At 61.7% G+C, this 56,827-nt stretch carries 56 protein-coding genes (2 of these 56 cut by a window edge); 31 read left to right on the plus strand and 25 right to left on the minus strand.

Going from position 1 to position 56,827, the window contains the following annotated elements; genetic code table 11:
• The 8 genes from ACJRPG_RS02845 to ACJRPG_RS02880 all read right to left on the minus strand — a co-directional run.
• Positions 1–106 carry the start of a hypothetical protein gene (locus tag ACJRPG_RS02845; RefSeq protein WP_407998526.1) on the minus strand. The gene continues 218 nt to the left of window position 1, outside the view, so 106 of the gene's 324 nt are visible here — the first part of the coding sequence; the start codon lies at positions 104–106; its stop codon lies off the left edge, out of view.
• Positions 106–834: a glycosyltransferase family 2 protein gene (locus ACJRPG_RS02850; protein WP_407998527.1), complete on the minus strand. Its 729-nt coding sequence runs from the start codon at positions 832–834 to the stop codon at positions 106–108. Before ACJRPG_RS02850 ends, ACJRPG_RS02845 begins: the two co-directional genes overlap by 1 nt.
• Positions 831–1,463 (minus strand): HAD family hydrolase, encoded by a 633-nt coding sequence (locus ACJRPG_RS02855; RefSeq protein WP_407998528.1) that lies wholly within the window; start codon positions 1,461–1,463, stop codon positions 831–833. Before ACJRPG_RS02855 ends, ACJRPG_RS02850 begins: the two co-directional genes overlap by 4 nt.
• Positions 1,460–2,083, minus strand: coding sequence for a PI-PLC domain-containing protein (locus tag ACJRPG_RS02860; RefSeq protein WP_407998529.1), 624 nt, complete (start codon positions 2,081–2,083; stop codon positions 1,460–1,462). The genes ACJRPG_RS02855 and ACJRPG_RS02860 overlap by 4 nt, the downstream gene beginning before the upstream one ends.
• On the minus strand, positions 2,080–2,838 hold the full coding sequence (locus ACJRPG_RS02865) for a glycosyltransferase family 2 protein (RefSeq protein ID WP_407998530.1): 759 nt from the start codon (positions 2,836–2,838) through the stop codon (positions 2,080–2,082). The genes ACJRPG_RS02860 and ACJRPG_RS02865 overlap by 4 nt, the downstream gene beginning before the upstream one ends.
• 259 nt (positions 2,839–3,097) lie before the next feature.
• Positions 3,098–3,391, minus strand: a complete 294-nt coding sequence (locus tag ACJRPG_RS02870; RefSeq protein ID WP_407998531.1) for a hypothetical protein — start codon at positions 3,389–3,391, stop codon at positions 3,098–3,100.
• A 160-nt stretch (positions 3,392–3,551) separates the two neighbouring features.
• Entirely contained in the window at positions 3,552–3,986 is a 435-nt protein-coding gene (locus tag ACJRPG_RS02875) for a DUF2442 domain-containing protein (RefSeq protein ID WP_407998532.1), read from the minus strand.
• Positions 3,973–4,290 carry a DUF4160 domain-containing protein gene (locus tag ACJRPG_RS02880; protein ID WP_407998533.1) on the minus strand — a complete coding sequence of 106 codons (318 nt, stop codon included), beginning with the start codon at positions 4,288–4,290 and terminating at the stop codon, positions 3,973–3,975. The genes ACJRPG_RS02875 and ACJRPG_RS02880 overlap by 14 nt, the downstream gene beginning before the upstream one ends.
• A 173-nt stretch (positions 4,291–4,463) precedes the next feature.
• Between ACJRPG_RS02880 and ACJRPG_RS02885 the strand changes: the two genes are divergently transcribed.
• Positions 4,464–5,180, plus strand: a complete 717-nt coding sequence (locus ACJRPG_RS02885) for a pseudouridine synthase (protein ID WP_407998534.1) — start codon at positions 4,464–4,466, stop codon at positions 5,178–5,180.
• A gap of 28 nt (positions 5,181–5,208) precedes the next feature.
• Here the strand turns inward: ACJRPG_RS02885 and ACJRPG_RS02890 are convergent, their stop codons facing one another.
• The gene (locus ACJRPG_RS02890) at positions 5,209–6,585 is read right to left on the minus strand and encodes an FAD/NAD(P)-binding protein (protein ID WP_407998535.1); all 1,377 of its coding nucleotides are present in this window, start codon (positions 6,583–6,585) and stop codon (positions 5,209–5,211) included.
• Between the two features lie 161 nt (positions 6,586–6,746).
• On the opposite strand from ACJRPG_RS02890, the gene cysC reads away from it, so the two are divergent.
• Positions 6,747–7,358 carry an adenylyl-sulfate kinase gene (gene cysC / locus ACJRPG_RS02895; RefSeq protein ID WP_407998536.1) on the plus strand — a complete coding sequence of 204 codons (612 nt, stop codon included), beginning with the start codon at positions 6,747–6,749 and terminating at the stop codon, positions 7,356–7,358.
• Between the two features lies 1 nt (position 7,359).
• Here cysC and ACJRPG_RS02900 read toward each other — a convergent pair whose 3' ends face one another.
• Positions 7,360–8,250, minus strand: a complete 891-nt coding sequence (locus ACJRPG_RS02900) for a class I SAM-dependent methyltransferase (protein ID WP_407998537.1) — start codon at positions 8,248–8,250, stop codon at positions 7,360–7,362.
• Positions 8,251–8,664: 414 nt separating this feature from the next.
• Between ACJRPG_RS02900 and ACJRPG_RS02905 the strand changes: the two genes are divergently transcribed.
• From ACJRPG_RS02905 to ACJRPG_RS02955, 11 genes are read left to right on the plus strand one after another with little or no spacing between them, the layout of a single operon-like run.
• Positions 8,665–10,704: a hypothetical protein gene (locus ACJRPG_RS02905; protein ID WP_407998538.1), complete on the plus strand. Its 2,040-nt coding sequence runs from the start codon at positions 8,665–8,667 to the stop codon at positions 10,702–10,704.
• A gap of 26 nt (positions 10,705–10,730) precedes the next feature.
• Entirely contained in the window at positions 10,731–11,756 is a 1,026-nt protein-coding gene (locus tag ACJRPG_RS02910; RefSeq protein ID WP_407998539.1) for a hypothetical protein, read from the plus strand.
• 55 nt (positions 11,757–11,811) lie between these two features.
• Positions 11,812–15,321 carry a glycosyltransferase gene (locus ACJRPG_RS02915; RefSeq protein WP_407998540.1) on the plus strand — a complete coding sequence of 1,170 codons (3,510 nt, stop codon included), beginning with the start codon at positions 11,812–11,814 and terminating at the stop codon, positions 15,319–15,321.
• Between the two features lie 15 nt (positions 15,322–15,336).
• Entirely contained in the window at positions 15,337–16,878 is a 1,542-nt protein-coding gene (locus ACJRPG_RS02920) for a glycosyltransferase family 2 protein (protein WP_407998541.1), read from the plus strand.
• Entirely contained in the window at positions 16,875–18,092 is a 1,218-nt protein-coding gene (locus ACJRPG_RS02925; RefSeq protein ID WP_407998542.1) for a glycosyltransferase family 4 protein, read from the plus strand. The genes ACJRPG_RS02920 and ACJRPG_RS02925 overlap by 4 nt, the downstream gene beginning before the upstream one ends.
• The gene (locus ACJRPG_RS02930) at positions 18,089–19,006 is read left to right on the plus strand and encodes a hypothetical protein (protein WP_407998543.1); all 918 of its coding nucleotides are present in this window, start codon (positions 18,089–18,091) and stop codon (positions 19,004–19,006) included. The genes ACJRPG_RS02925 and ACJRPG_RS02930 overlap by 4 nt, the downstream gene beginning before the upstream one ends.
• A gap of 38 nt (positions 19,007–19,044) precedes the next feature.
• A complete protein-coding gene (locus ACJRPG_RS02935; RefSeq protein ID WP_407998544.1) occupies positions 19,045–20,055 on the plus strand; it encodes a GDP-mannose 4,6-dehydratase in 1,011 nt (336 codons plus the stop codon).
• Between the two features lie 58 nt (positions 20,056–20,113).
• The gene (locus ACJRPG_RS02940; RefSeq protein ID WP_407998545.1) at positions 20,114–21,142 is read left to right on the plus strand and encodes a GHMP family kinase ATP-binding protein; all 1,029 of its coding nucleotides are present in this window, start codon (positions 20,114–20,116) and stop codon (positions 21,140–21,142) included.
• Positions 21,143–21,173: 31 nt separating this feature from the next.
• The gene (locus ACJRPG_RS02945; RefSeq protein ID WP_407998546.1) at positions 21,174–22,745 is read left to right on the plus strand and encodes a hypothetical protein; all 1,572 of its coding nucleotides are present in this window, start codon (positions 21,174–21,176) and stop codon (positions 22,743–22,745) included.
• A 31-nt stretch (positions 22,746–22,776) separates the two neighbouring features.
• Complete coding sequence (locus ACJRPG_RS02950) at positions 22,777–23,358, plus strand: D-sedoheptulose 7-phosphate isomerase (protein WP_407998670.1); 582 nt, start codon at positions 22,777–22,779, stop codon at positions 23,356–23,358.
• Between the two features lie 15 nt (positions 23,359–23,373).
• The gene (locus ACJRPG_RS02955; protein WP_407998547.1) at positions 23,374–24,576 is read left to right on the plus strand and encodes an HAD-IIIA family hydrolase; all 1,203 of its coding nucleotides are present in this window, start codon (positions 23,374–23,376) and stop codon (positions 24,574–24,576) included.
• Here ACJRPG_RS02955 and ACJRPG_RS02960 read toward each other — a convergent pair.
• From ACJRPG_RS02960 to ACJRPG_RS02985, 6 genes are all read right to left on the minus strand, one after another.
• Positions 24,531–25,763 carry a glycosyltransferase gene (locus ACJRPG_RS02960; protein WP_407998548.1) on the minus strand — a complete coding sequence of 411 codons (1,233 nt, stop codon included), beginning with the start codon at positions 25,761–25,763 and terminating at the stop codon, positions 24,531–24,533. The two genes, ACJRPG_RS02955 and ACJRPG_RS02960, sit on opposite strands and share 46 nt — an antisense overlap.
• Positions 25,760–26,359, minus strand: a complete 600-nt coding sequence (locus ACJRPG_RS02965; protein ID WP_407998549.1) for a class I SAM-dependent methyltransferase — start codon at positions 26,357–26,359, stop codon at positions 25,760–25,762. Before ACJRPG_RS02965 ends, ACJRPG_RS02960 begins: the two co-directional genes overlap by 4 nt.
• Positions 26,360–26,364: 5 nt before the next feature.
• Positions 26,365–28,524, minus strand: coding sequence for a glycosyltransferase family 2 protein (locus ACJRPG_RS02970; RefSeq protein WP_407998550.1), 2,160 nt, complete (start codon positions 28,522–28,524; stop codon positions 26,365–26,367).
• Positions 28,525–28,712: 188 nt separating this feature from the next.
• Positions 28,713–30,647, minus strand: coding sequence for a glycosyltransferase family 2 protein (locus ACJRPG_RS02975; RefSeq protein ID WP_407998551.1), 1,935 nt, complete (start codon positions 30,645–30,647; stop codon positions 28,713–28,715).
• Between the two features lie 51 nt (positions 30,648–30,698).
• The gene (locus ACJRPG_RS02980) at positions 30,699–31,769 is read right to left on the minus strand and encodes a DUF4214 domain-containing protein (protein WP_407998552.1); all 1,071 of its coding nucleotides are present in this window, start codon (positions 31,767–31,769) and stop codon (positions 30,699–30,701) included.
• Positions 31,770–31,853: 84 nt separating this feature from the next.
• Positions 31,854–32,735 carry a hypothetical protein gene (locus ACJRPG_RS02985; RefSeq protein ID WP_407998553.1) on the minus strand — a complete coding sequence of 294 codons (882 nt, stop codon included), beginning with the start codon at positions 32,733–32,735 and terminating at the stop codon, positions 31,854–31,856.
• Between the two features lie 388 nt (positions 32,736–33,123).
• Between ACJRPG_RS02985 and flhB the strand changes: the two genes are divergently transcribed.
• The 7 genes from flhB to motD all read left to right on the plus strand — a co-directional run bounded on the left by flhB (position 33,124) and on the right by motD (position 41,118).
• Complete coding sequence (gene flhB, locus ACJRPG_RS02990) at positions 33,124–34,278, plus strand: flagellar biosynthesis protein FlhB (protein ID WP_407998554.1); 1,155 nt, start codon at positions 33,124–33,126, stop codon at positions 34,276–34,278.
• A 28-nt stretch (positions 34,279–34,306) separates the two neighbouring features.
• Positions 34,307–36,424 (plus strand): flagellar biosynthesis protein FlhA, encoded by a 2,118-nt coding sequence (gene flhA, locus ACJRPG_RS02995; protein WP_407998555.1) that lies wholly within the window; start codon positions 34,307–34,309, stop codon positions 36,422–36,424.
• Between the two features lie 198 nt (positions 36,425–36,622).
• The gene (flhF, locus tag ACJRPG_RS03000; protein WP_407998556.1) at positions 36,623–38,059 is read left to right on the plus strand and encodes a flagellar biosynthesis GTPase FlhF; all 1,437 of its coding nucleotides are present in this window, start codon (positions 36,623–36,625) and stop codon (positions 38,057–38,059) included.
• Positions 38,052–38,876 carry a MinD/ParA family ATP-binding protein gene (locus tag ACJRPG_RS03005; RefSeq protein WP_407998557.1) on the plus strand — a complete coding sequence of 275 codons (825 nt, stop codon included), beginning with the start codon at positions 38,052–38,054 and terminating at the stop codon, positions 38,874–38,876. Before flhF ends, ACJRPG_RS03005 begins: the two co-directional genes overlap by 8 nt.
• Before the next feature lie 16 nt (positions 38,877–38,892).
• Positions 38,893–39,624 carry an RNA polymerase sigma factor FliA gene (locus tag ACJRPG_RS03010; protein ID WP_407998558.1) on the plus strand — a complete coding sequence of 244 codons (732 nt, stop codon included), beginning with the start codon at positions 38,893–38,895 and terminating at the stop codon, positions 39,622–39,624.
• Positions 39,606–40,355, plus strand: a complete 750-nt coding sequence (locus ACJRPG_RS03015) for a flagellar motor protein (protein ID WP_407998559.1) — start codon at positions 39,606–39,608, stop codon at positions 40,353–40,355. The genes ACJRPG_RS03010 and ACJRPG_RS03015 overlap by 19 nt, the downstream gene beginning before the upstream one ends.
• A 1-nt stretch (position 40,356) precedes the next feature.
• Positions 40,357–41,118, plus strand: coding sequence for a flagellar motor protein MotD (motD, locus tag ACJRPG_RS03020; protein ID WP_407998560.1), 762 nt, complete (start codon positions 40,357–40,359; stop codon positions 41,116–41,118).
• 69 nt (positions 41,119–41,187) lie between these two features.
• On the opposite strand, the gene ACJRPG_RS03025 is transcribed toward motD, so the two are convergent.
• The 3 genes from ACJRPG_RS03025 to flgA form a co-directional block, all read right to left on the minus strand.
• Complete coding sequence (locus ACJRPG_RS03025) at positions 41,188–41,649, minus strand: flagellar protein FlgN (RefSeq protein ID WP_407998561.1); 462 nt, start codon at positions 41,647–41,649, stop codon at positions 41,188–41,190.
• Positions 41,650–41,656: 7 nt separating this feature from the next.
• A complete protein-coding gene (gene flgM / locus ACJRPG_RS03030; protein ID WP_407998562.1) occupies positions 41,657–41,980 on the minus strand; it encodes a flagellar biosynthesis anti-sigma factor FlgM in 324 nt (107 codons plus the stop codon).
• Positions 41,981–42,071: 91 nt separating this feature from the next.
• Complete coding sequence (gene flgA / locus ACJRPG_RS03035) at positions 42,072–42,755, minus strand: flagellar basal body P-ring formation chaperone FlgA (RefSeq protein ID WP_407998563.1); 684 nt, start codon at positions 42,753–42,755, stop codon at positions 42,072–42,074.
• A 163-nt stretch (positions 42,756–42,918) separates the two neighbouring features.
• On the opposite strand from flgA, the gene flgB reads away from it, so the two are divergent.
• The 11 genes from flgB (at position 42,919) to flgL (ending at position 53,733) form a co-directional block, all read left to right on the plus strand.
• A complete protein-coding gene (flgB, locus tag ACJRPG_RS03040; RefSeq protein WP_407998564.1) occupies positions 42,919–43,335 on the plus strand; it encodes a flagellar basal body rod protein FlgB in 417 nt (138 codons plus the stop codon).
• 2 nt (positions 43,336–43,337) lie between these two features.
• Entirely contained in the window at positions 43,338–43,742 is a 405-nt protein-coding gene (flgC, locus tag ACJRPG_RS03045) for a flagellar basal body rod protein FlgC (protein ID WP_407998565.1), read from the plus strand.
• A gap of 2 nt (positions 43,743–43,744) precedes the next feature.
• On the plus strand, positions 43,745–44,434 hold the full coding sequence (locus ACJRPG_RS03050; RefSeq protein WP_407998566.1) for a flagellar hook assembly protein FlgD: 690 nt from the start codon (positions 43,745–43,747) through the stop codon (positions 44,432–44,434).
• Between the two features lie 30 nt (positions 44,435–44,464).
• The gene (locus ACJRPG_RS03055; protein WP_407998567.1) at positions 44,465–46,021 is read left to right on the plus strand and encodes a flagellar hook protein FlgE; all 1,557 of its coding nucleotides are present in this window, start codon (positions 44,465–44,467) and stop codon (positions 46,019–46,021) included.
• A 20-nt stretch (positions 46,022–46,041) separates the two neighbouring features.
• Positions 46,042–46,785, plus strand: coding sequence for a flagellar basal-body rod protein FlgF (gene flgF, locus ACJRPG_RS03060; RefSeq protein WP_407998568.1), 744 nt, complete (start codon positions 46,042–46,044; stop codon positions 46,783–46,785).
• A 62-nt stretch (positions 46,786–46,847) separates the two neighbouring features.
• Positions 46,848–47,630, plus strand: a complete 783-nt coding sequence (gene flgG, locus ACJRPG_RS03065) for a flagellar basal-body rod protein FlgG (protein ID WP_407998569.1) — start codon at positions 46,848–46,850, stop codon at positions 47,628–47,630.
• An 11-nt stretch (positions 47,631–47,641) separates the two neighbouring features.
• Complete coding sequence (locus ACJRPG_RS03070) at positions 47,642–48,328, plus strand: flagellar basal body L-ring protein FlgH (RefSeq protein ID WP_407998570.1); 687 nt, start codon at positions 47,642–47,644, stop codon at positions 48,326–48,328.
• Positions 48,329–48,330: 2 nt separating this feature from the next.
• Entirely contained in the window at positions 48,331–49,449 is a 1,119-nt protein-coding gene (locus ACJRPG_RS03075) for a flagellar basal body P-ring protein FlgI (protein ID WP_407998571.1), read from the plus strand.
• Between the two features lie 9 nt (positions 49,450–49,458).
• Positions 49,459–50,412, plus strand: coding sequence for a flagellar assembly peptidoglycan hydrolase FlgJ (gene flgJ, locus ACJRPG_RS03080; RefSeq protein WP_407998572.1), 954 nt, complete (start codon positions 49,459–49,461; stop codon positions 50,410–50,412).
• Positions 50,413–50,493: 81 nt separating this feature from the next.
• The gene (flgK, locus tag ACJRPG_RS03085; protein ID WP_407998573.1) at positions 50,494–52,467 is read left to right on the plus strand and encodes a flagellar hook-associated protein FlgK; all 1,974 of its coding nucleotides are present in this window, start codon (positions 50,494–50,496) and stop codon (positions 52,465–52,467) included.
• A 21-nt stretch (positions 52,468–52,488) separates the two neighbouring features.
• Positions 52,489–53,733: a flagellar hook-associated protein FlgL gene (gene flgL, locus ACJRPG_RS03090; RefSeq protein WP_407998574.1), complete on the plus strand. Its 1,245-nt coding sequence runs from the start codon at positions 52,489–52,491 to the stop codon at positions 53,731–53,733.
• On the opposite strand, the gene fliR is transcribed toward flgL, so the two are convergent.
• The 6 genes in view from fliR to fliM are tightly spaced (at most 12 nt apart) and all read right to left on the minus strand, a layout consistent with a single transcriptional unit that may run on beyond the window.
• Positions 53,730–54,572 carry a flagellar biosynthetic protein FliR gene (gene fliR, locus ACJRPG_RS03095; RefSeq protein WP_407998575.1) on the minus strand — a complete coding sequence of 281 codons (843 nt, stop codon included), beginning with the start codon at positions 54,570–54,572 and terminating at the stop codon, positions 53,730–53,732. The genes flgL and fliR overlap by 4 nt on opposite strands.
• Before the next feature lie 5 nt (positions 54,573–54,577).
• The gene (fliQ, locus tag ACJRPG_RS03100) at positions 54,578–54,847 is read right to left on the minus strand and encodes a flagellar biosynthesis protein FliQ (RefSeq protein ID WP_407998576.1); all 270 of its coding nucleotides are present in this window, start codon (positions 54,845–54,847) and stop codon (positions 54,578–54,580) included.
• Positions 54,848–54,859: 12 nt separating this feature from the next.
• Entirely contained in the window at positions 54,860–55,609 is a 750-nt protein-coding gene (fliP, locus tag ACJRPG_RS03105) for a flagellar type III secretion system pore protein FliP (protein ID WP_407998577.1), read from the minus strand.
• Complete coding sequence (gene fliO / locus ACJRPG_RS03110) at positions 55,599–56,210, minus strand: flagellar biosynthetic protein FliO (RefSeq protein WP_407998578.1); 612 nt, start codon at positions 56,208–56,210, stop codon at positions 55,599–55,601. Before fliO ends, fliP begins: the two co-directional genes overlap by 11 nt.
• Positions 56,207–56,635, minus strand: a complete 429-nt coding sequence (gene fliN, locus ACJRPG_RS03115; protein WP_407998579.1) for a flagellar motor switch protein FliN — start codon at positions 56,633–56,635, stop codon at positions 56,207–56,209. Before fliN ends, fliO begins: the two co-directional genes overlap by 4 nt.
• Before the next feature lie 12 nt (positions 56,636–56,647).
• A protein-coding gene (gene fliM, locus ACJRPG_RS03120; RefSeq protein ID WP_407998580.1) for a flagellar motor switch protein FliM crosses the window boundary here: on the minus strand, positions 56,648–56,827 show its end. Its footprint extends 819 nt past the window's final position; 180 of the gene's 999 nt are visible here — the last part of the coding sequence; the start codon falls outside the window, past its right edge; the stop codon is at positions 56,648–56,650.

Consider the following 56,827-nt stretch of genomic DNA (forward strand, 5'->3'; position numbering starts at 1 on the left):
TATAGTGCTTGATGGCCACCTCGCAGGCTTCCGTGCTGAGCGCCGTCGGTGCGAAGCCGCCGACGAACCAGCCCTTGATCATGTCATCCAGTCGAAAGTTTTCCATCAGGCGCGCTCCTGGTCCATCTGTGCGTAGTAGAGGTTGACCTGCTTCTCGGTCTTCAACTGGTGATACTGCTTGCCTTCGATGCGGTAGACGCCGATGCGCTGGTGTTTCAGCACCAGCTCATTGAAGGCCGGGCAGATGAAGTAGAAGCCGCCCACATTGGCGTCCTTGCGGATCATGCTTTTCGCGGCGGCGACGAAGTCCTTGCCATGGCGGTACCAGTAAAAGCCGGCCGTTGCCTCGCGGCTGATGGGATTCTTTTCCGCCGCTTCCACCACCAGCCCGTTCGCATCCAGCCGCACGTAGGAATAGCGCGGGTGCACCGAGGGGAAGGCGATGGTGCCCGCATCCAGCTGGCGCGCCATGAAGTCGTTGATGACGGTGGCAAAATCCACGGCCAGCAGCGAATCGCCGTTCAGGATCAGCAGCGGCTCGTCATTGTCCGTGTACGGTGCAGCCAGCAGCGCCGAGCAGGCGGCGCCCTGCACCTTGTCGGAGACTGTGACCACCTCCGCATTGGCGCACAGCAGCTTCACCACATTGTCCAGATGGTGGCGGCGCGCGTCTTCGCGGCGGATGGCAACAATGATCTTCGACGGGTTCAGGCGGGCACAGGCCACCAGGATGCGCTCGATCAGCGGGCTGCCTTCAATTTCGGTAAGGCAGAGCGGATAGGAATCGGCCAGTTCCGGATTCGGCTTGCCGGCTGCAAGAATCAGTACATTCACTTTACTTCTCCTGCATTGATGGCGTTAATCCGCGCCAGGATGTTCTCGATATTCACGTCGCTGACCTCCGTCACCGGCAGCACATGCGCGCCTGCCGCAGTGGCGGCGCGGATGCCGTTGTCGTTGTCCTCTACGATCAGGCACTCCTTCGGATCAAGCCCGAAATGGTTGATGGCCTTGGTGTAGATTTCCGGATGCGGCTTGGCCTGGCTAACGTCTTCATTGGACAGCATCAGGTCCAGGTAGGGCGACAGCCTGGCTTTCTCCATCATGACCTCCACCGTCTTGCGGATGGAATTCGAGGCCACGGCCAGCTTGTAGTCCATGCCCTTCAGGCGCGACAGCGCAAACTCGTGCACGAAGCTGGGGCGGCACTTGGCATGCACGATCTCCATCGTGTATTCCTGCTTCATCTCATTGATGAATTTGTGCAGCTCGCGCGGCAGCGAGGATTCCATCGACAGCATCTCCAGCTTCTTCGACGTGGGCAGGCCGTCGTAGGTGGTGAGATGCTGGTAGCGGTTGATTTCAAAGCCGAACAGCTGCAAGGCGCGGTTGAGGGCATCGTAATGCCAGTCCTTCGCCTCGATCAGCACGCCGTCCATATCGAAGATAACTGCTTTAATCATTGCTGGGTTCCAAAGAAGGTTTGTGCATCCGTTGGCAGGTCCGTGCACAGCGACAGGTGCGGGTAGTGTTTGAGCTCCGCCAGCATGGTCCACAGGGCCTGGTGCGGCCTGCCGTGCAGCTCGGGCGACACCACGCACACCGGGCGCGATCGGTCGAGCTGGGCGCGGATGGTGGCCGCGTCATACCATTCGCCGCTGAATCCATCCAGCCAGATGCCCTGGATTTGCGGCTCCCAGGGGATGCTCTGTTCCACCTCGCTCAGGCGCGCATACACGGCATTGCCTGCCGCCAGATGATGGCGCATATCCGGCACCGACATATCGAACACGAACCAGTTCGTGACGCCCGCTGCCTGCATCGCTTTCTTCAGCGGCTCGGCCAGGCCATCGGCCTTGATGTTCATTGCCAGCGGCAGGCCGCAATCGCCAAAGATGCCGAGGAACTGCTGCAGCGGCATGGCGCCGTTGCGCGCGGGGTCGTGCGAAATAACCAGCTCGCCGTTCAGGTCCCGCACATCGGTCTCGGTGCCGAAGCCCATCTTGAAGGAGCGTTCGAAGGCTTCAACCGTATTCTTCTCGCCCGGGTTCAGCCAGAAGCCGCGGTGGCTCAGCACCTTCATGCGGCGCTCCAGTCCAGCGAGCGCGATACCGGATGCGCGAGGAAGAAGTCGAGGTCGGCCGGAATGCCCAGGCCATACATGCCATGCTGCTCGCTGCCCACGTTCACATAGCCGAACTTCTGGCCGCGGGCGATCAGGCGGTTATACACCGGTGCCACATAGAACTCGTTGTTCACCCGCTCGTTCATGGCGATCATCTCTTTTGCGCCGGCTACGAAGTCCGCGCCGCGGGCGAAGTTGTAGATGCCCACCGTGGCCTCATTCGAGATCACTTCCTTTTCCACCACGCGCGTAATGGCGCCGCCGGCGTCGGTAGCGATGAAGGACCACTTCGGGTCATCCGCCGTCATGGTCATGATCAGGCCATCCAGCTGCTCGGCGCTCATCTTGTTCAGGTAGTCGTTGATATCGTAGTCGACAAACTGGTCGCTGTTGGCGATCATCAGGTGATTGCCGTTGTCGATGTATTCCTGGGCCGCCAGCACGGTGCAGGCGGCGCCCTCGGTCATGCCGTCGATCGTTACCACCACGCTGCCCGGCGCCCACTTGCGCAGGTTTTCGCCCAGCCCGTATTTTTGGTCATGGCTTTGCTGGCAGATGAAAATGAAGCGGTGTTCGCAGGCGGGGCGCAGGTTTTCGATCACGTAGCGGATCATGGGAATACCGTGAATGGGGATCAGCGGCTTGGGGTCAACATAGCCCACCTTGGCAAACCGGCTGCCGGCGCCGGCCATGGGTACAACGATATTCAACATAAAAATCCCCGAGAAGTTGTCTTTTACGCATCGCTGGCGCTGCGGCGCCACCCGCTATGATAGACGAGCCAAAGCCCACTGCAAATCGGCAATTGCGTAACGGGGAAAAACGCCGCGGATTAGTGCTTGCATATCGCGGCGGGTGTTCTATAGTGGTCATGTAGTTCAAACAAGGGACGGCAAATCAAACCTTATTTCCACTTTCTTCGCCATCTTGTGGGAACTGCATGAGCGCATCGCGAATGCGAAAAAGAGAGAATTACAATTCCTCGCAAGAGTCCCGTGACGGGACTGGAAAACGGCGGCCTTGTGCCGCTGTTTTCGTGCCTGCTTCCGCAATCGTTTGCGCGCCGCTCGTGTCGGGCGCGGCGAAGCCGCCGCGCCGCAGCCAGGCCAGATAGCGTTCCTGGGTGAGCTCCAGCCAGTGCGCCTGCGGCATCGGCTCCGGTAAGGCGGCCTCGTCCGGCACGCGCCAGCGCGCCAGCGCCAGTGCCGCCGCATGCCTGGCCGCCGCATGACGGGCCAGTCCAGCCTGCTTGATCTTCACTTTCATCTGCGTTCTCCGATGCGGTTGTCTTTTCTGATAGGCCATTCAGTAAATTCCTACCATGCATTCAGTGTAGCAATGCCATCGGAACACCTTCTTGATCCACGTCAATCGAACATTCCGGTACCAATTCCCGCCAGTGCAGCAGCGCGTACCTGAAGTTAGGTTAAGCAGCCTCGACGATCTTAGCGACAGCTTTTTTCGGCCGTCCACCCAGTTTTCCATTGGCCCTTGCCGCAGCTTGTTTTGCCGATGTAGTGGCCGCTCCCCCCGCCTTGCCATGTTGCGCGGCAAGCCAGCGTTTGGAACCTAAAAAGCCTTCGATCAAACTTGGAATGTAGAGATCGGCGTCGATCTTCGGGAAATAGATGCCCAAGCCAGAAGGGCTGATCTCGACGACATCCAGATCGCGAGGACGCGCATGTTCAAGCCCTTGTGCATGTCGCGGCGAAAACGCTAGGTCGAGACCGCTATCAAGCGACAGTACAACGCGCGAAATGCGGCGGTCATAACGTGCGGCGACAACCGTCGGATAAGTTCCTTGCTTCCCCACAGCGCGCCGGTTGGCAGCCTCCATGATCTCAGCGTTAATAACGGCCATGAATTTCTTCCCAGTGTGAACAAAGATGAGTGAGATTGGCGGACACCGTGTATCCAATCTGCGTCAGAACCTTTTGCGAAAAGCCGTAGTTCTCTCTCAACGCCGGCGGGCCGCTCGGACAACGCAAGGTAAACACCGCTTCACAACCGTTGCCCATAACATGAACGTGAGCTGGGCGATGGTCGTTCGGATAGACGACGAACCGCAATCCGAGTGTGTTCAACACAGTAGGCATTATAGCAAAAACCCAAACTGCTTGGGTTATCCGGTGGCGTAAATGGATGGTTTGCTGACGGTCGCTCATACCTGCGCATCGTCGACCGTAGCTCGGATGCTAACTGATCGGCACTCGTGAGGCTTGGGATAAGCCAACTGCGCTAGTCGTCTCAGATAAAGGCAGTCGATGTGGCTCATGAAGGCGAAATCCCTGCGCCTTTATCGTAAGCTTTGAGTGCCGCCATCCGGTAAAATTCGATCATGAGCAAACAAACCCTAGACCGCATCCTGCAATCGCAGGGATTCGGCACCCGCAAATATTGCCGCTCGCTGATCGAAGACGGCGACGTGATCGCCAACGGCGAACTCCAGGACAACTACAAAGCCCAGATCGAAACGGACGGCCTCGTGCTCGAAGTGTTCGACGAACGCTGGGTGTACCGCGAGCGCGTGTACCTTGCGCTGTACAAGCCGGCCAACTACGAATGCTCGCGCAAGCCCAGCCATCATCCCGGCGTGCTGGAACTGCTGCCCGAGCAGTTCACCTGGCGCGACGTGCAGCCGGTGGGGCGCCTCGACCACGACACCACCGGCCTGCTGCTGATGTCCGATGACGGCCCCTTCATCCACGCCCAGTCCTCGCCCAAACGGCATGTACCGAAGGTCTACCAGGCCACCACGCAGGAACCGGTAACGGACGCGCTGGTGCAACGACTGCTGGGCGGCGTGCAGCTGCACGATGAACCGGCACCGCTGGCCGCGCTGGTCTGCGAGAAGAAGGGCGAGCGCCAGCTGGAGATTGTGCTGGAGCAGGGCAAGTACCACCAGGTAAAGCGCATGCTGGCCGCCGCCGGCAATCACTGCGCTGCACTGCACCGCTCCGCCATCGGGCGGCTGCAGCTCGAATCGCTGGGGCTGCATGAAGGGGAGTGGTGCTACCTGAATGAGGAGCAGCTTGCGATGCTGGCCTCGGTCTGAGGCAACGCCATCGCACGGCACCAGCTCGCTATTCACTCAGCAGTTTCTGGGTCAGCGTGCGCGCAAAGCGCCGAAGATCGGGAACCGCGGTCGCCTCCCAATAGTCAGCTTTTAGCCAGGGGCCGATATAGAATAATTGGCTGGAGGGCTGTCCTTGAGCGGTCAATATTGCACAATCGGGATCCACATCGATTCCCAATCCGAGCGCATCGGGACGGATAAGCTCTTCCCGTAACAGCTGCTGTATCAGGGGGCTCTCAACCTGGCGCGGATCGGAGCAGGGGCCGGTACAGTTGATGACGTACTGGGTGAAGATGGAGCTAGGGACATTTGATCCTCGGTGGCACAATGTGACCTTGATCCCGGAGCTGTTTTCTTCAAAGCCCAGTACGCGCGCGGCGGACAGGCGGACGTTGCCGTGTTCAATGAAGGCTTCAAAGCGTTCGGCGATGGCGGGTGCCAGGCGGTGCCGGTGAGTGTCCCAGAATGGCTGCAGGTGACGCAAAAAACGGCGGCGCTCTTTGGGCGGATATGCGCGCCAGATATCGGCCGTCGCGGGCCGCAATATGGCTAAGCCCTCACGCCAGTCGCGGCCCTGGAGCGCCAGTTTTTTACAGTAATTCCGGAAAGCTCTGAGTTGCGCGCGGACGGTGCTTGCATCTCCCCATATCGCGGACGTGCCCGCCTCGTGAGGTTTCGCCGCAACCATCCTATGGTATTGAGGACGCAGCCCACGACGCGATACGGCATCGATACGGCGGTCCGGATTCTGGCGGAGTAAAGTCATCGCTACATCGACTGCGGTCAATCCCGTGCCGATCAGCATTACCGGCGCCGCGGCTGGAATAGCATCCAGTCTAGCCTGATCCCAAGGATCTCTCAAATAACGCTTGGAGTTATAGAACGCCGGATCGGCAATGCGTGGATTATGGGAAGGGAAATGCCCTGGTGCTAACACGACCTTGTCTGCGTGAAGATTGCGTCCCGATCCGAGTACAACCCGATGACTGGCCATATTCTCAGCCGGGCAAATGGCCACAACATGCTCATAGATTCTCTCCAGGACGTTACCAGACCTTGTCAGTAGCTCGGCCTGGTTGAGTATCCATTCCAGATACTCGCCATAGATGCGGCGCGGCATGAAGCTGCCAGAAGTCGCGGCAGGATCAATTCCCTTCACGAAGTCCAGAAAGTGATCCGGTTCCTCGTCGTAAGCGCTCATATTTCCTGCAGGTACATTCAACGTATGATCTGCGCTTTGCGTGCCGTAGGCCATGCCGCGTGCAATATGGCCTGAGCCATTGAGGAGCGTTATCTGTACTGAGTGCGCCGCGGCTGAGCGCAGTAGCCGTGCGGCCACGACGGTGCCGGAATAGCCCGCACCGATAATCACAATTCGCTTCATATCTTATTTTTGCATATGCGCCACCGTATTAATGATTTATTGTAATAGCAAACCAGGCCGTGACTCCGGCTTGCTTACTTTTTGTAACGCACCCCGGTAAACTGGGAGCGCTCCATGTACTGAACTGTCATACTTCGCGAATGCAGCCCGTAGAGAACAAATTGATTACGAAATCCAGAAATATCGTGTGGCATGACGCTACTATCACCCGCCGCCATCGTGAGGAGCTCAACGGGCACCAAAGTAAGTTGATTTGGTTCACCGGTCTATCAGGATCGGGCAAGTCTACGCTGGCGCATGCAATCGAGGAGAGGCTGCACCGGATGGGGTGCCGTACTTTCGTGCTTGATGGCGATAACGTGCGCCACGGCTTATGTGCCGATCTCGGCTTCTCTGACGATGCACGGGCGGAGAACATCCGTCGTGTGGGAGAGACCGCAAAACTGTTCGTAGACGCGGGAATACTTGTGCTGACCGCCTTCATTTCCCCCTTCGAGGCAGACCGGGCGCGGGTGCGTGCACTGCTGGGGCAGGGCGACTTTGTCGAAGTGTATTGCCACTGTTCGCTATCAACCTGCGAAAAGCGCGATGTGAAAGGGTTATATAAGCGAGCACGCGCCGGGGAAATCCAGGATTTTACTGGGATATCCTCTCCCTACGAAGTGCCGGCGGCGCCCGATCTGAAAATCGATACGGAATCAATCTCTGTGGAAGACTCCGTAGATCTCGTATTGTCCTTGCTCCATGCAAGGGGAGTTTTCGCCGGGCGCTGACTCACTTTTGGCAATAAAAGATTATCTGGTTGGTGTAATAGCCCATCGCCTCGGAGTGGAAAATGGCTGCATGGGCTTCGGTAAAGCCTGCCCGGTGCAGATCTTCCAGCAACTTCCAGCCGAAATGCCTGAAACATAGGATTCCATCCCCGGACAGGGGATCGCCATGGTACTCAGGAGGCAAGATGTGCCTGATTTCCCCTGTGCTCAGCTCAAGGGCCCTCTCCACATGAGTGCTGGAATGCGGATTGAACGGAACGGTAAACAGCATACAGCCGCCTGGGGCAAGGACTCGGTAGCATTCGGCCAAGGCCTTCCGGTGGTCGAATATATGTTCGAAGACATCGAAGCTCAGGATGGCGCGGAAATGGTTATCCGGAAAGCTCAAGCTTCTGCCGTCTTCGTTCCGTATCCCCCGATGATCGTACGTCCCCAAGGGAACTGCATGCCCGAGAAACTCTGCACCGATCAGATTGGGATAGCTTTCTTTCAGGTGCGAGTACAGAGCCGTGGTTTGCTCGAAAATGAAGATCTGATCGTCGAAAAATGTATTGGACACGAGTTCAAAAAAATGCACCGCCGCTCTCGTCCGGTTATTAAGTCCGGTAACAGGGCATACCGCTCTTTCGCGCCAATTTACTACCGGATATCCTTCCGAATACGCGAAGTCGCAATGAAAGTTAACCTCTTGCTGAGCTGTATAAGAAAACCCTCGGACCTGAAAATCCTGTGCGTCGGGCGGAAGAAATTTATTTATGCGGTGCAGATGTTTTTGATATGCGTCATTGCTTTTGAATAAAAATGTTTCAAATTCCGACTGGCTGTAGATTTTATATATTTTCATTTGTGTATATTCCTGACCTGTCCAGATTAGAGCGGATTTGCTATTCATGCAAGGAAATTTTCGTGTAACCGATGCAATTCTGTTGTTTTTTTTTCTGCGTTCTGTGCCCTGCGGCCATGGTGTTTCGGTGCCTGTTGTTTTGCCGCCCCGGCAGCCAGTGAAGGGCGGTAGGCTTCTTGGCGCGTGCCGTAACCACTCGTGCTGCCATACAGCTTGCAGCAGGCTTGGCTTCGAGGCGGGGGGCAGCAGGCAAGATTCTCGTATTTTGGGCCGGAGTTCGCTATAATTGTATTTTGTTAATACAAGGTTTGTCTAAATGAGGTCTTGGCAGTCTTGCTCGGTTGAGGCTTTACTTGGGTGATAGGGATTTTTTATTCTGGGGTTTGTATGGCGAGTATTTGTATTACTGGACCTTCTGATACTACATTAGAACCGGTATCAGAAGTTCTGCGATGTATTGGTATGGCATCTCCCAAGCCATCTCAAGTTAATCCCGAATTAAGTTTCAATACCTGGCACGCGCAGGTGTTGAAATCTGGCCCAGGCATGGATGATTCTCATCCGCAGGCTGCAATTGGTCGTTTTGGGGATCAGCTCGCCCGCGACCTTTTTTTTGCCAATATGGATGCTCAATTGTGGGGCTGGAGCAGTGCCGCTAGCGTTGCGCTCCTGGACTACTGGCGTGATTTTGAGCCTCGCACTTTCTTTGTCCTTGTCTGTGAGTCGCCTGCGCGGTTCATCGGTCGTTTCTTGGGTGCGGGAGGCGAGGTGCAGCTTGCCAGCGCTGTCGCGGCATGGATAACAAGCCACACCGCAATGCTGCGGTTCTTTCATCGGAATCCGGCACGCTGCGTCCTTGTGGACGTCGCAGCATGTGAGGAGGATGCGGACGGATTTGCGTCCATGGTCAAGGACCGCCTGGGTATACAGGCAAATGGCGCGCCACTGCGGATGTCGGTGCAAAAAGTCCAGGGCACCCATATCAACGCCTTGCTGGCCGAGGCCCTGGGCAACGCCTATCCCGAACTTGTTGCGCTATACGCGGAAGTACAAGCCAGCATGTCTTTGCTGTCCGCGGAGGTTCCCACTTTGCGCGACGCGAACACCTTGTCCGCCACGTTCGACGAGGCGCGAGCTCTGTACTCCGATGCCGCTGCCTATGCCCAGCTTTCCCCGAAATATCAGGCCTTGAAGGTACGGAATGGGGAACTGGGCGAGTCGCTGGCACTTTTGTCAACCGAGCTGGCGCATCACCGCGAAACAGCTGATGCTGAACGAAGCAAGGTCAAACAATTGGCTGTTGCACTGGATGACGCTCTTAGGGAAGCTAAAGCTTGTGAGGCATTGCGTTCTTCGCTGAGCCAGGTGAGCGCTGCGCGAGATCAGCTGCAGCAGGAGCTGGAGCGTCATGAAGCTGGTTTGCACGCATTGCGGAGTGAGAATGCGCAGCTGCTATTCCAGATGCAATCGGCACAGAATGCGTTTGAGAGCTATGCCGCGCAGCACGGCGAGTGCGAGCCAAGGCTGGCGGAACACGGCGCGCGTTGGGAGCGGATGCTGCTGCGCAATCCGGACTATGTGGACTATGTTCGCGTGGAAGTGCTGGCAAGCCATAGGACGGGCCAGCAGGTACGGTGGCGTATCGTTGGCTTGTATGATGGCGAGCGGCCGCATGACGTCGTTTTCGACACCGTGATTGAAAATGGCATGCTCGGCATTATTTTTGACAGGACTGATCCACCGTCGGAGCAGTTCCTGCGCTGGCCTGATGGGTTTGCTCACCTGCAGCAGATTGAGCTGCGCGCCGATTTTGGCGGGGCTGGCGGCCAACAGCGCCAAAAGCTGTTGCTGGGATTATCCGGCCGGGAATGGACGCGGATTCAATTGATACTGGCTGCATTGCTACAGTCGCTCAGGATCGATCGATGGGCGTCACCCGCCGAGCCTTATGAACTCGCTTTGCGTAATGCACAGCGAGCGTTACGCGCGATCCCTCCCGTGCCGCGCTTCGAAAAAGTCAGTTTGCTCAGTGAGTATGTTCACCCCGACTACGAGCACATCTGGCTGCACATCGGCGGGCTGTCCATTGGCAAGGAAACCCTGCCGTCCTTCGATATTCGCCTGGCATGCGGCGGTATCGGCGCCGATGGTTTCGGCCGTCATCCGCGCATCGAATTCCCGGAAACGACAGGCCGTATGCTGTTCGATTCATGGTATGCGGTGGCCGAGGATGAGTATGGGCCGAAACTCGAACTGAGGTTTGCCGTACCGGATGCGATGGATCTCGATGTCTGGGGCAAATTGTCTGCCGCCGATCGCGGCCGCATGGGCGTGCTGATCGTAGGCGCCGCCCGCTTCCTGGAGGCGCTGCGTGAAAGCGGGGTGCCATCACGCAGGCCGTGGGCTGAGTGGCAGCAGATGCTGGCAGAACTACAGCGGATTTTCGTTCTGCGGACGCAGCTGGCAGGGCAGGCGGGCATACGGGCCGAGGTAGCACGGTGATAGCTACTTCTACTGCACAGAACTCCGTGGAGAGCCTGCTGTCCTTTTTATATCGGCTCTATCCGCCGGACGCGGTGATACATATCGGTGCCGGGACCGGAACAGGGCGTATGCATGCATGGCAGGCCTGGGCGGTGCCCAATGCACTGCTGGTCGATGCCGACGAGGCAAGGCTAGCATGGGTGCGCGGGCGTCAGCAGCAATATCCGGACTGGCACCCGGTGTGCGCTCTGCTTGACCGTGAGGTTCAGGTGGCGGCTTACCATACCGCCAGCAATCCGGCCGAAAGCGGATTACTGCCCCCGGCTGACCTTACCTCGCTGTGGCCCAATCTGCGCTCTGTACAGGTGGCGGAAGTGCCGACGCAGACCGTGGACGCACTACTGACTTCCCCTGCGTTGGCGTCGTTTGCCAATGCGGCGTCCACCTGGCTGCTGGTGGATTGCTTCCCCGCGCAGCGGATCTTGCAAGGTGCTGTCCTGGCCATGCAGCGTAGCTCGCTCATCTGGGCGAGGACACTTGCTGCCGATTGGCCGGGGACCGCTGACGGCGCTGGCGAGCAGGAGGTGTTGGCCTTCCTGGCTGCCCAAGGCTTCCGCTGCGTTGATAGGGGGGAGGGGAATCACCCGGCGGTGCGAGAGCTGCTGTTCGTCCGAGATTGGCAAGCTGCGCTGGCAAGCTCCTTGCGACAGCAAGTGTTGTCGCAGGCCGAGCTGCAGGCCCTGCGCGACGAACTCTCCGCAGCACAGGCTGCCGTGGCTGGCGTGCGGGCAGAACAGGCGGCAATGCAGGCGCCACTGGATGGCTTGCGGGAGGAAATCCGGGTGCTGGCAGAGGAAAAAAACGCTCTGCTTGCCGAGTGCGCAAGCTTGCGTAATGAGCTTGCCGGTGTCCGGACAGCAGCCGAGATTGCCGCGGCCACGCATGCGGAAACGGATGGCCGTATGGCGGACCTGAACTCGCGCCAGAAACTGCTTAGCGATGAACTGCTCAAAGCCGAGGCCCAGCTGGAATTGATGAAGGATGTGCTATTGCGGGAAATCGGCGATTAGACGGCCTGCGCGCCCGCAACTATTGAACAAAACAGTGACTCTTTTGGAAAACAGGATGACGAAGCAAGGATGTATTGCGCAAGGTAACAGGCTGATGCGAGAAGGGGCTTTTGAGCGTGCGATTCAGTGTTTTGCCGCGATAGATACTCCTGTTGCCGGGCTGCTGAAGATCAGCGCTGAAAACATTGTGCTGGCGCGGCGCTATGCCGTCCCCGTGGCCGGGGCGCAGAGCATTGGCGTGCTGGACACGGGCGCAGATCCCGCCAGGGCCGAAGCTTTGTCCGATGCCTATGCCACAGTGCTGGCTGCGGAGGGGCGCCGCGCCGTGTTCAGCTTGCCGGCCGATCTGCTAGCGCTGCACGAAAGCCAGTCAGATCAGTTGTTCCTGAGCCGGCTGTTCAGCTTTGTCTGCGCCAATCCATATCACGTGGTGCATCTGGCGGGCATCAGCGTTCCAGCGGTGGTGGCGGCCGTCCTTTACCGCCTGCTGTGGGGCAGCAGGCTGCTGGTCGACGTGGGTGTGATTGCCGGTGAACTCGATACGGGCGTGCTCCGGCCCCGCCAGAATGTGCGCCCGCTCGGGTTTCAGGAGCTGGTCCGGACGTTTGATGCGCTCACAGTGGCCACAGCTGCTCTGCAGCAGCGCTGGGGGGGTGACCTGCTCAGCCTGGAAAACGGACCAGGCCCCGAAGTCGCCCAACAATTCGCGCAATACATGGCGCTGCCTCCGAAAGGCGCGGCGCTGGCCGCGCTGGCATTGCGCTTTATCGAAGCGGCCCCGCCTGTGGTCCAGGCCCTGCTTGAGGCGCCGCACAACATTCCGGCTGGTGGCGGACTGAGCGCGCTGTCGCCAGGTAAGGTGTTCCTGTCCGGAACCCACGCTCCGCCGGTGCCGGGCGAGCCGGTACCGGCAATAAATGTCGCGGCGCAGACGCTGCAGCTGACGCGGTTAGAGGCCCAACTGAAGCGGTCGCAATCCCAACTCAGAAGGCTGCAGGGCGATATGCGCCGCAACGTGGCCGGACCGGCGCAAGAAGCCGGTCAAGGCATGCTGAGCGCCGGCCCGTCACCCGCCGTCAAGCAGGCAGGCACGCCGGGCATAGCACCTGCGGAGCTGCGCGCCCTGGCGGCCATGTGGGGTATGCAGCCGCTGACGGCCGGCCTGCCGGATGCGTTGCCATCGAAAGAGGCATTGGCCGAACGGATGGTGCGGTTGTTCGACGAACCGTTTTACCGTTCACAGCTGCACTTGCCGAGCGACCAGGACGCATTCCAGCATTTCTGCCGCCAGGGATGGGTCGAAGGGCGGGATCCGAACTGCCTGTTTTCACTCGAACGGTATTGTACGCTGTACCCGGAGGTGGCCCATGCTGGAGTCAATCCGCTATTGCATTATGTGGTGGCGAGCCAGTTTGCGGTGGTCGATATCGGAGGCGTCTTTGCAGCATCGTTCTACGCAGAACGCTACGGCATAGCAGTGGGAGCGCAGAATCCCCTCGAGCATTTTGTTTTCCTCGGTCTGCAGCAAGGCCATGCTCCGTCTGCCGACGTTGAGCCGTGTGCCTGGTTGCGGTCCGATGAATTGCAAGCCGGCGCCTGGCGTGCGGCGCAGATCCTGCTTGAACGCATGGCGTATCCAGCGATTCCGGAAGACCGGCTGGCGCTGCCAGCGGCCGAATGTCCCGAAGTGTCCATCATTATTTGTGCGAACGCTAACAGCGACGCGGTAGTTAGCGCGCTGGCACTGATCAGTTCGGCACCCATGGAGCAACCCTTCGAGGTCATTGTCACTGCAGATGGTGCCATCGGCCCGCTGACCGCGACCCTGGCGAGGATGCGCAATGTGCGTTACCTCGCGGCGCCGGGACAGATCGGCTGGAGCGCGGCGGTCAACCGTGCCTTAGCCAGTGCCGTGGGCGAGTACGCCATTGTGATCAGTGGCGACATCGAGCTGAGGCCCGGCTGGGCCCTGGAAATCCTGGACACCCTGGCGCGTGAGCGGACCATCGATATGGTGGGGGCGAAGATTCTCGATGGCGCGGGCGCCTTGCAGCACGCCGGGGCCTTGCTATGGCAGGATGGCACGGTTACTGTGAACGGAGGGGAGGCCGCCCATCCGTCCGTCAATTATCTGCGCGACGTGGACGGCGTCAGCCCGCTGCTGTTTGGATGCCGAACCCGGAGCTTCCTGAGTGCGGGGGGCTTGCGGCCGGAGTTCGAGCAGCCGGCTTACGCCATGCTGGACCTGGCGTGTGCTTTGCGTGCGCGCGGCGGACGCGTTGCTTACCAGCCGCTGGCGAGCGCCGTCGCGTTTGGTGCAATGGCGCACTACTCCGCCGGCACCGGCGACAGCGCGCTGCTGATGCGGCGCTGGCCGGCGCAAGTGGCTGAACTGCCGCCGCCAGGTGGCTCACGGCAACGCGGCCGGATCGGTCACATTATGGTCGTGGACCAGATTACCCCCACTCCGGACCGCGATGCCGGTTCAGTAACCCAGGCCTTCATTCTTGAGATTTTCGTCCGGCTCGGCTGGGCCGTGAGTTTTGTGCCTGAAGCGACGATGGAGAACCGTCCGGGCTATACGCAAGCTTTGCAACGCATTGGTGTGCAATGTATTTATGCACCGCACTATCAGAACCTGTACGAGTTTGTCCGGGACGAAGGACGGACGGTCGATGTGGCCATGCTATATAAGGGCCCGCCCACCGTTCACTACCTGAACATCATCGGGCCGCATTGTCCGCAGGCGCGCATTCTGTTCGATACCGTCGATGTGCACTATCTGCGGGAAATGCGGGAAGCGGAGCTAGCTGGCTCCAGTGAGATGATGGCAAAGGCCATGCGCACCAAGACGCTGGAGCTGGAGGCGATGCAGCGTTCCGATTGCACGATCGTCCTGAGCCATCACGAAAGGGAGTTGCTGGAGCGGGAGGCGCCCGGCGTACGCCTGGCAGTGCTGCCGCTGATCCTGGATTGCCCTGGAGCGCAGGTGGCTATGCATGAGATGCGCGACATCTGCTTTATCGGCGGCTTCCTGCATCAGCCGAATCGCGATGCAGTGCTCTACTTTGCAGAGCAGATCTGGCCACATATCCTTGCCCGCTTGCCGACCGTCAGGTTCCGCATCATGGGCAGCAATGCGCCGCCGGAGGTGCTGGCCCTGGCCAGTGATTCCGTCATCATCGACGGTTTTGTTCCCGACCTGGCGACCTCGCTCGCGCGCTGCCGTATTTCGGTTGCGCCGCTGCGCTATGGCGCAGGTATCAAGGGCAAAGTGGGAAGCAGCTTGAGCTACGGCGTGCCTTGTGTGGCGACCTCGCTTGCCGCGGAAGGCATGGGGCTGGGCGCGCACGATGGCGTCGAAGTGGCGGACGATCCGCAGGAGTTCGCCCGCCGGGTCGTACACCTGTATCAGGACGAGGCCTACTGGTCTCGGATGTCGGCTGCCGGGATTGCTTTCGTCGAGCGTGAATATTCGTTGCAGGCCTCAGCTAAACGCATCGGCGGCATATTGCATGAGCTTGGTTTTCCGGCGAACGCCGACGCGGCAACGCTGTTTGAGTGAAGACGAGGAATGGTAGTGAAGTTATCCGATCAGGGACCGATGGCATTTGAGGCCATCCGGTATGCCGCTCCGGCTGAGATAGCGGCATGTGTGGAGCGCGCCGCGGGCGGCACCCTATTCCGTTCAGTGGCGGAGCACAGTTTCTGTTTTGCGTGCGAACGTTTTTTCCGTGCCGGCAGCTCCGCATCGGCTGCACGCTGTGTGTGTCCAGATTGTGGCCTGAGCATGGTCGAGCAAGCCGGCCTGTACCTCGCAGTAAGGATGTTCGGCCCGACGGCCGAGTCCGCAATCGGGGTCAGGGGCAGCGCAGCGCTGGCCGCAGGCTTGCGCCAGCTGACGCAAGCCGTGTCCTTGCCGGCGGGGGCGCCGGTCGATGTGCTGCTGGTTGATGAGATGTCTGGCGCGCTGGCCGGCGATGCGGTGCCGTCCGCGCTGGCGCAGGCCTTGCTGCCTGGCGGTGGGCTGGTGTGGAACTGCGGCGTGGGTGGGCCCGGCCTGCCTGCATTCATGCGTGGGGTAGAGCAGGCCGGTTTTACCGAGCTTGCGCTGGTTGAGGTAAGGGCCACGGACGGGATCGAGTTCCAGCATCTGTTCCTCACTGCGCGGAGAGCCCGGGCCGTAGCGGCGCCGATTGCGCAGCGCGGCGGACGCTCGCCAGTGTCGGTGGTTATCCCGCTTTACAATCACGAAAAATATATCGCCGCGGCGCTAGAGAGCGTGTTTACCCAGAGCCGGCCGCCGGCGGAGGTTATCGTGATCGATGATGGCTCGCGCGATGGTTCCGCGGATGTGGCGTCCCGTTTGTGCAAGGAATTTGATGGTGCGGCAGTCTACCGCCAGGAAAACCGGGGCGCCCACAATACCATCAATGCGGCCATCGCCCGTTCCACCCAGCCCCTTATCGCCATCCTGAACTCAGACGATATCTACGGCAGCAGCCGGCTCGAGAAATGTACCGATCTCATCAGGGAGCGGCGCGCCGCCATTGTCACCAGCTCCATCGAGTTCATCAACGATGAAGGCGCAGCAATCCCCAATCCCTGGTACGAGAGTGCACTGGCGTACTGGCGTGAATGCGGGAACACGGCTTTGGCCTTGCTAAATGGCAATTTCATCATGACCACCTCGAATCTGGTGCTGGAACGCAAGGTGTTTTCCCATATTGGCGGCTTCAAAGATTTCCGCTACGCACATGATCTCGATTTCTTTATCCGTGCCCTCGCGCATGGTTATGCGATCCATGGCATTGCTGAGCCCCTGCTGAAGTATCGCTATCATGCAAGTAACACCATTTCGGAAAATCACACGAAAGTTCGGGCGGAATGGGCCTATATCTGCGCCGATGCCATGCTGCACCATGCTCAAAATCTGAAAGAAGAATTAACTGTATGGGAATTCCTGGAGCGAATGAATAAGTTGATAAGCGATCATAATCTCGCCCATGGGGTGATGTCGATACTGAGGGAGATGGCAGCACCGGCAACGGTTCCCCAGGAGTATGCGCAACTGGCGGCCACCGACGGCTTTCAAGCCCATTTGCTGAGGAGCCTCGTATGAAGACGCTTCTGATATCCAACCTTTACCCGCCGAATGCGCTCGGCGGATATGAGCGTCTGTGCTTCGCTGTAGGCGAAGAGCTGCTGACCAAGGGCCATGAAATCGGTGTATTGACCAGCTCGTATGGCGGCCAGCAGGCTGATTATCCTGGGCAAAAGATATGGCGCTCGCTAACAATGCTGGCGACGGAGGGCAATATCTACCAGCCTTTCCAGGCAACGCCCGAGCAGCGGCGCGGTATCAACGAAGAGAATGTGCGGCAGCTCCATCGTGTGGTGGAGGAATTTCAACCGGACGTGATCTTTGTCTGGAATCTGTTCTTCTTCGACACCACGCTGGTGACGGCGCTGGAAGAGAAGTATGGCAGCAAAGTTGTCTATTTTCTCACCGATAACTGGCTGATCAGTTTGTTCAATGGGGAGTTCCTTGGGCGCTATTTCCCCCAGGTGGTTTTCGGCGACCGGGCGGACAGCGAGATCGTGAGCGCTAAGCCGGACATCTCCATCGCCGGGCGCGCAATTTTTGGCAGCGAGTACATGCAGCGTCTGTACACCCAGGCAGGCTTGCGGTTTGCGGACAGTGAAGTGATACACAACGGGGTTCATCTACCGGATCTGGACGGCGTGCGTCTGGCGCAGCGGTTGTCGATGTTAAAACATGGCGAGGTAAGGCTGCTGTTTGCCGGCCGGGTAGTGGATTTGAAAGGGGTGGAGACCGCGATCCGGGCCCTGCCAGACATTCTGCGCCAGTTGCCGCAGCGCAAGGTGACGCTGGATATTGTCGGCGATTGCCAGGACAATTCCTATCTGGGACGGGTCAATGCATTGATTGCCGAGCTGAATCTGGGCGACCATATCCGCTTCCGTGAGCCGGTTGCACCGGATACCCTGAATGAACTCTTCCAGCAATATGATATTTATTTGTTCCCGTCCTTGTATGAACCGTTTGCACTGACCCTGATTTTCGCCCTGTTTGCTGGCATCCCTACCGTTGCGTCAGCTGCTGGGGGCAACACGGAAATCGTCTTCGATGGCGAGAGCGGGGCCCTGTTCACCAAGGGCGACGCACAGGATCTTGCCCGGCGCGTCCTTCAGCTGGTCAACGATCCGGTCTACCGAGTCGGTATCAGCCGCCGCGGCCGGGTGATTTCATCTCAGTTCACTTTTGCGACCATGATTGAAAAAATCGACCGCTCCTTGCGAGGCAGGAATTGATCCCATTCCTCCAGAAATTGTTCCGTGGGGAGCCGTCTCCTTCGCGTGCGGCTGCCGGAAGCGCGACCGCCGCTGCCGTAAAACCGAAACCTTATGTGCTATTGATGTCCGGACGATGCGGCAGCTCTATGCTGATGGCGTATCTGAATCAATTTGAGGATGTCATTTGTTATCCTGAGTTATTTTTTGAACGCTCAGATGAATATCAAAAAATATTTCTTCAGGCCCTGGTTAAAGGCGAGGAGAAGACGCTGATTGATGAAAAATCGTCAATCGGCTACAATGGAACGTCTCCTTTTGCCAAGGATCCGGATAAACTGTCTGCCGTGGGACTGAAGGTCAAATATGGCGATATAGTGGACCTTCCTGCCTTCAAGCAGTTTGCATTGGAGAATCGGCTAACGGTTCTTTATATGTCCCGCACCAATATATTGCGTGCCGCATTGTCGAGATACCGTGCCATGAAACTGCATGAGCGGCACGGCGATTATAATATGACTTCGCAACAGCAGGCGATCGGCGCATTGCACATGGATTTGGTGGAGTTTCTCCCTTGGGTCGAGCAGGAGGAGAAATATTTCCATGATCTTAATGACATTGTTGGTAATTTCGGCATGCGTGTGCCGGGTGTATTGTACGAAAATGTCATTAACGACGTTCCCGGCCAAATGAATTATATACTCGAAATCCTGGGTTCACGCTTCCGCATGCGTTACGAATATGACCGGCGGCGCGCCCTGCCGAGCATTTATGAACTGGAAACACGCAATTTCGTGAAGCATCTGGAACAGCGCGTGCTGAAAATGACAGATGATGACTTCTCAAAGGTCATCTGCAACCATGCGGAGTTCGAAGACTTTTTCCGGCAGTCGAAATATGCCGAGTTTTTATCTCCCGAATTTGAGGCTTTTTGATTCACAGAATTTTCAGAAAAGTATAGGAACAAGAAATTATGACGCAACGTGCCTTTATCACCGGAGTCACCGGGATGGTAGGTTCCCATCTGGTTGATTATCTGCTGGAGCATACTGATTGGGAAATTTATGGCCTGTGCCGCTGGCGCAGCCCCTTGGACAATCTGGCGCATTTGCTGCCGAGGATAAACAAGCGCGATCGCGTCCATCTATTGTACGGCGACCTCAGGGACTACCACTCGATCCATGAAGCGGTACGGGTAGCCGCGCCGGATTTCGTATTCCACCTGGCAGCCCAGAGCTATCCGAAGACCAGCTTTGATTCACCGTTGGATACGCTGGAAACCAATGTTCAAGGGACGGCCAATGTGCTGGAAGCCTTGCGCAAAACGGGCATGAATGCGGTAACGCACGTCTGTGCTTCATCGGAGGTGTTCGGTCGGGTGCCGCGTGAAAAACTCCCGATCGACGAGGACTGCACCTTCCATCCGGCTTCGCCCTACGCTATCTCCAAGGTTGGTACCGATTTGTTGGGGCGCTATTATGCAGAGGCCTACGGCATGACCGTGATGACTACTCGGATGTTTACACACACGGGGCCGCGGCGTGGTGATGTATTTGCCGAATCGACCTTTGCAAAGCAAATTGCAATGATTGAGGCAGGTCTGATTCCGCCCGTTGTGAAGACAGGCAATCTCGACTCGCTAAGGACTTTCGCCGATGTGCGCGATGCAGTGCGGGCCTACCATATGCTGGTGACGGTAAATCCGGTACCGGCCGCCTACTACAATATCGGCGGCACCTATACCTGCAGCGTCAAGGAAATGCTCGATACCCTGTTGAGTTTATCTACTGTGAAGGAGATCCGGGTCGAGACCGACCCGGAGCGCCTGCGTCCTATCGATGCCGATCTGCAGGTCCCGGATACGCGGAAATTCCATGCCGTGACCGGCTGGGTGCCAGAAATACCGTTCGAACAGACGATGAAAGACCTGCTCGAATACTGGCGTCACCGTGTCAGGAACGGAGAGCAGTTCCTCACGCGATAGTGTAGAGGGCACACGTGCGGCGTTGGTACAAATCCAAATAGATAAAGCGAGGAAAGCAATGACGATGGTTCGGGCACGCGCACCGCTGCGCCTGGGATTGGCCGGCGGGGGCACCGATGTGTCGCCCTACACAGAGTTGCACGGTGGTTATGTGTTGAATGCCACGATCGACCGATATGCCTATGCCACGATCAAGGCGCTGGATGGGGAGCAGCTCAGGTTTATCGCGGCTGATCAGCAGACCGAGAAAGTAAAGCAGATCGACGAGCCTCTAGAGCTGAACGGGAAACTTGATCTCCACAAGGCCGTCTATAACGCCATGATCGGCACCTATAACAAGGGCGTGGCGCTGCCGATCGAAATGACGACATATTGTGACGCTCCGGCGGGCTCGGGCCTGGGTGCGTCCTCTACCCTGGTTGTTGCGATGGTGCGGGCGTTCGCAGAATTCCTGAATCTGCCCTTGGACGACTACACTATTGCGAGGTTGGCGTTCCAGATCGAACGTGTCGATTGCGGTTTGGGCGGCGGACGCCAGGATCAATACTCGGCGGCGTTTGGCGGATTCAATTTCATGGAGTTTTACGAGGGAGAACGGGTGGTCGTGAATCCGCTGCGGATAAAGAACCATATTATCTGTGAGCTGGAAGCATCCCTGCTGTTGTATTACACCGGAGTGTCGCGCGAATCCGCCCGTATTATCTCATCGCAGCGCGACAACGTGATGCATGGCGAGGCGACTGCGCTGGAGGCCATGCACGGCATCAAGCGCGAAGCGCTCAGCATGAAGGAGGCTCTGCTGACAGGCAATTTGGCCGGCATGGTCGAATCGATGCGCCAGGGGTGGGAGAGCAAAAAACGTTCCGCGCGCACCGTCTCCAGTGAGTTGATCGACCAGGTGTTCGATGCTGCCATCCAAGCCGGCGCGCTGGCCGGGAAAGTGTCGGGCGCCGGCGGCGGGGGATTCATGATGTTCTATGTCCCTCCTGAAAAACGAATGGCGGTAGCCAGCACCTTACTGCGCCATGGAGGGCAGGTAAGCAATTGCCACTTCACAAAACACGGCACACAAGCTTGGCGGATTTGATTCCTCTGCTGCCGTTCTCGAAAGATTCTGGATGCTGAAGTTTGCGCGAAACTGGACAAGACGTCTGCTTGCGGAACAGGCCTCTCCGCCTGTGCTGGAAACGAAACCTGAGGATCGAACTGTTCTGATTGCAGGTCCGGACGAGCGCGCCGGCCTCGGTGAGGAACTGTCCGACCGTGTGCGCGAACTATGGCGACGTTCGGATTGGCCGGGACTGAGCTTGTTGAGCGAACACGACATATCGCTTCATCCGGAAAAGGGCCATATTGCACTGTTAATTGCTGCCGCATGGCTCCAGATCGGCAATATGGCAGAGGTTCGGCGCTATGCCCTGCTGTCTCGCAGCTGGGGCGGCGAGAAGAAGCAGATTGCGCGCCTGCTGATCGCGGGCGTTCACCAGACTTTGGGGAGGGCGGCTGCGATCAGCGGCGAGGAAACGCGTGCGCTGGAACATATGCGCAAATCGCTTATCGCCCCCGGGTCCGACGAATCCCGGGCGCGCCGGCAAGAGCCTGTGGGCGTGGCTGGGAAGGCCGCTCTGGCCGGCCATATCGGATTTAGCAATCCGGTCTTTATACATTCCCTGTGGCGATCAGGCAGCACCTATCTCTTTGGCGCATTCCGCCGTTCGGGCTTGGGCTATTGGGCCTATCAGGAGCCACTGCACGAAGCAGTTCTGGCCATGAGTGACAGGCCGGAGATGCTAATGGGCCTGACTGCCGACGGTATGCGCCACCTGCGCCACCCCGCCTTGGACAAACCCTATTATTTTGAGTTGCATGCAGCACACGCGTCCTGGAAAGGCCTGCTGTCGAAGGAAGCTATTTTCGATGACTATTTCGGTGGCGAATCCGGTGTCGCCATTACGCGCTACTTTTCGGCCTTGATCCGCGCCGCACAGGGGCGGCCGGTGATCCAGGAGTGCCGGACTTCAGGCCGGATTGAGCTGCTGAAAAAAAAGCTGGGCGGTGTTCACCTGTTTCTATGGCGTAATCCATGGGACCAATGGTGGTCATTCAAGGTCGACTCGTATTTCGATGTCGCCTGCCAGCTGATTCTTGGAGCGAAGGGCGCGCCGCCGGTGATCGCACTGCTGCGGAACGAATGCGGGTATATCGAGTTCCACCACACCGAGATAGCGGAGGAATATGAGTATTTTCGCGTCCGCCCTCTGCCCCCCGCAAAAAAATACCTGGTCTTTTTTGTGCTCTGGTGCCTCGCTCTGCTGGAAGGCATGCAGCACGCCGATCTGCTCGTGAATGTCGATGGACTCAGTTCATCGCCGGACTACCGCAAGGAGACTGTGGCCAGTCTGGAGCAACTGGGGATCCCGGGATTGAATTTTGATGACTGTTCCAGCCCGCAATCTTATTTTGACAGCGATGATGTCGCCTTCTTCCATTCCGTGGAGAATATCGGCTTCGGTTTGCTGGCGCGCTCGGGTCTCTCCAAGGAAGAGATAAAGCGGCTGCGCGCTTTACGTAAGCAATTTCAGCCGCGTATCGGACTGCCTGAGGCGGACATGTTCGCAGGGGAATTGGCGCGGACGCGGGATGTTGTGTTTCGCCTGGAGGAAGAGCTGCATTTGCGTGCTCAAAAGTAGATTTTTGATGAATGGAATCAGGATGAATGATATTGACTACATTGCCGCCTCGGTCAGGGATTCGATTGCGGTGAAAGAAGAGATCCTGGCGGATAAGATTTTTTTGGGGAAAATCGAGGAAGTCGCCAATTTATGTACCGCGCGCCTCCAAGCGGGTAACCGGATTTTACTGGCCGGGAACGGTGGGAGCGCCGCCGATGCGCAGCATCTGGCGGCGGAATTTGTCAGCCGCTTCATGTATGACAGGCCGGGCTTGGCCTCGATGTCGTTTACGACAGACACATCGATGCTCACCGCGATCGGCAACGACTACGGATATGAGTATGTGTTCGAGCGCCAGCTTGAAGCCAATGCCCGTCCGGGGGATGTGTTTATCGGCCTGTCCACCTCCGGGAACTCAAAGAATGTACTCAGGGCGATCCTTCGTTGCAGGGAACTGGGCGTGCATTCGGTCGGCCTGACCGGCAGTGGCGGCGAGATCCGCCAGCAGTGCGAGTATAGCCTGGCCGTACCATCAGCCTCGACGCCGCGCATCCAGGAGTCGCATATTCTGGTCGGTCATATTATTTGCGGGCTCGTCGAACAGAATATCTTCCCGAAAAACGCCGGCTGAGCAGAAAGGCAGGTTATGCGCAACACTGTATCGCAGGCAGTCATCCTGGTCGGGGGCAAGGGCACGCGGCTGGGAGACCTGACTGCCGCCACACCAAAGCCCATGCTGATGGTTGGCGAGCGGCCTTTTCTTGCTTATCTGATCGATACGCTCGTTCGTTACGGTTTTACCGATATCATTTTACTGGCTGGGTATTACGGCGAACAGATACAAGCATATTGTGCCGGCTTCGATCCCGCACGGTGCTCGGTGCGCTGCGTGATCGAAGAACAGGCGCTCGGTACGGGCGGCGCCCTGAAGAATGCCAGCGCTTGGCTTGCCCCTGAGTTCCTCTTGCTGAACGGCGATACCATCTTCGATTTCAACCTGAACGACCTGCTGGTTCCCGGTCTTGGCGATAGCCTGGGACGGCTTGCCTTACGGTCGGTGCCCGATACTTCCCGTTATGGCCGAGTGACCCTGGACGCTGGGCGGCTGACCGGGTTCAATGAAAAAGGGGTAGGTGGTGCAGGCCTGATCAGCGGCGGCATATATTATTTATCCCGGTCGGTCCTGGCATTGATTCGGGATGGCGCGTTCTCCCTGGAGACTGATCTTTTCCCGCAGCTTATTGCAGCGAAGCAGCTGGAAGGGCGGCCCTATTCCGGGTTTTTCCTTGATATCGGCGTGCCAGCTGACTATCGGCAGGCCCAGACTCTGATACCAGCCTGGACCGAGCGGCCCGCCGTGTTCCTGGACCGGGATGGCGTGATCAATCGTGACCTGGGCTATGTGAGCTCCCCGGAGCGATTTGAATGGATCTCAGGGGCTCCACAAGCGATCAAACGCCTGAATGAAAGCGGATACCTGGTTTTTGTTGTTACCAACCAAGCCGGCGTGGCGCGGGGCTTTTACAGCGAAGACGAGGTCCATGCTTTCCATCTGTGGTTGCAGCAAGAGCTGCGGCATACCGGTGCGCACATCGATGGTTTTTACTACTGCCCGCACCATCCAGACTTCGGTACCGCTTGCAGCTGCCGTAAGCCCGCTCCGGGTATGCTGCTCAAGGCCCGCGCTGAATGGCCGGTCAACTGGCCTGCATCCTTTCTGATCGGCGACAAGGCCTCCGATATCGAGAGCGCGCGCAGGGCAGGCATCAAAGGGTATCTTTTCGAGGCCACGCAGGGCCTGGATCAATTTATCGACACTCTGCTCTCGGAGCTGCCGTCAAGCAGCTGAGCGATCAGTGCTTTCTGCAGCTGCACGCAGCGACCGACCGCCAGGTCATGTGCGCTGGGTGGCCCCCGATGAAAGGGGGCTGCCAGGGCGCTGCAGCTTAACTCAGCAAAAGCTCGCTGGTCAAAGAACCCTGCGGTCTGAATGTTCGGGAAGTGAGCGAACTCGCGGACCGGCGAGGTGTCGGATGCGATCACTGTCAGCCCGCTCAAGGCGGCTTCAAGGAAGGACCAGGACAGCACAAAAGGTGTTGTCCAGTACAGGTGCGCCCGGCTGATGTTCAGCAGATTCAAGTAATCCTGATAAGGGACTTTTCCGACGAAGTGAACGCGGCCCAGATCGAGACGGCCCGCCAGCTCGGCCAGCATGAACGTCTTCCAATCCTGCCCGTCCGGCGCGCGCTGGCCATAGCTGATTTCATTCCCACCGACAATTACAGCGTGCGCCGTGGGGCGCCGTTTCAAGACTTCGGGCAGGACACGCATCAGCATGTGAAAGCCTCGCACGGGCTCCAGATTTCGTGCTACATAGGTAAGAACCTCATCCTTGGCCGATAGCCGAACCTGGCCATGGCCTCGCTGCAGTGTCAGCTGTGCATGTGCGTCGAAGCGCAAGCGCCCCAAGTCGATCCCGTCATGAATCACGGTGATTTTCTCTCGCGCCCACGCTGGATAGGTGGATTTCTGCCACTCGGTTGGAGAAATCGCTGCATCGGCGATCTGCAAGCTTAGGAGGTTTGTCGTGTTCTTGAGGCGCAACCTGGCTTTCTGCTGGAAGTTGAGGGGGGGCTCATCAGGATCGAAGCCAACATCCTGGCCTTCGAGTGCATAGTAGTATTCGCAGTAGATAAGCAGTTTCGCCTGTGGGAACACATCCTTGATGAACAAGGCCTCGCCCCAGCCTGGATGGGCAACGATGATATCGGGTTCGAAGCCCTCGCGTTTCAGCTGGAAGGCAGCCGAGGCACAGGCCTCCGCGCGCAGCACATGGTTTTCCTGTTCTTTCAGCAGCGGGTGTGTGTCGGCCTGGCTTTCGCGCAGCAGGCTGTAGCGCCGGAGCTCAACACCGGCAGGAACAGACCGGTCGTTCATGCCGAGGGCGACCACGCGGTTCTGCGGATCCTGTGCCAGCGCGGCAGACAGGTGAATAAACTGGCCGGGGAAGTTCTGGTGAATGAACAGAATCTTCATTGCAGCACCGACGCCAGGTCCTGGTAGATGCGTACATCCGTTTCCGGCATGGTGGCGATGGCCCACAGATCCCAATGGCGTCCCTCATGCACGCGCACTTCCGCAAAGCCTGCATCGACCAGGGCCTGGCCCAGGGTGCGGGCGCTGAAGCCGGTCCGGTGCGCCATATATCCATTACCGCGCTCGATCGCCGCCTGGTGGCCGAACACCACGTCGAGTGCACTGATGGCTCCTGCCGGCGCCTTGTACAAGGGCTGTTCCAGTTCATCATTGGCAATATGACGGGCGACGGCGCGCAGGTCCGGTACCGTAATCACGGCAAAGCCATCGCTGCTAAGCACGCGCCGGAACTCTTCAAGTGCGCGGGGCACTTCGAAGGAATTCAGGTGTTCGAGATTGTGTGATGACCAAATTGCGGTCACGCTGCCATCCTGCACCGCGCCCAGGTCGGTAATGCTGCCGGTCAGGTCCGGGTTGACCTTGGCGTCAATGTCGTAACGTAGCTCTTGCCAGCCGTGGTGGAAATACGCGGGCAGGTTCCTGATGTTCTTGGTGCCACAGCCGACGTGCAGCAGGCGGCGTAACGGAAGGGGCATGGTGCTCATTGCTTGTTTTCTTTGGTGACAAGTAGGCCGGTGCGGGGAGCCCGGGAACGTGGGGGCATGGCGAGCCCGCCGAACGCGTGGCTGTTAGGATCCAGATTCAGGCTCGGATGGTAGGCCGGGTCGCGCAGCAGCACGCCGCCCCAGCGCTGGCGCAGCTGTTCAATCTCACGCTGGGAGCGGGCCCGCTTTTGCGGCGTGTCTTCATGGCCGCGGCTGGCCGATTCGGCGTGCAGCAGTTTCGCCTGCGGCGTCCAGACGATGGCTTTGCCCATGGCGCGAATTTTGAGGCACAGGTCGACGTCGTTGAAGGCGACCGGGAAGGCGGCGGCATCCATGCCGCCCACGGCTTCGAAGTCGCTCTTGCGCAGGAACAGGCAGGCGGCGGTCACGCCACTGACCTGCTGCACCAGCTGGTTGCGGCCGTGGTCGCCCCAGTCGGCGTCGGCCAGGCGGTTGCCAAAATGGCCCGCCACATTACCCACACCTAGCAGGATGCCGCCATGCTGCACCATGCCGTTTGGCCACAGGAGTTTTGCGCCCACCGCACCCACGTTGGGGCGCATCAGTTGCGCGACGATCTCGTCGAGCCAGCCCTCGTGCAGGGCTTCGATGTCGTTGTTAATCAGGCCGATAATTTCGCCGCTCGCCGCCGCGACGGCGCGGTTGTTGAGGTCCGCGTAATTGAATGGACCGGGCATTGGCAGCACGCGTACCCCCTCGGCCAACAGGGCGGCGAAATACTCCAGGGTCGCTTGTTCCACCGAGCCGTTATCGACCACGATGAGTTCAAGCCGCGGCCAGTTCGTGTACTGGCGAATGGTGCTGATGCAGCGTTCCAGCAGCGCTGCGTGATCCCGGGTCGGGATGATCAGGGTGACCGCCAGCTTCTTTGCCGTATCGTCAGCTACCACCTGCACGCGACGGGCGGCTTCGCAGCCTTGCGCAGCGGCGTGCGCGGAACGCACAGGAAGCAGCGTGCTGCCCGGCTCTACAGAAGCCAGTGCTGCAGCTGCCGCCGCATCGCGTATGGCGCGCTCTTCTGCCGTGAGAGGCGAACGGTATTGGTAGAGCACACGGGGAATATGGACGATCGCAGTTTGTTCCAGCCAGTGCGCGGCAAGCATCTGCCAAGCGAAGGCGGCAGCTGTAGCCGCACTGGCATCTGAGGCGGCGCTTGAGCGCACGACCATCAGCTCCAGCGGATAATCACTGGACAAGGCGTAGTCGGGGTTCCAGGCGGGCTTGAACCAGGGAACTCCGGCAAACTCGCTGTCCGTATAGGTGATCTGTGTTTCGCCGGATGCAAACGCTTCGTGAACATAGGCCAGGGCGTGCGGCGCCAGCGTATCGCCGGCGCGCACGCAGGCGATAAGGTCGGTGCCGGCCGCCACGGCGGCCGCCAGCAGTGCCGGGAATGGGGCGCCGTCGAAGACTTTGATGGCGTCCGGCGCACCACCCAGGCTGGTCCGCGTAATTGCCGTGTCGCCTGGACCGGTGATGATGACGGCAGTACTGAGCGCAGGGGCAGGCACTTCCGGCGCAGTATCGAATTCACGCGACCATGCGGCATAGTCCTGCAGGCCAAGACTGCGTGGCACATAGCGCTCGTAGACTTCGGCAATACGGTGCGCCAGGCTGTCGGGCGGACCGGGGAGCAGCTTGCGGAGCCCGCTCAAGCTGCAGCAAATTGTCAGGGGACTGCCGTTCAGCTCATGGCCATCCCCGTCGGTGACGCGGATACGGTGTACTTCGCCGTCGGCCAGGCTGGCGGGCAGCGCGAGATCGAAGCCATGGGGGCCTTCCACGTAAGCACGTGCGAACGGGGCCATGATATTCGCCTGGCACTCCGCCACCAGCTCGTGGCCGATCAATGCGCGTACGGTTAAGGTACGGTTGGGCGTGCCCACATCGACCGCCCAGCCATGCAGCCGCAGGCCGCCGTCGCTGAAAACGGTGCTGGTCGCTGCTGCGGAAGGTGTTACCGATGTGCCCCCAACGAGATGGCCGGCCAGCGCGGCTTCCGTATTTGCTACGCGCGCGGTGAGTACTGCTCCTTCCGGCAATTCGAGGTCGCCGAGGTCGGCAATAAAGCCGTGGCAGCTATCCGTATTCGCACCAAGGGCGGAAAAAATCTCGTTCAGATCGCTGCGCGCCATATCCGCGATTACAGAGCGCAGTGGTTCGCCATTCAGGCATAGTTCAACGACAACGCGTGCGTTTGCCTGATGCGTGTCGAGCGCCCAGCCAAACGCAAATTTGTCATGGATACCTTCAAGAGCGCCGTGCCAGCGATTTACTTCGGGTGGAGAGGTTTTGCTGTTCATCGTTCAGATACGGGTGATGCTCACGCTGCCAGGCCAGTTGGATTGCTTGTTACCCAGTCTGCAAGCCACGTAGTCGCATCGAACTCGTCGGAAAGCATAACCATGGGGGCTGTGGCGGGGGTGTTCCCAGGCTCCTCGCTCAGCACCACGGCATTACCGGTCAGTTCGAGAAGCTGCCGGTCGTCGAGCAGCACTTTTGCATCAGGGCGCACAGCGGATACCCCGTCCACCACGCCAGTATGCCAGAGCATTTCGCTCACATCGCCAATTACCAGCATACGAAGGCGCAACTGTGGCTGGCTGGCTATGGCGCGCGCCAGCTGCAGGATCTTTCCTGCGTAGCGTGAATCTGTCCTATGGTTCCAGACTGCGATGCGCGCCGTTGCGGAGACCAGCGCGCTTGTCACCGGCCCGTCTTCTGCAAGGACCTCTAGGGCAGACATCCCGGCATTGCGAGCTGGCGCAAGCAACGCGGACAGCGCTTGCCGTGCACTGCGCAATGGATCTTCGCGCTTGAATCGGGCGTATTCTTTCTGATAGCCTGGATAGCGCGTATTGATGACCGTGCGGTTCTGCGCCACGCGCAGGGTTTTCTCGGCGCCGAAGGACACGGTGCCGGCGTGGCCGATGAACACGCCCACGGCGGCCAGGTGGCGCCAGCCGGCGGCGCGGGCGCGCATGCACCAGTCCACTTCTTCGTTGTAGCCGCGCACCATGCCGGCGCCGTCCAGCATGCCGACCTGGTCCAGCACGCGGCGGCGGATCAGCATGGCGAAGCCGCAGCAGGAGGGCAGTTCCACATCGTCGGTCTGGCCCTGGGCGCGCAGCGCGGCGGCGGCCTGGTCGATCCGGGCCAGCTGGGCGGCGTCCGGCGCGGGGGCGGCCTGGGCGATGGTGGGGAAGCTGGTGATCTCGCCGTTGTTCGACCAGGGCGAAACGGAGGCGATGTCCGGCGCGCTGTACAGCGACTTGCCGAGGCGGTCGATCCAGTCGCCGTGCACCAGGGTGTCGGCATTCAGCAGCAGCACGTCGTGCTGCGGGTGCTGGCGCAGGCCGCGGTTCACGGCTTCGATGAAGCCGAGGTTGCGCGGGTTGCGCAGCAGCGTGATCTTGCGGCCGGCGGCCAAGGTGTCCAGCCAGGCGGACAGCGCCGGTTCCGGGCTGGCATCGTCCACCACCACAATCTTCGCCGGCGTGCGGTTGCGCGGCAGGCTGGCCAGCACGCTGCCGATGCAGGCCTGTACCAAAGCGATATCGCGGTAGACCGGAATCACGATGGATACGGCGGGGCGCTTGCCCTGCGGCGCCCCGTGCTCCGCCGGCGCTACCAGCGCAGGCAGCGGGTAGAAGGCGAGCGGCGAACCGGGCAGCAGTTGCGGCGCGGCGCCGTCCTGCGCCAGCGCGAGCGACCACACGCCTTGCGGGTAGGGGCAGGGCAGGCGGAAGCGCTGGCCGTTGGCCGGCACCGTGTATTGCCACTGCCGGGTTTCGTCGGACAGCAGCAGCTGCACCTGCGCTGCGCCGGTAAAGCTGAAGACCATGCCTTCGATGGCCTCGTCCTGCTTCCAGCAGGCGCCGGTCAGCGTCACGCCCGCGTCGCGCAGCAGGGGCAGCAGGCCGGCGTGCTGGTTGGCCATGCAGCGCGCGGGCAGGAAGGCGGGGCCGAGCGATGCAGCTTCGGCCTGCGCGCCGTCGCGCAGCCAGTGCTGCAGCAGCTGGTCCTGCAGCATGGGGTTTTCGGCGTCGGCCTGCCAGGCGGCTTGCCAGGCGCGCGACGCGAGTTCGGGTTTGGCCGTCTGCAGGATATGGGCCCGCAAAATGGCCGGAATACTTTTCAGGGGATAGCGGCGGCACACATACTCGGCCCCGATCAGGGCGTCGGCGTAATGGCCGGCCTGATAGGCTTCAAGTGCGCGCGCAAGAATTGCGTCGTCCCGCTTGCGGGGCGAACACAAAGATAGAAAAAAGGGGGCAGGGCCCCCTTTCAGATGCTGCATGTAGAACCTTTAAACGATGCCGTCTACGATGGTGATGTTGGTGCCCACGATCGTTGCTTCGCCGTTTTCTGCGTGGTTAGCCGCTGCTTCAGCAAATGCTGCTGCAACCTGAGCACGGGTTGCGCCGTGTTCGAGGCTGTTCACCCAGAATGCTGCACCGTCGGTGTCGCCGGCGCGGCCCAGTGCGTGGGTGTACAGGTTGGCCACGAAGTCAGCGTTGCTGATGCTGTCGTCGGTGTATTCCGCTGCTTTCAGGAAGCCGTCGGCAATCGCGGTCAGCGAGGTGCCGTGGTTCGCCAGGTTGAACCAGTATTCCAGACCGCCGAAGTCCGCATCGCGGCCCAGCAGTGCTTCGTACAGGTGGGCAACAGCTGCCTCTTTCTCGTTCGCCGCGAACACCAGTGCCTTGTAGTTGTCCAGCTGGACGTACTGCACCTTGGTCACGTCGATGTCCTGGCCGTTGGTGGCGTGCGAAATCACGGCATGGCCGTCTTCCACGGTCACGGTGTAGTCGGTGTCGGCACCGGTCAGCTGAACGATGGTGTGGCCGCCGCCTTCAACGGTGCTGTCACCCTGGGCTGCAACCACGGTGTCGTAGCCATGGCCGGCAACGATGGTGTCGCCGTTATTGGCGGTCACGTGGGTGTTTTTCGCGTCAACGATGGTGATCTTGTCCGCTTGTGCGGTGGTTACGATCACGCGCTGCACGCCGGTGCTGCCTGCGCCTTGCGGTGCGCTTGGGTTAGGCTCGCCTACAGCAATGCCGCTCACCACGGTGTCGTTCGGGTTGCCGACCACCAGATTGGCCGAACCGCTGCCGCCCAGGATGATGGTGCTGGTGTTGCCGGTGATGGTCAGTGCGGTGTCGCTCGCGGCGACGTTCACGAAGCCGAGTTCAGTGTCGGCAGCGAAGGTCACTTTGCCGTCGGTTGCGATCGTCGGATTGTTGTCGATCTTGATGGCCGGATCGCCAACGGTCGACGTCAGCGCCAGGATATTGGCGATGGTTTTTTCGGTGAATACCGCAGTCGACGTGGAGCGCAGGGCGGACGTGACTGTTGAGGTGTCGGAATCGTACATTATTACCCCTTTCTAGTTTCAAAAAGCCGGAGCCGCAATGAGCCGCGCCCCGGCGCCTTACACAGGTGCAGCTTTCTTGCCCTGCTACTTCTTGCCCCGCGTCTTGCCCTTCGCTTTCGCGGGGGCTTTGCCGGGGGCTTTGAAAACGGTGGTGCGCGGCGATGGATCCCAGGCGGTGGGCACGGCGCCGGTGGCCGGCAGCGCGCGCAGGCGCAGCGCCGTCAGGTGTTCCAGGCCGCTCGGTCCTGCCAGCGTCATGCCGGTGATGACGGGCATGTCGTAGCCGCCGGAGAAGTGCGCCATGCCTTCCAGCTGGTATTTGCCCGCATTCGGGCCGACCAGGGAAAAGGTCACTTCGGTAATGCGGCGCGCCTTGCCGCGCGTGCCGACGAATTTGCCGGTCTGCACGATCGGCGATTTGCCGGCGTTTTCCACGCTGATGCTATAGGCCAGGTCCACGCCTTCGGGCTTGTCAGGCCACATGACCTGGAAGCCTTCGACGCGGCGGCTGGTGGCCGGGTCGCCCAGCGTGCTGCCTTCTGCCGCAACCAGGTCGCCGCTCACTTCCACATGGCCGATGATGGAGATGCCGTGCGGGCCGATCTTGATCGGTACGCGGGCCGCGGCCGGTGCTGCCGTGGGAGCGGGCGTTGGCGCAGGCATCGCTGCCGCTGCCGGCGCAGCCGCCGTTGCGGCCGGTGCCGGCAGGGCGGTGCCGAGGGCAATCTGGTCCAGGCGCAGCGCAGGAATAGGGTCGCCGGCCTTGGCCACGTAGGCGCTCACCAGCAGCTCCACTGAGCCGCCGGTAACGGATACGACGATGCAGTCGGCTGCGGAGCGCAGCACGGCGCCATGGGTGCCGGGCGTGGCCAGCTGTTCCAGCTTGCCATCGTGCACGGGGCTACCTGGCGCGCGGCCAATACCGATAGGGGCCAGCCCGTTGCCGGGGTGGCGCAGTATATACATGCCCGGCCGGAGTATTACGGTCGAACTACTAATTTGTGACATTTTGTGAGTTTTGGCTACGCTGTTTATTTAAAGCTCAGCGATTAAATAATTCATTGTTTTTCTTTAGGCAACAGACTGAACTGTAGCATGCCACCCAGCTAACAGGCAACGTCGGCAAGGTGTTAAGTTTTCGTTTTTTTGTAATCGTGTCGCCTATGAGTCATTAATTTCAAAACTGAAAGTTAAATATGCGTATTGACAAGTATTTTTTTAATAACTGAACTATTACAATTGGTGAGAATTACTGAGTGGAAATCTTGAATAGCTAAGGAAAGCTCCTTCTTCTCGCGGGATGCCGTGGGACCGGCTGGCCTGACAATGTCTGCTACATCAACAGGAGTGGCAGATGGCCGACGACAGCGACGCAGAAAAGACAGAAGCCGCGTCACCGAGGCGCCTCGAGCAGGCGCGTGAGGAAGGCGACGTTCCCCGAAGCCGGGAAGTTGCGACGTTTACCGTGCTGATGGCTGCGGGCGCCGGCCTGTGGATGACCGGTTCCGGCCTGGTGCGCCAGCTGAGCGCCACCGTCGTGTCCGGCCTCTCGCTCACCCGCGAGCAGGTGTTCCAGCCCGATGTGCTGATCCACCGCATCCTGATGGACCTGGTGCAGGTGCTGATCGCCTGCCTGCCGCTGGGCGTGGCGGTGATGGTGGTGGCGCTGGCTTCGCCGCTGCTGGTGGGCGGCTGGCTGTTCAGCTCCAAGGCCATTACCCCCAATTTCGGCAAGCTGAACCCGATCAACGGCATCAGCAACCTGTTTTCCAAGAATTCCCTGGTCGAACTGATCAAGGCTATCGCCAAGACGGTAGTGGTGGCGGCGGTCGCCTATATGGTTTTCCTGCGCTACAAGAACGCCATTTTCGGCCTCGCCAATGAACCTCCGCGCGAGGCTTTTGCGCATTTGCTGGACATGATGGCCATGAGCTTCCTGTTCCTGGTGGGTTCGCTGGGCTTTATCGCCGCCATCGATGCGCCGTACCAGATGTGGCATTACGCGAACAAGCTGAAGATGACGCGCCAGGAGCTGATCCAGGAATCCAAGGAATCGGACGGCAATCCCCAGATCAAGGGCAAGATCCGCCAGATGCAGCGCGAGATGGCGAAGCGCCGCATGATGGCCGACGTGCCGACCGCCGACGTGGTGGTGACGAACCCGACCCACTACGCGGTGGCGCTGAAATATGCGGAAGGCTCGCGCGGCGCACCGAAAGTGGTGGCCAAGGGTACCGACGAAGTGGCGGCCAAGATCCGCGAACTGGCGAAAGAACACAAGGTGGCCATCCTGGAAGCGCCGGCCCTGGCCCGTGCACTGCACAAGCACACCGAGATCGGCGACGAGATTCCGTCGCGCCTGTACGCGGCCGTGGCCGAGGTGCTGGCCTATGTCTACCAGCTGCGCGCCTACCGTCCGGGCGGCCACTATCCGGACCGTCCGACCAGGCTCGACGTGCCGGCCGATATGGACCCGAACAATCCGGCTTCGCAACAGCCGAAACACTGATAACAAAAGACTCAAGGGAAGCTGAATCATGAACAGCCTGAAAATGCCGGCATGGATGCCAAATATGAGTGGAGCGGCGGGCCGCAGCCTGGCGGCGCCTGTCCTCATCATCATGCTGCTGGCGATGATGATCCTGCCGCTGCCGGCCTTCGTGCTGGACCTGTTCTTCAGCTTCAACATCGCGCTGTCCATCGTGGTGCTGCTCACCAGCCTGTACACCGTGAAGCCGCTGGACTTCATGGCTTTCCCTACCGTGCTGCTGCTGTCCACCATGCTGCGCCTGGCGCTGAACGTGGCCTCCACCCGCGTGGTGCTGACCGAGGGCCACACCGGCCCGGATGCCGCCGGCAAGGTGATCGAGGCCTTCGGCCACTTCCTGATCGGCGGTAACTACACGGTCGGTATCGTGGTCTTCATCATCCTCACCATTATCAACTTCGTGGTCGTGACCAAGGGCGCGGGCCGTATCGCCGAGGTGGGCGCACGCTTCGCCCTGGACGCGATGCCGGGCAAGCAGATGGCGATCGACGCCGACCTGAATGCCGGCCTGATCGGCGAAGCGGATGCGCGCAAGCGCCGCAACGAGGTGTCGCAGGAAGCCGAGTTCTACGGCGCCATGGACGGCGCCTCCAAATACGTGCGCGGCGACGCGGTGGCGGGCATTCTCGTTACCGTCATCAATATCGTGGGCGGCCTGCTGGTGGGCCTGATCCAGCACGATATGCCGTTCGCGGAAGCGATCAAGAACTACACGCTGCTGGCCATCGGTGACGGCCTGGTGGCGCAGATCCCATCGCTGGTGATTTCGATTGCGGCCGGTATCGTGGTGTCGCGCGTGGCTTCCGATTCGGACATCGGCACCCAGGTGATCGGCCAGCTGTTCGAGAAGCCGCAGGTCATGTACATCACGGCCGGCATCATCGGCGGCATGGGCCTGATTCCGGGCATGCCGAACCTGGTCTTCCTGCTGCTGGGCGGCGGCATGGCCGGTATCGGCTACCTGATGTCCAAGCGTATCAAGGAGAAGGAAGAACTGGCGGCTTCGCCGCAAGGCCAGGCGGCTGCCGCGGCCGCCGCCGGCGGCGCCGCGGCGCCGGCGGAGTCGGAAGAGGCCACCTGGCAGGACGTGATGGCCGTCGATACCCTGGGCCTGGAAGTGGGCTACCGCCTGATTCCGCTGGTCGACAAAACGCAGAGCGGTGAACTGCTCAAGCGCATCAAGGGCATCCGCAAGAAATTCGCGCAGGAAGTGGGCTTCCTGGCGCCGCCGGTGCATATCCGCGACAACCTGGAACTCAAACCGTCGGCCTACCGCATCACGCTGAAAGGCGTGGAAGTGGGCGCAGGCGAGGCCTTCAACGGCCAGTTCCTGGCCATCAATCCGGGTATGGCCAGCGGCACACTGCCGGGCCTGGCGACCACCGATCCCGCCTTCGGCCTGCCGGCCGTGTGGATCGACGCCGGCATGCGCGACCAGGCGCAGGGCATGGGCTATACGGTGGTGGACGCGGGGACCGTGGTGGCCACCCACCTGAACCACCTGATCACCACCCACGCGTCCGAGCTGCTGGGCCGGGGCGAAGTGCAGGCCCTGCTGGACCACCTGGGCAAGGAATCGCCGAAGCTGGTGGAAGACCTGGTGCCGAAGATGATTTCCCTGTCGGCACTGCAAAAGGTGCTGCAGAACCTGCTGTCGGAAGGCGTGCATATCCGCGACATGCGCTCCATCATCGAGTCGCTGGCCGAGCATACGGCACACACGCAGGACCCGAACGAGCTGACGGCGCTGGTGCGCGTGGCGCTGGGCCGGGCCATCGTGCAGCAGCTGTTCCCCGGCAGCGGCGAGCTGTCGGTGATGACGCTGGACAACCGCCTGGAACGCCTGCTGATGCAGGCGCTGCAGACCAGCGGCGGCGAGGGCATCGAGCCGGGCCTGGCGGACAGCATCGCGCAGCAGGCCCAGCAGGCCGCCGCGCAGCAGGAAGCGCTGGGCGTCACGCCGGTGCTGCTGGTGCCGGGGCCGCTGCGCGCCTTGCTGTCGCGCTTCCTGCGCCGCGCGCTGCCGCAGCTCAAGGTACTGTCGCATAACGAAATCCCGGAGACCAAGACCATCCGCGTCACCGCGCTGGTCGGCAACCCGGCCTAAGCCGCCGCAACAGCCGAGCCCGTGTCCACCCTGGGGTCTGACCCCAAGGTGGACACGGGCTCGGCCATTTGGGGCGGCGAAAGGGCCAATGGGGAAAAGCAGGGGGTTTACCGGCCTGTTCCTTAGATGATTTCTCCTGTGCATCGTCAATAATTTCACCATCAGAGTGAAACCGCGTCCAGAACAGGAGCAGCAGCAATGAACGTCAAAAAATTTACCGCGCCCACGTCGCGTGAGGCGCTGCGCAAAGTGCGCGAAGCCCTCGGCCCGGATGCGGTGATCTTGTCGAACCGTCCAATGGATGGCGTGGTGGAAATCCTCGCGCTGGCCAATGACGATGCTGCGTCGCTGGCCAGCCCGGCCGCCGACTCGCCCATGGCCGCACCGCAGCCGCAGCTGGACCTGGACGACACCCCGGTGGCGGCGTCCGCCACCCGCGCCAGCATCACCCAGGCCTATGACGAAGCGATGGCCGCGCGCCTGAATGCGCCGCTGAATATCCCGCAACTGGCCCCGCTGCCGCGTCCGGCCCCGGCCGCGCCGGCCCGCGCCGTGGCCCCGGCCCGTCCCGCCGCGCCGCGCGTGGCCACCCCGGTGCCGCCCGCAATGGACATGGACCGCATCTCGGCCATGGTGACGGAAGCCGTGAACGCCGCCAAGGTCAATGCCGCTGCCGAAATGAGCACCATGATGAGCGAGCTGCGCGCCATGCGCGGCATGATGGAAAGCCAGCTGGCCGAGCTGTCCTGGGGTTCCACCCAGCAGCGCGAACCGAACAAGACCGCCGCGCTGCGCGAAATGCTGGCCGCCGGCTTCTCCGCCACCCTGTCGCGCTACCTGCTGGACAAGATGCCGCAGGGCCGCAGCGCCGCCGAAAGCCGCGACTGGATCCGCACCGTGCTGACCCGCAACCTGAGCGCCCTCGGCAACGAAGATGCGCTGCTGGAGCAGGGCGGCGTATTCGCCCTGGTCGGCCCCACCGGCGTCGGCAAGACCACCAGCACCGCCAAGCTGGCCGCGCGCTGCGTGATGCGCCACGGTCCGGAAAAGCTGGCCCTGATCACCACTGACGCCTACCGTATCGGCGCCCACGAACAGCTGCGCATCTACGGCAAGATCCTGGGCGTGATGGTGCACTCGGTGAAGGACGAAGCCGACCTGCGCATCGCCCTGAAGGAACTGAAGAACAAGCACACCGTGCTGATCGACACCGTCGGCGTGTCCCAGCGCGACCAGATGGTGACGGAGCAGGTGGCCATGCTGCAGGGCGCGGATGCCGACGTGCAGCGCATCCTGTGCCTGAACGCCACCGCCACCCAGGAAACCCTGAACGAAGTGGTGCGCGCCTACCAGGGCAGCGGCCTGGCCGGCTGCATCATGACCAAGCTGGACGAAGCCGCCTCCATCGGCAACGTGCTGGACGTGGTGATCCGCCAGAAGCTGCAGCTGTACTATGTGTCCAACGGCCAGCGCGTGCCGGAAGACCTGCACCTGGCCAAGCCGGCCGAGCTGATCGAGCGCGCCTTCAGCCTGAAGCAGGGCGCCGCCGCCACCCAATACGCCGATTCCGAACTGCCGCTGCTGATGGCAGCCGCAGGCAACGACGCCATGCTGCGCGAGGTTCACCTTGGCTAATTTTAATTTCGACCAGGCCGAAGGCCTGCGCCGGATGCTGGCCGGCCCACGGCCACGCATCGTCACCTTCCTCTCCGCCACCCCGCAGGACGACAAGGGTTCCATGCTGGTGAACCTGGGCGCCACGCTGGCCCGGGCCGGCAACGACGTGGTGCTGGTGGATGCCTGTGCCAGCGCGCACGGCGTCGCGTCCCGCCTCGGCGCGGACAATGGCGCCAGCCTGCTGAACGTGGCGCGCCAGCAGTGCGCGCTGAACGAAGTGATGTATGAAGTGCCGCAGGGCTTCAATGTGGTGTCCATGACGCGCGGCGAACTGCGCCACGGCCAGGAAGAGTGCCGCCGCCTGGCCAAGGCCTTCGATGCGCTGGCCAGCCAGGCCGGAATCGTGATCGTGGACGGCGAGTTCGATGGCGAAGCCTTCCCGGTGCCGGTGATGGCCAGCTCGGACATCGTGGTGCAGGTGTCGAACAGCGCCACTTCCATCAAGAATGCTTATATGATGATCAAGCGGCTGAGCCAGGAACTGGGCCGCCGTCCGTTCGGAATTGTTGTTACCGGGGCATCGGAGGCCGAAGCCCGTGTGGTTTACGATAATATGGCGCAAGCGGCAAGCCGCTACCTGGCCGTGAACCTGGTTTCCATGGGTTCCGTGCCGGCCGACGAGTATCTGCACCGCGCCGCGCGCCTGGGCCGCGCCGTAGTCGATGCTTTCCCGCTGGCCGGCGCTTCGGTAGCCTTCCGCCAACTGGCCGGGCGCCTGGCGCTGGCCGGCTCGCCGTCACATTTTGCAGGGAGTGGCAACCATTTTAGCGCCTGAGAAAAACTAGAACTTTATGTACACGGTCAAAGGGAAAGTGGACAAGGATTCCTTGCTGACGGAGCATATGCCGTTGGTCAAGCGCCTGGCCCACCACATGAAGGCCAAGCTGCCGCCCAGTGTGGAAGTGGATGACCTGGTACAAGCGGGGATGATCGGCCTGCTCGACGCCATCAACCGCTATGAAGAAACCCACGGCGCCCAGTTTGAAACCTATGCGGTGATGCGCATCCGCGGCGCCATGCTCGACGAGCTGCGCAGCAGCGACTGGATGCCGCGTTCCATGCGCCAGGACATGCGCAAGATCGAGAACGCCATGGCCCAGCTGCAGCAGCGCCTGGGCCGTCCGCCCAGCGAATCGGAAGTGGCCAAGTCGCTCAAGCTCTCGCTGTCCGACTACCAGGAAATGCTGTCCGAAGGCGGCGGCCACCAGCTGGTGTACTACGAAGATTTCCATACCGATGACGGCAACGACAGCTTCCTCGACCGCTATGCGCAGGACGACGAGGCCGACCCGCTGCGCGCGCTGCTGGACACCGACTTCCGCCAGGCCGTGATCGACGCCATCGACGCCTTGCCGCCGCGCGAGAAAATGCTGATGGGCCTGTACTACGAAGAAGAACTGAACCTCAAGGAAATCGGCGCCGTCATGGGCGTTTCCGAATCGCGGGTATCGCAGCTGCACACGCAGGCGGTGGCCCGTTTGCGTGCATCGTTAAGGGAGCAGGCGTGGACTGGGCCAGCTTAATCGGGCTGGCCATCGCGCTGGCCGGCCTGCTGGTGGGCCAGGCGCTGGAAGGCGGCAAGCTCGATTCCCTGGTCCAGCCGGCCGCCTTCGCCATCGTGGTGGTGGGCACCTTCGGCGCCGTCATGCTGCAGACCCGGCCCGCGACCCTGCGCCGCGGCGTGCGCATGCTGGCCTGGATCTTCCGTCCGCCGGCCGACACCCGCGCCGCGCTGGCGCGCGACATCGCGGCCTGGAACCAGACCGTGCGGCGCGAAGGCCCGCTGGCGCTGGAGCGCCATATGCACGACAGCAAGGACTACTTCACGGCCAAGGGCCTGCGCATGATCGTGGACGGCATCCAGCCGGACAAGATGCGCCAGCTGCTCGATACCGAAATCACCGCCTTCGAAACCTCGGAGCGCCAGGCCGTGCGCATGTGGGAATCGGCCGCCGGCTACTCGCCCACCATCGGCATCCTGGGCGCGGTGCTGGGCCTGATCCACGTGATGGAGAACCTGTCCGACCCGAGCAAGCTGGGGCCGGGCATTGCGGTGGCTTTCGTGTCCACGATCTACGGCGTGGGCCTGGCCAACCTGCTGTTCTACCCGATCGCCAACAAGCTCAAGAATATCGTCACCCAGCAGGTGCACCAGATGGATATTGCGGCCGCCGTGTTCCACGATATCTCCACCGGCGACCTGTCGCGCGTGATGGACGAACGCATCGCCACGCTGCTGCGGGAGCACCACTGAGATGGCCACCTATCGGCGCGCGCGCAGGAAGTTCGACGACGAGCCGGAGAACCATGAACGCTGGCTGATTTCCTATGCCGACTTCATCACGCTGCTGTTCGCCTTCTTCGTGGTGATGTATTCGATTTCTTCCGTCAATGTAGGCAAGTACCGCGTGTTTTCCGACGCGCTGGGCGATGCCTTCGGCGGCCAGGGCGCCGCGCGGCCGCCGAATACCGAAGTGCAGAACATTCCGATTCCCAACCCGGCGCTGAAGCGCCGCAACGAGGCCATGAAGCGCGAGAAGGCGCAGCTGACCAAGCTGGCGCAGGACCTGCTGTCCACCATGGCGCCGCTGGTCAAGGAGGGCAAGGTGCGCGTCACCCAGGACAGCCGCGGCGTGAGCGTGGAGATCAATGCCAGCGTGCTGTTCGATCCGGCCGATGCGCGGCTCACCGGCGAATCGCGCGAGGCGCTGCAGGCGGTGGCGGGTTTGCTGAAGGATGATCCGCATGCGGTGCAGGTGGAAGGGCATACGGACAACCAGCCGGTGCGCACCGCCTTTGCGTCGAACTGGGAGCTGTCGGCGGTGCGGGCGGCGACCGTGGTGCGCCTGTTCATCGATGCCGGCGTGGCGCCGCAGCGGCTGACGGCGGTAGGCCATGCGGCCAACAATCCCGTGGCGCCGAACGACACGCCGGAAAACCGCGCGCGCAACAGGCGCGTGGCGATCACCATCCTGTCGAAAATTCCCGACGTCGTCACCGAAATTCCAACCCGCTAGAAAATTGGGGACAGACCCGGATTATACGATTCGTATAATCCGGGTCTGTCCCCAATTTTTCCAAATTTTTTATCCGGCGATGAAGCCGCGGCGCGGGCCGGGGCCGCTGGTGTGGCCGCTGGGGCCGTAGACGGGCGCCGCCGCGGGACGCAGCGCCTGCAGCGCGCCTTGCGTATTGCCCAGCTGGCGGTTGATCAGCATGCCGTTCAGGCGGTTCAGTTCCTTGGCTTCGCGCGTCTGCGCCAGCAGCGCTTCCCACTGCGCGCTGTCCTCGGCGCTGCCGCAGGCGGCCAGCCAGGCTTCCATGCCGGCTTCTTCCGCATCGTAGCCGGCCGCCTTCAGCAGGCGGTGGCGCTGCGCAGCCAGCAAACTCATTTCATTGACCAGGGCCGTCTTGCGCGGCGTTACCTCGCTCAGGCTGTCAATGTCCGCTGCCACCAGATGCTGCTGCTCCTGCTCCAGTACGTCGACCAGTGCCGTAATCAGCGCCTGCTCGGAAGCCAGGCTGTTCATGGGGGAAGCGGTTTGCATGCTTTACCTATCGTTTGCGGGAGTGCAGCAGGTCCTTGACTGTTTCCAGCAGGCCGTCCGCCACTTTCTCCGAGTTGACCTGGAATTGGCCATCCGCGATCGCCAGCTTGATGCGTTCGACCTTTTTGGTGTCGAAGACCGCACCTGCGCCGGCCGTACCGCTGGCCGCCATCGCCTGCCCCTGTGGGGACAGGCGCACGCTGTCGGTACTTGCCTGGGTCTGCGCTGCCGTCGCCGCGGCCTTTTCGGCAGTGCGCGCACTGCTGGCCGTGTTGTTCGGCGCGGACGCTGGCAAGCCGTTCGTGCTCTTCAATGAATCGTTGATTTTCACAGCTGTTCCTCGTCTGGTTGGAGTACTTTACCCCGGTATACGAGTCTTATAACGGCAGGGGCGCTGGAAACTTTAGCGCGGCAGCCGGTTATCAGAACGCCACCTCGACCAGACCTCCTGCCTTGGCAATGCCGGATACCTGCTGGCCGGCGGCCGTGCGCACCTGCACTACCTGTCCTTCCGCCGCATTGCCGGTGGCCTTGCCTTCGGAAGAAATACTGAATCCGGCTCCGGCCGCCACCAGGCGCACCAGTTGTCCGTTCTGCACCACCTGCTTGCTGCGCAGATTGTCCAGCCGCAGCGGCATGCCGGCGGCCAGGGAAATATTGCTGCTGCGGCCGACGACCTGGGCCTTGTCGGTAACGATGCTCGAAGGCAAGGTTGTCAGGTCCGCCTGCAGGGTTACCAGCTGGCTTTCCTGGATGGGCTGGCCCTGGGCCAGCGGCACGCCGGCGGCAATATAGCTGCCCAATACCGAGACATTGGCCTGAATATATACCGTCCATGTGGACGGCGACGCACACCTGACGCCGACCGAGGTCTTGCCCCAGGCGCGGGCGCCCGGCATCAGGAAGGCCTCCGGCGCGGCGCAGGGCCCGAGGGCGGTGCGGCTGTCGATGGCGCCCACCGTGACCTTGACCTTGCCCGGCAGGCCGGCCGCCTGCACTTCCAGGAACTGTTCCACCGTCTGGCGCAGCTGGGCGGCATCGGTGCGGCCGTTGGCGAGCGCGGCGGAACTGAGCAGCAGGGCGGTAATCAGGATGGGCAGTTTCATGGCGCGGGCACGGAACAATAAGGAATGCTGCCATCTTAGCGGCGTCGCGGCCGGGCGAAGCCATGAATAAGGCGGAAAAGCGGGGCCTTATCGGCGGATCGTTTGCGCCATGCCCTCCGTATGATCGAGGCTGTCACTACCAGAAGATGCAAGTGGAGCCGCCATGTTAGGGAAACTCGACGATTTTTTGCGATTCAATGAAACCGCGCTGAGCCTGCGCTCGCAGCGGCAGACCGTGATCGCCTCGAATATCGCGAATGCGGATACGCCCGGCTACAAGGCGCGCGATATCGACTTCAGCGCCGCGCTGAGCTCGGCCATGAGCAATACCAATAAGGATCCGCTGAAAACCACGGCGGGCAAACATTACCCGGCCCCTCCGCAAGACGGCAAGAGGCTGCCCGACGGCACGCCGCTGCTGTACCGCGGCATCGTGCAGGGCTCGGTCGACGGCAATACCGTCGACATGGATGTGGAACGCAACCAGTTCGCCGACAACGCGCTGCGCTATGAAGCAGGCGTTACCCTGATCAATTCGCAGATCAAGGGCCTGCTGGCGGCAATTCAGGGAGGCCAGTAATCATGTCGCTGTTCAGTATTTTTAATGTTTCCGGTTCGGCCATGAGCGCCCAGGCCCAGCGCCTGAACGTGGTGGCCTCGAACCTGGCCAATGCCGATTCGGCCACCAGCGCCAACGGCACCGCCTACCGCGCCAAGCAGGTGGTGTTCGAGGCCACGCCGAGCGCGAACAATTCCTCCACCGGCGTCAAGGTGCAGCAGGTCATCGAAGACCCGTCGCCGCTGAAGCAGGTGTACGACCCGAAGAATCCGCTGGCTGACGAGAAGGGTTATGTGAGCATGCCCAATGTGAATGTGGTGGACGAGATGGTGAATATGCTGTCCGCCTCGCGCTCCTACCAGACCAATGTGGAAACCATGAATGCAGCCAAATCGCTGCTGCTGAAAACCCTCACCATCGGACAATAATTATGGCCGTCGCTACCAACAACAACGTCAACGGCCCGTCGCAGGCCCTGCTGAATGCCGTCAACCCGACCGGCCCCTCGACCAGCAGCCAGATTTCGGCGGAACAGGACAAGTTCATGACGCTGCTGATCACGCAACTGAAGAATCAGGACCCGCTGAACCCGCTGGACAATGCCCAGGTCACGAGCCAGCTGGCCCAGCTGAACACCGTGACCGGCATTAACAAGCTGAACGACACGCTGGAGTCGCTGAAGACCGATTACCAGGCCTCGGCCAATATCGCGGCCACCAACCTGATCGGCCACGGCGTGCTGGTGCCGGGCAATGGCCTGCAGGTCACGGAAGGCAAGGCCCTGCTCGGCATCGAACTGGCTTCGCATGCCGACGACGTGCAAATCGAGATCAAGAGCAAGGGCGGCACCGTGCTGCACACCATCAGCCTGCAGGATGTGGATGCCGGCACCGTGCCCCTGGTCTGGGACGGCAAGCTGAAGGACGGCACCACGGTGGCGGACGGTACTTACACCATCAGCGTCGAGGGCCTGGCCGGCGGCAAGTCGATGGGCGATGACCTGATTCGCGGCCTGACTTTCGGCACCGTGGCCAGCATGTCCACCGGCGCCGGCGGCGTCAAACTCAACGTTCCATCGGTCGGCCAGATCACGATGGACGACATCAAACAAGTTCTGTAATTTTCCAAGCCCACAGATAGGGGAAAAACCATGTTCCAACAAGGTCTCAGCGGCCTGAACGCCGCCACCAAATCGCTCGACGTCATCGGCAACAATATCGCCAACGCCAGCACCGTGGGCTTCAAGAGCTCCGAAGCCCAGTTTGCCGACCTGTATGCCAATTCGCTGAACGGCATCAGCGGCAACAATGCCGGTATCGGCGTCAGCGTCGCGCGCCTGGCCCAGCAGTTCACCCAGGGTAATATCGAGACCACCAACAACCCGCTGGATATCTCCATCAACGGCGGCGGCTTCTTCCGCACCGTGGTGGGCGGCGCCGTGCAGTACACCCGTAACGGCCAGTTCCTGCTGGACAAGACCGGCACCCTGGTCAATGCCCAGGGCGCGCAAGTGACCGGCTACCTGGCCAACAAGGACGGAGTGATCCTGTCCGGAGCGCCGGTGCCGATCAAGATCGACACGGCCGACCTGCCGCCGGTGCAGACCACCACCGCCAACTTCAAGCTGAACCTGAGCTCGAACGAGACCGTGCCGAAGACCATTCCCTTCGACGCCCAGGATCCGACCTCCTACAACAAGCAGACCGTGCTGCCGGTGTACGACTCGCTGGGCAATGAGCACGTGATGTCCATGTACTACGTGAAGACCGCCGGCGGCAGCTGGGATGTGTATGCCGGCAATGACGGCATCCAGATCGACGCCAAGGCCGTGATGCAGTCGGTGCTGAGCGATCCGGCCACGGTGGCGGCACGCGCCGCCTACCAGGCCGCCGTCACCGCTACGGCGCCGCCATCCACCCCGGCCGACATTGTCGCGGCCCAGCAGGTTTACTCGGCGGCGGCGGGCGCTGCCGTGACCGCGGCGGCAACGGCAGCCGGCGCCAACGCGGCCCAGCTGGCCCAGATCGCCCGTGTCTATGACTCGGTCGGCGGCACCGACGTGGGCGCCGTCGCCGGCAACAACCCGGACAAGATCGACGCCGCCCTGCAGGCCGCCGTCAACGTGCCGGCCACCAAGGTCGGCACTCTGGTCTTCGACAAGAACGGCGGCCTGGATGCCGCCGCGATGCTGGCGCTGACCCCATCGCAGAGCCTGCCCTTCACCATCAACCTGCCCATCTTCCCGGACAACGGCGCCCAGCTGACCTTGCCGGTTGCCGCCAACTTCGTCGGCACCACGCAATACGGCTCGGCCACCAGCGAGAAGGAATCGATCCAGGACGGCTACTCCTCCGGCAGCCTGACCCGCTTCGCGGCCGATGCGAACGGCGTGATCATCGGGCAGTACAGCAATGGCAAATCGCGTCCGCTGGCCCAGCTGGTGCTGGCCGACTTCGCCAGCGTGGACGGCCTGACGCCGCTGGGCAACAATGCCTGGGCCGAAAGCTCGGCCTCCGGCGTGCCCCAGGTGGGCGTGCCGGGCGAGGGCGGCATGGGTCTGCTGCGCTCGTCGTCGGTGGAAGCGTCCAACGTGGACCTGACCGAGCAGCTGGTCGATATGATCACCGCGCAGCGCGTCTACCAGGCCAATGCGCAGACCATCAAGACCGAGGACTCGGTGCTGCAGACCCTGGTCAACCTGCGTTAAACCTGATTCGGGTGTAAGCCATGGACAAGCTCATCTATACCGCCATGACTGGCGCCAGGCACATCCTGGACCAGCAGGCCTCCACCGCCAACAACCTGGCCAACGTCTCCACCACGGGCTTCCGCGCCCAGCTGGATTCGTTCCGGGCCGTGCCGGTGGTGTCGCAAGGCCTGCCGACGCGCAGCTTCGTGCTCGATTCGGTGGTGGGCACCGATTTTTCCAGCGGGGCCATCCAGACCACCGGGCGGCCCATGGATATCGCGCTGCGCGGCGAGGGCTTCATTGCGGTGCAGTCGTCCGACGGTTCCGAGGCCTACACCCGCAACGGCAGCCTGCAGGTCAGCCAGAACGGCCTGCTGCAGACCAGCTCCGGCCACACCCTGCAGGGCGAGAATGGCCCGATCGCCATTCCGCCCAATATGGAGATCTCGATCGGCGCCGACGGCACCGTGAGCAGCATCGACACCTCGCAGACCCAGCCCGGCCCGGCCAATGTGCTGGGGCGTATCAAGCTGGTCAATCCGGACACGGCCCAGCTGGGCCGCGGCCCGGACGGCCTGTTCCGCCTGAAATCGGGCCAGCCGGCCGATCCGGACGCCACCGTGCGCGTGGTGGACGGCGCGCTGGAGGGCTCCAACGTCAATCCGGTGGATGCCATGGTGGACATGATCGCCCTGGCGCGTTCCTTCGACACGCAAATGAGCCTGCTGAAGAATGCCGAGAATAACGCGGCGAAAGCCACCCAGATCCTCGCTTTGAATTGATAGGAGCCGCCGCATAATGCTTTCATGGAAAAGGGCTTTTTCGGCCCGACAGGAGAAAGCATATGATTCGTTCGCTCTGGATCGCCAAGACGGGCATGGAAGCCCAGCAGACGCAGATGGACACCGTGTCCAACAATCTGGCCAACGTCAGCACCAACGGCTTCAAGAAATCGCGCGCCGTCTTTGAAGACCTGCTGTACCAGAACGTGCGCCAGCCCGGCGCCGCGTCCTCCCAGCAGACCCAGCTGCCTTCCGGCATGCAGATCGGCACCGGCGTGCGCCCGGTCACGATCGAGCGCATCCACACCCAGGGCAATCCCCAGGCCACCGGCAACGACAAGGACATGATGGTCAACGGCAACGGTTTCTTTACCGTGCTGCTGCCCGACGGCACCACCGCCTACACGCGCGATGGTTCCTTCCAGCGCGACCAGAACGGCCAGATGGTGACGTCCACCGGCTATGTGCTGCAGCCGGCCATTACCATTCCGGCCAATGCGGAAAGCATCACCGTCGGCAAGGACGGCACCGTGTCGGTGAAGATCCCGGGCCAGGTGGCGCCCCAGCAGATCGGCAATATCCAGCTGGCCACCTTCATCAATCCCACCGGCCTCGAATCCAAGGGCGAGAACCTGTATGTGGAAACCGGCTCTTCCGGCGCCCCGCAGGAGAACACGCCGGGCACCAACGGCACCGGCGTGATCCTGCAGGGCTATGTGGAGACTTCCAACGTCAACGTGGTGGAGGAGATGGTGAACATGATCCAGACCCAGCGCGCCTACGAAATCAACAGCAAGGCCATCACCACCTCGGACCAGATGCTGCAGAAGCTGTCGCAGATGTGATAGAGACCGATATGAAAAAGACCACCTCCGCCCGCACCTGGCGCTATACCGGCTTCCTCTTCGTGGCCCTGGCCGTGACCGTTGCCCTGACCGGCTGCGCCAGCACGCCCAGCACCATCGTGGCCGGCCCCACCTCGGCCCGCCCGCTGGTGGTGGCGCAGCCGGCGCCGACCAATGGCGCGATCTACCAGGCAAGCAGCTTCCGCCCCGTGTTCGAAGACCGCCGTGCGCGCCAGGTCGGCGACGTGATCAATATCGCCATCACCGAGCGCACCACGGCCAACAAGACCGGCAGCAGCTCGGCCACCAAGTCGGGCGGCGTGAACTTCGGCGTGCCCGGCCCTCTGCAGAACAAGCTGGGCGCCAATATCGGCACCAGCACCGACAACAATTTCGCCGATTCGGACAACCAGGCCGCCAGCAATACCTTCACCGGCAATATCGGCGCCACCGTGGTGGAAGTGCTGCCGAACGGGAACCTGATCGTGGCCGGCGAAAAACAGATCGCCATGAACAAGGGGACGGAATTCATCCGCATCTCCGGCATGGTGAACCCGAACTCCATCGGCGCCAACAATACCGTGGCCTCGACCGCGATCGCCGATGCGCGCGTGGAATACCGCACCAATACCCATATGGACCGCGCGGAGCTGAGCTCGATGGCTTCGCGCTTCTTCCTCAGCCTGCTGCCATTCTGACCATGAAGACCTTCGCCGCTACCTGCAAGGTGCTGGGCCTGAGCCTGGCGCTGCTGCTCGCGCCCGCTGTGCATGCGGAGCGCATCAAGGACCTCGCCAGCATCGCCGGCGTGCGTGAAAACCAGCTGATGGGCTACGGCCTGGTGGTGGGCCTGGACGGCACCGGCGACCAGACCACGCAGACCCCGTTTACCGTGCAGAGCATCGCCTCCATGCTGCAGCAGATGGGCATCACGCTGCCGGCCGGCGTCAATATGCAGCTGAAGAACGTGGCCGCCGTGGTGGTCACGACCTCGCTGCCGGCCTTCGCCCAGCCGGGGCAGCAGCTCGATGTCACCGTGTCCTCGATGGGCAATGCCAAGAGCCTGCGCGGCGGCACCCTGCTGATGACGCCGCTGAAAGGCGCCGACGGCCAGGTGTACGGCATGGCCCAGGGCAACCTGGTGGTGGGCGGCGTGGGCGCGCAGGCGCCGGGCGGCGGTTCTTCGGTGCAGGTCAACCACCTGTCGGTGGGCCGCATCTCGAACGGCGCCACGGTGGAACGCGCGGTAGCGAGCGCAGTGGGCGAGGGCGGCAATATCCGCCTGGAACTGCATAGCGCCGATTTCGCCACCGCCAGCCGCGTGGTGCAGGCCATTAACGACAAATGGGGCAGCGGCATCGCCTATGCGCTGGACGGCCGCGTGATCCGCGTGCAGTCGCCCAACGGCAGCGACCAGCGCGTGGCCTTCCTCGGCGAACTGGAACAGCTGGACGTGCGGCCCTCCCTGCTGGCGGCCAAGGTCATCATGAACGCGCGCACCGGCTCGGTGGTGATGAACCAGGCGGTCACGCTGCAGGCCTGCGCCATCTCGCACGGCAACCTCACGGTGTCGGTCAACAGCGAGCCGCAGGTAAGCCAGCCCAACCCGCTGTCGCGCGGCCAGACCGTGATCACGCAGAACACCAATATCGACATCAAGAAGGACAACGGCAAGGTCATCATGCTGCAGGGCGGCGTGGCGCTGGCCGATGTGGTGAAGGCCCTGAACGCCATCGGCGCCACGCCGCAGGACCTGCTGGCCATCCTGCAGGCCATGAAGACCTCCGGCGCGCTGCGCGCGGAACTGGAAATCATTTAAGGCCGCGCCATGATCCGCCAGACCAGCACGCCGAACGACCTGAGCGCCAACCTTGCGATCGACAGCAAGGGCCTGGGCGACCTGCGCCGTTCGGCGCAGGCCAATTCGCCGGAAGCGCTGAAGACGGCGGCCCAGCAGTTCGAAGCCATGTTCGTCAACATGATGATGAAGAGCATGCGCGAGGCTTCGCCCGGCGAAGGCATGCTGGACAACCAGCAGACCAAGATGTTCACCACCATGCTGGACCAGCAGACCAGCCAGAATATCGCGAAGAAGGGCGTGGGCCTGGCCGACGTGCTGATCCGCCAGCTGTCGAAGACCAGCGGCGTGCAGGGGCCGGAGGCGGCACTCAGCAGCGGCATGGAGGCTGCCAGCGCCGCCCAGGACGACAGCACCGGCTTCACGCGCAGCCTGCTCGATGCGGCGCGCCTGCAGCGCTCCATCGATGCGGCCGGCGGCAACGGCGCCGTAACGGGCGCGGCGGCTGCGCCCAGCACCGCGCGCCTGCCCCATGTGCGCGCCTTCCAGGACAAGCTGGGCAGCCATGCCGAAGAGGCCAGCCGCGCCACCGGCATTCCGGCCAAATTCATGCTGGGCCAGGCCGCGCTGGAGAGCGGCTGGGGCCGCCGCGAGATCAAGGGCCGCGACGGCAGCACCAGCCACAACCTGTTCGGCATCAAGGCCGGCGGCGACTGGAAGGGCAAGGTGGTGGAGGCTGTGACCACCGAATACGTCAACGGCAAGGCGCAGCGCCGCGTGGAAAAATTCCGCGCCTACGATTCCTATGCCGACAGCTTCAAGGACTACGCCAAGCTCATCACCAACAACCCGCGCTACGAGAAAGTGCTGGCCAGCGGCGGCGACGCCACCAGCTTCGCGCGCGGGCTGCAGAAGGCGGGCTATGCCACCGATCCGAATTACGCAACGAAACTGGCCTCCATTATCAAGAAAACACTTGCATAGGGGCTCGCACAGTAGCCGGGCGGCATTTCAAGTTATGGCGGCTTGTGCCGTAAACTAGACCAAGCATGAAAGAATTGACCCATGAGTAATCTTCTCGCCATCGGAAAAAGCGGTTTGCTGGCGGCCCAGGCAGGCATCGCCACGGCAGGCCACAACATTACCAATGCGAGCGTGCCGGGCTTCAGCCGCCAGGGGATCGTCCAGTCCACGACGGCGCCGATTGCCGTGGGCGTGGGTTTTGTCGGCACCGGCACCGAAGTGGCGCAGATCAAGCGCTACTATGATGATTTTCTCAACAAGAGCCTGATGGGCGCGCAGGCGCGCCAGGCCCAGGTGGATACCTACTTCACGCAGATCAGCCAGATCGACAATATGCTGGCCGACACCACCCTCGGCATCTCGCCGGCGCTGCAGGACTTCTTCAAGGGCGTGCAGACCGCCAATTCCACCCCCTCGCTGCAGGCGGCGCGCGATTCCATGCTGTCCTCGGCCAACACGCTGGCGGCCCGCTTCCGGGAAGTGAGCGGCCGGCTGAGCGAGCTGCAGGAAGGACTCAACAGCAGCATCACGGCCACCGTCAACGAAGTCAATTCCTATTCGAAGGAAATCGCCAGCATCAACAAGCAGATCGCCGCGATGACGCTGGATCCGCTGAATCCGCCGAACGACCTGCTGGACCGGCGCGACCAGCTGATCCGCGAGCTGAACCAGCGCGTGCAGGTCACGGTGAAAGAGAGCGACAACAATATGCTGACGGTGTCCTTCGGCAGCGGCCAGCCGCTGGTGGTGGGCGGCAGCAGCGTGGACCTGGGCGTGGGCATTTCACCCACCGACCCCAACCGTGTAGTGGTGGGCTACCAGACTGCGGGCGGCGTTTCCGTCCTGTCCGACGGCACCTTCACCGGCGGCTCGCTGGGCGGCATGATGCAGTACCGCAGCGAAACGCTGGACCGTGTGCAGAATTCCATCGGCCAGCTGGCGGCCGGCCTGGCCACCAGCTTCAATGCCCAGCACCGCCTGGGCCAGGACCTGAACGGCGACCTGGGCGGCGATTTCTTCGAGCCGATGAAGGCCTATGTCGGCTACGACTCGCGCAATGCCAATGGCAGCACCACCGACATTTCGGCCACGATCACCGATGCCAGCAAGCTCACCACCATGGATTACGAGGTGAGCTACGACGGCGCGCAGTACGTGGTCAAGCGTACCGACGGCCAGGTCACGAATATCCCGGCGCCGCAGACCGACCCGGTGGAGATCGACGGCGTCACCATGATGTTCAACGGTACCTCCACCCCCGGCGACCGTTTCCTGATCCGCCCGACCTATATCGCCGCCTCCGAGATGAAGGTGGCGATCACCGATTACAAGAAGATCGCGCTGGCCGGGCCGATCGCCACCTCGGTACCGACCACCAATACCGGTAGCGGCACCATCAGCGCGGGCACGGTCAACCAGGATTACCTGCTGCCCGGCAATGCGCTGACGGCGCCGCTGACGCTGACCTTCCAGCAGGCCGATCCGGCCGATCCCGCGACCCGGACCCTGGACGGCCTGCCCGGCACGAGCGACTTTACGGTGACGAATCCGGATGGCACGACCACCAACTACCCGGCGGGTACCACCTCGATTGCCTATGTCGATGGCGCCACCATCAACTTCAATGGCATGTCGGTGACGATCAAGGGCACGCCGGCGGTGAACGATACCTTCACCATCGGCCCGAATACCGCGGGCGTGGGCGACGGCCGCAACGGCGTGCTGCTGGCCGGGCTGCAGACCAAGAATATCCTGAACGGCAATTCGGCTACCTTCCAGGGCAATTACGCCGGCACCGTCAACTATGTGGGCAACAAGACGCGCGAAGTGCAGATCAGCAGCGACGCCAGCGCCACCGCCGTGACCCAGGCCACGGCCGCGATGCAGACCGTATCGGGCGTGAACCTGGACGAGGAAGCGGCCAACCTGCTGCGCTACCAGCAGGCCTACCAGGCTGCCGGCAAGGTGATGCAGGTGGCCGGCGAACTGTTCGATACGCTGCTGTCGCTGCGCTGATTTTAAGAAAAGGACTTTGTTATGGGCATGCGAATCGCCACCAGCCAGATGTACGATACCGGCATCAGCCAGCTGAGCACGCTGCAGGCGAACCTGCTGAAAACGCAGATGCAGATTTCGACCGGGCGCCGGGTGCTGACGCCGGCGGATGATCCCGTGGCCTCGGCGCGCGCGCTGGAAGTGACGCAGTCCAAGGAACTGAACGACCAGTACAAGCTCAACCGCCAGACCGCCAACAGCTCCCTGTCCCAGGTCGACCTGGCGCTGGGCAGCGTGGGCGACTTGCTGGACGATGTGAAGGACACCATCCTGTATGCGGGCAATCCGGCCCTGAGCACTGCCAACCGCGAAGCGCTGGCGGTGGACCTGGAAGGCCGGCTGCAAGACCTGCTGGGCCTGGCCAATACGGCGGACGGCACGGGCGGCTACCTGTTCTCCGGCTACAAGACGAATACCCAGCCTTTTGCGGCGACCGCCACCGGCGCGAACTATTCCGGCGACCAGGGCATCCGCGAATTGCAGGTCGGGTCGGGACGCAAGCTGCCGATCAGCACTTCCGGCAGCGCCATCTTCGAGAACAACGTCACCGGCAACGGCACCTTCCTCACGCAGGCGGATCCCGGCAATATTACGCGCGGCGGCACCGGCATCATTTCCCCCGGCGCCGTGACCGATGCATCCCTGCTGACCGGCCACGACTACACGATCGATTTTTCGATGGTGGACCCGGGCGACGGCACCCCGTTCGTGCTGAGCTATGCGGTGACGGACGCCACGACCGGCACGGTGCTGACGACGCCGCCGCTGCCGTACAAGGCAGGCGAGCCGATTGCCTTCGACGGGGTGCAGTTCGATATCAAGGGCGTGCCGAAAGACGGCGATATCTTCACGGTGACGCCGAGCGAAAACCAGTCGATGTTCACCACCATCCGCAACGTCATTACGGCGCTGCGCGCAGCCAACAATACGCCGGAAGGGGCGGCAGGGCTGACCAACGCGCTCAGCATCGCCAACCAGAACGTGACCAATGCGCAGGACAATGCGCTGGCGGTGCGCGCCTCGGTGGGCGCGGGCCTGAAGGAACTGGAATACCTCGACAATTCCGGACTTGATATCAACCTGCAGTATGAAACGGAGATTTCGCGCCTGATCGAAATCGATCCCTACGAAGCGATCTCCCGCTTCACCCAGCAGCAGAGCAGCCTGGACGCGGCGCAGAAATCCTTCAAGGCCGCTTCCTCCCTCTCCCTCTTCAACTATATTTAACGCGTCATTCCCGCCTGCGCGGGAATGACCCCGGGCTTTGGCGCGTTGTCGCCCTGGCCCTGCAGCGCGCGCGGCAGGTGGCGCGCTTTTTCCGTGCCCTGGTGGAAGAGGTTGAGCAGCGGCGTGGTCAGGTAAGGCAGGCTGATCATCAGCACCAGGAAGCCCGCGCCCAGGGTGATGGGGAAGCCGATGCCGAACAGGTTCAGCTGCGGCGCCGCGCGCGTCAGGATGCCCAGGGCCACGTTCGTGATCAGCAGCGCCGCCACGATGGGCAGCGACAGCTGCAGCCCCGCCGAAAAGATCTTCGCGCCCCAGGTGGCCACGCTCCAGAAGCCGCCGCCGTGGAAGGTCTCGGCCGAGATCGGCATGGTGAGGAAACTCTCGGCCAGCGCTTCGAACAGCAGCAGGTGGGCATTGGCGGCCAGGAGCGCCAGCGTGGCGATCCACACCAGGAACTGGGAGATGGCCGAGGAGCGGCCCTGCGACATCGGGTCGAAGAAGCTGGCGAAGCCCAGGCCCATGGTGAGGCTGCTGATTTCGCCCGCCATCTCCACCGCCGCGAACACGATGCGCATCGCAAAGCCCATGGCCACGCCGGTGATCAGTTCCTTGGCCAGGATGATGAGGCCGGCCCAGGACATGGGATTGGCGGCCGGCACCGCCGGAATCGTGGGCGCAATCACCAGCGCCATCATCACGCCCAGGCTGAGCTTGACCGTGGCCGGAATGCGGCTGTTGCCGAACACGGGCGAGGCGGCCACCAGGCCCAGGATGCGGGTGAGCGGCCACAGCAGCCCGGCGATCCAGGCGTTGACGTCGGCGGCGGCGAGGTAGAGCACAGTGTTCAGCTGACCAGCTGCGGAATACCGGTCAGCACCTGGCGCATATAGTCGGTCATCACGGACAGCATCCACGGCCCGGCCACCACCAGCGCGACGAACACGCCCACCAGTTTCGGGATGAAGGACAGCGTCGATTCATTGATCTGGGTGGCGGCCTGGAAGATGGACACGATCAGGCCGATCACCAGGGCCACCAGCAGCAGCGGCGCCGCAATCAGCAGCGTAACTTCCATGGCCTGACGGCCCATGGTCATGACGGTTTCAGGGGACATGGTTCAGCCTCCTCAGTAGAAACTCTGGGACAGCGAGCCCAGCAGCAATTGCCAGCCATCGACCAGCACGAACAGCATCAGCTTGAAGGGCAGCGAGATCACGGCCGGCGACATCATCATCATGCCCATGGACATCAGCACCGAGGCCACCACCATGTCGATGATGAGGAAGGGAATGAAGATGGCAAAGCCGATCTGGAAGGCCGTCTTCAGTTCGCTGGTGATGAAGGCCGGGATCAGCACGCGCAGCGGCACGTCGTCCGGTCCCTGCAGCGCGGGCGTGCGCGAGATCTTCACGAACAGCGCCAGGTCGGCCTGGCGGGTCTGCTTCATCATGAAGGTCTTGAGCGGCGCCGCGCCCCGTTCCAGGGCCTGCGTCATATTGATCTCGTTGCGCTGCAGCGGCTGGTAGGCCTCGTTGTAGATGCGGTCGAAGACCGGGCCCATCACGAAGAAGGTGAGGAATAGGGCCAGGCCCACCATCACCTGGTTCGGCGGCGCGGTCTGCGTTCCGAGCGCCTGGCGCAGCAGCGACAGCACGATGATGATGCGGGTGAAGCCCGTCATCATCAGCAGCACCGCCGGCAGGAAGGTCAGCGCCGTCATGATGATCAGCGTCTGCAGCGACAGGCCGTAGTTGGTGCCGCCGCCCGGCGCCGGGGTGGTGGTGAAGGCCGGGATGGTCGGTTCGGCCGCCGCGATCAGCGGCAGGGCCAGGACCAGCAGCAGGGCCAGTCCTTTGCGGAGGCGCTTATTTGCCATTGCGCTTGTCGATCGTCTGTTTGAACCACTCGGCGAAATTGGCCGTGGGGACGGTGGTGGTGGCGTCCGGCCCTTCCGGCGTTTCCTGGCGCGGCATGGTGGACAGCGCGTTCATGCGGCCGGGCGAGGCGCCCACCACGATCCATTGCTCGCCGACCTCGATCACCAGGATGCGTTCGCGCGCGCCCACGCTGAGCGCGCCCACCAGTTTGACCGTGGTGCCGCCCGTGATATGGCGCGGGCCGAAGCGCTTCAGCAGCCAGGCCAGGCCGACCAGCAGGCCGAGCACGACGGCCAGTGCCAGCACGGTCTGCAGCAGGCTGCCGACGGCGGACGGCGCGGCGGCCGGCGTTACCGGACCGGCGGCGGGACGGGCGCCGGCCAGCGCGGCCTGCTGTTCCGGCGTGGGGGCGGCGGCGGCGGTGGTGCCTGGAGCCGTTGCAGCCTTGCCTGCCGCGGCGGGCGCCGTGGCAGGCGAGGCTGGGGTGGTGATGGCGGTGGCCGTGGCACTGTCTTTCTGGGCGGCCGCAGGCAGGGCGTAGAAACACAAACTGGCAGCCAAGGCTGCCAGCAGGGTAGAAACGGTACCGTTCTTCTTCATTTATTCAATTTTCGGATGCGTTCGGAAGGTGTGATGATATCAGTCAGGCGGATACCGAACTTGTCATTCACCACCACCACCTCGCCCTGGGCGATCAGGCAGCCGTTGACCAGCACGTCCATCGGTTCGCCGGCCAGGCCGTCCAGCTCGACCACCGAGCCCTGCGCCAGCTGCAGCAGGTTCTTGATGGCGATCTTGGTGCGGCCCAGTTCCACCGTCAGCTGGACCGGGATATCGAGGATGAAGTCGATGTCGTTATGGGTCTCGGTCTTGCTGGCGGTTTTGCCGAAGTCCTTGAATACGGCGGCGGTGGCGGCGGTGTCGGCCTGGGCCGCCATCGCTTCCGCTTCGGCCGAGGCCTGGGCGGCGAGGGCAGCGCCCCAATCGTCGTCGAGGCTGGTTTGATCGTCTTGGTTGTCAGACATGGTTCTCTCCTGTTACTTCGCGCCGGGGCCGCTGCCGAGATTGTCGGTATTGGCCAGCAGCTTCTCTACCTGCAGTGCATATTGTCCGTTCAGCACGCCGTACGTGCATTCCAGCACCGGCACACCGTCCACCGTGGCTTCGATGGTTTCCGGAATATTGAGGGGGATGATGTCGCCCACCCGCATGTTCAG

The organism is Pseudoduganella rhizocola (genome assembly GCF_045984285.3).
In the GTDB taxonomy this organism is placed as follows: Bacteria; Pseudomonadota; Gammaproteobacteria; order Burkholderiales; family Burkholderiaceae_D; genus Rugamonas.

Excerpts from the sequence above, each read along its gene's own strand:
- ACJRPG_RS02855 (WP_407998528.1), bottom strand. The coding sequence starts at position 1,463 with ATGATTAAAGCAGTTATCTTCGATATGGACGGCGTGCTGATCGAGGCG.
- ACJRPG_RS02860 (WP_407998529.1), bottom strand. The coding sequence starts at position 2,083 with ATGAAGGTGCTGAGCCACCGCGGCTTCTGGCTGAACCCGGGCGAGAAG.
- ACJRPG_RS02865 (WP_407998530.1), bottom strand. The coding sequence starts at position 2,838 with ATGTTGAATATCGTTGTACCCATGGCCGGCGCCGGCAGCCGGTTTGCC.
- ACJRPG_RS02870 (WP_407998531.1), bottom strand. The coding sequence starts at position 3,391 with ATGAAAGTGAAGATCAAGCAGGCTGGACTGGCCCGTCATGCGGCGGCC.
- ACJRPG_RS02875 (WP_407998532.1), bottom strand. The coding sequence starts at position 3,986 with ATGGCCGTTATTAACGCTGAGATCATGGAGGCTGCCAACCGGCGCGCT.
- ACJRPG_RS02880 (WP_407998533.1), bottom strand. The coding sequence starts at position 4,290 with ATGAGCGACCGTCAGCAAACCATCCATTTACGCCACCGGATAACCCAA.
- ACJRPG_RS02885 (WP_407998534.1), top strand. The coding sequence starts at position 4,464 with ATGAGCAAACAAACCCTAGACCGCATCCTGCAATCGCAGGGATTCGGC.
- ACJRPG_RS02890 (WP_407998535.1), bottom strand. The coding sequence starts at position 6,585 with ATGAAGCGAATTGTGATTATCGGTGCGGGCTATTCCGGCACCGTCGTG.
- ACJRPG_RS02900 (WP_407998537.1), bottom strand. The coding sequence starts at position 8,250 with ATGAATAGCAAATCCGCTCTAATCTGGACAGGTCAGGAATATACACAA.
- ACJRPG_RS02905 (WP_407998538.1), top strand. The coding sequence starts at position 8,665 with ATGGCATCTCCCAAGCCATCTCAAGTTAATCCCGAATTAAGTTTCAAT.
- ACJRPG_RS02915 (WP_407998540.1), top strand. The coding sequence starts at position 11,812 with ATGACGAAGCAAGGATGTATTGCGCAAGGTAACAGGCTGATGCGAGAA.
- ACJRPG_RS02925 (WP_407998542.1), top strand. The coding sequence starts at position 16,875 with ATGAAGACGCTTCTGATATCCAACCTTTACCCGCCGAATGCGCTCGGC.
- ACJRPG_RS02935 (WP_407998544.1), top strand. The coding sequence starts at position 19,045 with ATGACGCAACGTGCCTTTATCACCGGAGTCACCGGGATGGTAGGTTCC.
- ACJRPG_RS02940 (WP_407998545.1), top strand. The coding sequence starts at position 20,114 with ATGACGATGGTTCGGGCACGCGCACCGCTGCGCCTGGGATTGGCCGGC.
- ACJRPG_RS02945 (WP_407998546.1), top strand. The coding sequence starts at position 21,174 with ATGCTGAAGTTTGCGCGAAACTGGACAAGACGTCTGCTTGCGGAACAG.
- ACJRPG_RS02955 (WP_407998547.1), top strand. The coding sequence starts at position 23,374 with ATGCGCAACACTGTATCGCAGGCAGTCATCCTGGTCGGGGGCAAGGGC.
- ACJRPG_RS02960 (WP_407998548.1), bottom strand. The coding sequence starts at position 25,763 with ATGAAGATTCTGTTCATTCACCAGAACTTCCCCGGCCAGTTTATTCAC.
- ACJRPG_RS02965 (WP_407998549.1), bottom strand. The coding sequence starts at position 26,359 with ATGCCCCTTCCGTTACGCCGCCTGCTGCACGTCGGCTGTGGCACCAAG.
- ACJRPG_RS02970 (WP_407998550.1), bottom strand. The coding sequence starts at position 28,524 with ATGGCGCGCAGCGATCTGAACGAGATTTTTTCCGCCCTTGGTGCGAAT.
- ACJRPG_RS02980 (WP_407998552.1), bottom strand. The coding sequence starts at position 31,769 with ATGTACGATTCCGACACCTCAACAGTCACGTCCGCCCTGCGCTCCACG.
- ACJRPG_RS02985 (WP_407998553.1), bottom strand. The coding sequence starts at position 32,735 with ATGTATATACTGCGCCACCCCGGCAACGGGCTGGCCCCTATCGGTATT.
- flhB (WP_407998554.1), top strand. The coding sequence starts at position 33,124 with ATGGCCGACGACAGCGACGCAGAAAAGACAGAAGCCGCGTCACCGAGG.
- flhA (WP_407998555.1), top strand. The coding sequence starts at position 34,307 with ATGAACAGCCTGAAAATGCCGGCATGGATGCCAAATATGAGTGGAGCG.
- flhF (WP_407998556.1), top strand. The coding sequence starts at position 36,623 with ATGAACGTCAAAAAATTTACCGCGCCCACGTCGCGTGAGGCGCTGCGC.
- ACJRPG_RS03010 (WP_407998558.1), top strand. The coding sequence starts at position 38,893 with ATGTACACGGTCAAAGGGAAAGTGGACAAGGATTCCTTGCTGACGGAG.
- motD (WP_407998560.1), top strand. The coding sequence starts at position 40,357 with ATGGCCACCTATCGGCGCGCGCGCAGGAAGTTCGACGACGAGCCGGAG.
- ACJRPG_RS03025 (WP_407998561.1), bottom strand. The coding sequence starts at position 41,649 with ATGCAAACCGCTTCCCCCATGAACAGCCTGGCTTCCGAGCAGGCGCTG.
- flgA (WP_407998563.1), bottom strand. The coding sequence starts at position 42,755 with ATGAAACTGCCCATCCTGATTACCGCCCTGCTGCTCAGTTCCGCCGCG.
- flgB (WP_407998564.1), top strand. The coding sequence starts at position 42,919 with ATGTTAGGGAAACTCGACGATTTTTTGCGATTCAATGAAACCGCGCTG.
- flgC (WP_407998565.1), top strand. The coding sequence starts at position 43,338 with ATGTCGCTGTTCAGTATTTTTAATGTTTCCGGTTCGGCCATGAGCGCC.
- ACJRPG_RS03050 (WP_407998566.1), top strand. The coding sequence starts at position 43,745 with ATGGCCGTCGCTACCAACAACAACGTCAACGGCCCGTCGCAGGCCCTG.
- ACJRPG_RS03055 (WP_407998567.1), top strand. The coding sequence starts at position 44,465 with ATGTTCCAACAAGGTCTCAGCGGCCTGAACGCCGCCACCAAATCGCTC.
- flgF (WP_407998568.1), top strand. The coding sequence starts at position 46,042 with ATGGACAAGCTCATCTATACCGCCATGACTGGCGCCAGGCACATCCTG.
- flgG (WP_407998569.1), top strand. The coding sequence starts at position 46,848 with ATGATTCGTTCGCTCTGGATCGCCAAGACGGGCATGGAAGCCCAGCAG.
- ACJRPG_RS03070 (WP_407998570.1), top strand. The coding sequence starts at position 47,642 with ATGAAAAAGACCACCTCCGCCCGCACCTGGCGCTATACCGGCTTCCTC.
- ACJRPG_RS03075 (WP_407998571.1), top strand. The coding sequence starts at position 48,331 with ATGAAGACCTTCGCCGCTACCTGCAAGGTGCTGGGCCTGAGCCTGGCG.
- flgJ (WP_407998572.1), top strand. The coding sequence starts at position 49,459 with ATGATCCGCCAGACCAGCACGCCGAACGACCTGAGCGCCAACCTTGCG.
- flgK (WP_407998573.1), top strand. The coding sequence starts at position 50,494 with ATGAGTAATCTTCTCGCCATCGGAAAAAGCGGTTTGCTGGCGGCCCAG.
- flgL (WP_407998574.1), top strand. The coding sequence starts at position 52,489 with ATGGGCATGCGAATCGCCACCAGCCAGATGTACGATACCGGCATCAGC.
- fliQ (WP_407998576.1), bottom strand. The coding sequence starts at position 54,847 with ATGTCCCCTGAAACCGTCATGACCATGGGCCGTCAGGCCATGGAAGTT.
- fliP (WP_407998577.1), bottom strand. The coding sequence starts at position 55,609 with ATGGCAAATAAGCGCCTCCGCAAAGGACTGGCCCTGCTGCTGGTCCTG.
- fliO (WP_407998578.1), bottom strand. The coding sequence starts at position 56,210 with ATGAAGAAGAACGGTACCGTTTCTACCCTGCTGGCAGCCTTGGCTGCC.
- fliN (WP_407998579.1), bottom strand. The coding sequence starts at position 56,635 with ATGTCTGACAACCAAGACGATCAAACCAGCCTCGACGACGATTGGGGC.